A 51,086-nucleotide genomic window follows, 5' to 3' on the forward strand; every position below is an offset into this window, starting at 1 on the left:
TATTATCTTTTGCGGCTTTTCGCCTTGTTTGCTTTCTATAAACTTCTCTATGAAATAATCGTCGATCGCTTCTTCTTCGTAGAGGATTTTTCTTGTATCGTGTCGGTTCCCCAATATTCGCCTCCATGTACTCAACACGATTTATCGTACTCTTTCCGGCAAGTGCTTTCCCTTTATCCCGTTCAACTTGCCTGTCCTTTCCTTCAGGATCAAGTTTCCCGCAGACGGTGGCAAAAAGCGGATATTTCCTCAGTTCATCATGGTCGTTTATATCTTCGTATCCAAGGCATATGCCGAATATTCTTTGCGAAAGCAATGATGTAAGGCCATGCTCGATTTTCTTCTGATTCCTGTGATCGTAAAAACATTCGGCAAAATCCTCTATGAATCCGTTCTCCCTATCGATTTCTCGTAACATAAGCCCTCCGGCATCGGAGGTTATCGTTCCACCATCAAATGAACCTTGTACTTTTCTGCTTCCAAGCTCTTGAAATTCCAGGAACTTTTGTATACACTCTGTTTTATTCATTTTGTCCCCTTCTTTGGTTTTAATTTCTTTTCTCATAAGTGATTATAGCAAGGAAGGGGCTTTTTTGTAAAGATAAGGTGAGATTTCCGGGTTAAGCCTATTTTCAACATAATTGATACACATATAATGATTATAATATGGAAAACTTTAAAAATCCTGCAGCACTTGGACAAAATTAGCCGTGCGTCGACCATTATTGATATACCTGTCGTAATAAACAGAAATGGGAAGAAATCGGCGATTTTCCGATGTTTTCTGCGGGGTATATTATAACGTCTACGATCATTTACGGCTTCGTCGCAGTGTCCATGATCGGAGATGATAAAGAAATCCACGGGACTCGATCTCATTTTTTTTAATTTCGTCTATCGCCTCTTCATACAAATGAATAATCTTATAAATTCGAAATCATGGTAAAAAGTTGTTTTGTTTTGATCTTTTCGCAATTTTGCTAAAGAATTCGCGAAAAAGCGAATTTGTAATGTACTATTTTTTTATCGATTCTTCAACGATATATTCACACAGTTCTTAACCGGAACATCGCTTTATATATTTCAATATATTATAAGTAAATAGATCGTCTTGCCGGTCGGGCCGTGCATCGGCTCCCTATTGATAAAAATCGGTTTTTACCATTTTTATGGCATGCCGTTTGCTTTTCACATTGACAAGAATCTTTGAGAAAGCAGGAGAAGAAATGAAAAACCGTTTATTTATTTTGGCAGCATCTGTATTATTTGCTGCATGTTCTCTCCAGAACAATTCCGTACAGCAGGGAGTGCTTTCTGCATGTGAGGCGGAATATTTCGCTTCGAATGCAGTCGCCACGTTTTCTCAAATAAATCCCGGCGGAGAATTTTCCGAATGGATCGAAGCGAAACCCGGGAAAGCAGAGCTTATGAATGACATCGATGATAATCCGGTTCTTTACGATGTGCCGGTTGTCAAGAAAGGAAAAGCGATCGGGATTGTCCAGGTTTTAGCGGACAATACGCTCGAAAATCCGCTTTTCAGGGTTTACGTGTCCGCTCTTTTACTTGAATATCGACTCCAGATAGAACAGGCTGCATTAGCGTTGAACCTAAAGATGAGTGGTGTCCGGCTTTATCATCCGAGGATCATCTACTATGATTTTCCTGAACGGGCCGTTGCGTTCGATACGGGTGAAAAAGGCATGGAAACCGTCCTTGTCGATATAACGACAAGAGAAATTGTACCGGAAAACGGAATCGTGCCTTATACAAAAGCGGGAAAAGCCATAAACACGCAAGTAATGAAAGCATCAAGCGGGAACGTACGGAATATAGAAGCAGCTGGTGCGGTGTCTCGTGCGAATTCCCCGGAAGGAGTAATTACTCGTGACTTGCCTGTACCGAGGATTGCACAACTGGATCATCATTTATGCGTTCCGACATGCATTGAAATGATATGGCGATACGAGGATCCGGCCGGTGCGTTACCGCAGGGTCAGATAAGAATCGGAGGATGCGATTTTACTACCGGGTGCTGGAATGTCGAATACATAGTGGGTTATTTAAACAATATGGGTTTTACTTCGGCATATCATGACGGCAGACCAGGTATAGATGCGATAATGCAGGAAATAGGAAACAATCATCCTTATATATCATTGATTCCGACACCAAGTGGATCTCATGCAAGAGTCGCAAGGGGGTACAGCAAAGTCGAGCAATTAAACGGGGATCCGGCAAATGGTTTTATCGTGCATTTCAATGATCCGGCACCCGCCAATGTGGGCGATGAATACTGGGAGTACTGGATTAACTCCAGTGAATGGGGTTCTATAACCATGGCACATGAGGGTCCCCCGGATTTGTTAAAACCCGATCTTTTTGTTTCAAGTATCGCCTCTTCACAAAACGACTATTTTGCAGGAGACAACTGTACATTCACTGCAATGATAAAAAATATAGGGAAAAACCCCGCTTCGGGAATTATGGTACGATGGGATGTGGACGGCAATTCGATTACAACCTGTACGATCGACACACTCCTCCAGCCCGGCTGCATAGCCGAATCCGCGTGTACATGGCTCGCTTACCCGGTGACGCATACTATCGAATGTGTCGTCGATCCGGACAACGCAATTCAGGAACTCGATGATGAAAATAATGATGCGGAAATAAATGTGTATGTATCGTACGGAGAGAGACCTCGGGAGCCGACGCTTCCGGACCTCGTGTGCTGCGACATTTCGATTCCTGAGAACATGAGTGCGGGCGAAAATCGAACATTCACAGCGACAATAGACAACACCGGCCTTGAATACACGGGGGGTGTATCGGTGAAATGGTACATTGACGGCCAGTTTATCAAGAGTACATTGATAGGTCTGTCTTTTCCGCCCGGGGGTTCGCAACAGACATCTTTTAGCTGGACCGCGTATCGCGGAGAACACAGGGTCAGGATCGATATCGATCCCGATAACCAAATAGCTGAAAAGAATGAAGCAAACAATTCCTATGAATCGGATTCCTTTTATGTAAACGATATACCGGATCCTCCTGAAATGACGCCAACACCAAAGGCTGATTTTTCCTGTTCCGGCATTTCCGGTCCGGGCACCGTATACATGGGATACTCGTATACATATGCAACGACGGTACACAATTCAGGTGAAGCAGCCGGAAACGTTACGGTGACATGGTCTGTGGACGGTTCAACGAAAAGCTCGGGAGGCATATTCCTGGCAGCCGGCGGTTCTGCTTCAAGCTCCTTCACGTGGACCGTGAACGCAAGCCGTGGAGATCATGCGATAAGCGCGAGTACAGGCTCGGGAAGTTGTGCGTCAAAGGGCGTGTATGCGGAAATGGCCCCGGCATCCACGAATCCGCCTCCGGCAGATACGCCTTCGCCTACGAATCCGCAGGCGACAGACGCGCCGGCGCCTCAGCCCACTCCACCATACTGTCCGACGTGTCCGCGATAGCCGAAACAGGATTCCGTGTATAGTAATTATCGGGATTTCAACATGCCGCCGGATGAGAATATCCGGCGGCTTTTCAAAAACGGCAATAGTCCGGTTTAAAGAAAACAGAATACAAAGGGGGTCTCATGAAAAAAATACTTTTTCTGATTATCATTATCGTTTCAATTTCTCTTCTCACCTGTGACACCGATTCATTTATGTCACCGTACATTACATGGCATCCGCAATTAATTACACGAACCATAGGAAATGGTTCTGCAAACCTGCCCATGACGGTACGATTCTCAAGCAGAACCGATGTATCGCAGGTGAGCATAGGAGCGGATCCGGGACTGGCGCCCTACATACTTGTCGATTCGGGCCATATGGCAATGATACATCGGGATGCTACCTACGAGTTTTCCGTGACATTCCGGATTCCCGGGGGCTCTGCGGAAGGGAAGTACACCGGAACGATTTATGTTTGTGAAAACGGAAAAAAAATCGACGGCTGTTTGCCCATTGAAATCACCGTCGATTACGGTGATATCGTCATCTCAGGGCGTGTCAGGCAACTTTCTGATTCGACGGTCCTCGATCTCGAATCGATGTCGGAAGACAGGTCCCAAATAATTTTCTCGAAAAATTCTGCCGAGCTCGACGGGCTTGCCGCCGGCGACATTATCGTTTTCGGCATTACGCCGAAAACGCCGTTCGGATTGATGAGAAAAATCACTTCAATAACGAAGACCGGAAAGGTCTCGTTTGACACGGAGCAGGCGTTACTCGAAGAAGTGATATTGAGCGGGAGCATTAAAATCAACGAGCCGATCCTTTCGCTTGACAATACAATACCATTGAGAAAAGCTCGAAGCAGGGACATCGGGGGTGAAGAGACGATCTATTTCCCCGTTAAAGGCGTCGTCCTTTACGACCACGACGGGGATCACTCGACGACGTACGATCAGGTGCGCCTCAATATTTCGGTATGGCTGACGCTCGGATACAATCTTGAATTGGATATTCTCGAAGCCATCGATAAAGGAGAAATCGATTATGCAAAATTCCTTACGTACGGATCGATAAGGGGAGAATTCGAAATCGAAACAACGTTTGAAAAGGAATTCCTCGATGTCGAAATTCCGGTATCGGACTGTTTCGATCTCGCGGAATTGATAAATTTGCTCAAGGGTTGGCATTTGCCGACGCTTCCGAGTATTCCGATACCCGTACCGGTCGGAGGCGTGGTACTGGTATTTGCCATAAGCCCTTTCTTCGATGTCGGTGCAGACGGAACAGTATTCGCCGGGCTCAAAACGGGCGCATCCGTGGAATTGAAGGCGGAATTGGGATGTGAATATGAAAAATCCGTCGGGTGGCGCCCCATTCAGGACGTTACCATCACGCCTTCTTTTAATCCCCCCCGCCTTTCCGCCGGTGTGAATATCGAGGCATTTTTTGATTTTGGCGTTTCGACGCAATTCATGCCGCTGTACCCCGTCGAATTCGGAGTGGATGTGGGTCCGGCCCTGAAACTCAGGGCGTTTGTCGAACTGGATGCGGACATATTCGCCGATCCATGGTGGGAGCTGTTCCACGGATTATCCGTCGTACGCTGCTTCAAGGTGGGCGTTCCTTTTTTCAGCCTTATCGACTGGGAAGAACCCGATCCGTTTACCGTGAAGAGACTCCTTGCCCGGGCCGACGGTCCGTTTTTTACGCCCGGGCCGACACCCGGCTCTTCTCCCGTACCGACCGCGGCCCCGACCCAGGCGGGCACCGAAGAGCCCGCCATGACGCCGGCCCCGACGGCCGCGCCTGATCATCGACCCGATCTTGTCCCACTCGACATTACCTTTGACGCTTCATCGCTTGCAGCCGGAAACACGGTATCATTCGATTCCGGAGTCCGGAATTCCGGCGACGCCGATTCAGCCGTTTTCAATATCGCCTGGTATGTGGACGGAACAAGGGCCGGCTACGGCGGCCACGAGACCGTTCCGGCGCACAACATTGTGTTAAACGGAAACTCCGCCTTCAGCTGGACGGCGGCGGCCGGGACTCACACATTAACCTTTACCGTCGACGTCGACGGTAACGTCCCGGAATCGAACGAGAACAATAACAGCACATCCGTGACCGTTACCGTGTCCGGCACCACGACATCGGAACCGACCGGCACGCCGGAAGTTACCGCGGCCCCGACCGTGACACCGGTGCCTCCGGTAACGGGAAGCATCGTCGTTGATGACGGAGATGCGGAATTCACTCTTTCCGGACCTTCCGCATACTGGCACAGGGAAACAAGCGGCAGTTATTTCTATGACGGAGACATGTACTGGACCTATGCAAACGGAAACGAGGTTTCGAATTCCGCACGGTGGGTTCCCAATCTTCCGGCTGCGGGCAATTACAAGGTCGAGGTGTTTATCCCCTATGACAACGCGACCACAGGTTCCGCACGGTACCTGATCTCTTTTCAATACAGCAGCACTACAATGGTCGTCAATCAGAATATTTACTACGATCAATGGGTGAATCTTGGAACCTACCCTTTCAATGCAGGCACGTACGGGTATGTGGAGCTGACCGATGCCACGGGCGAAGACCCGTATGTGAGTTTGATCAAGATAGGGTTCGATGCAATGAGATGGACGAGACAATGAGCCGAGGGGATTTCAAAATTATTAAAGAGAGGGAATATTACTTGTTTTGAAATGAAAAACCTGGTAAACTGGGAAAGGGGGGGACGGAGCAAAACGTTCCCTCCTTTCAATGTAAGGTATGCCGCCTTACCGCTTTTACAAAGGGGTTTTTCATTATTGTCTGCCGTTTGAGAAATAATTCTACTTGTCAACACTCTGTTTTTTTCATTATAATGAGGATTCCATGACGCCGGAAGACGAGGCACGCCGAAAAATCGATGAATTACTCAATCTTGCAGGGTGGACGGTTCAGGATTATCATGAGCTGAATTTGGGAGTTTCGTTTGGTGTCGCCATAAGGGAGTTCCCCTGGCGTCCGGTTACGCAGATTACCTTTTGTTCGTCGACCGGAAGGCCGTCGGGGCAGTCGAAGCAAAGAAAACGAATAAGTAAATCATATTAAATAAATTTTTTTAATTTAAATCCATAATATTTCTCTTCAAAATCAGCTTTTTTTGCTATAATAACAGCATTATTGAAAGAAAACAGGTGGATATATGGCTAATTTTCAGGAAAAAGCAAATTTCATATGGCAGGTAGCCGATGATATACTCCGTGGAGCCTTCAAGCAGCACGAATACGGGTGACTATAGTGATGAAATAAACGAGACAAAGAAAAGGATTGAAAATGAGTGCAGAACTAATAACGGACTGGCATGGATAACACAAGGAAAAGAAATTGAAAATTATATAAAGCCGGAAATGATACGGGGAGTATTAGAAGATAAATATGGAAAAGAAATTGAGATTGATGTGAAAAATGAGTTTTCAATTTGTTACCATTATAAAGACAAAGAAAGGGTAAATGTAACGAAGATCGATAAAGTATGGCTTGCGAAAGAAATTGTGAAGAAAAATCCTGTAATGGATGTTCTGGACTTAAATGAAATGATTGATGAGGTCGTTGACTATATTAATGAAGCAAATGGGATAAAAGCTTTAGCTGTTGATGGGGATTAGATGATAAATTAAGGAGGAACCTTCCAATGAATGAAAAAACACTCTGGGGCATTCATGCCGGACGATATGGTGAAGCGGATCAATTATTCCTCAAGAAAAATTATATTGCTTTAGGATGGAAGGCAATGAACGACCTGTCTCGAATTGAAAATAATCGGGACGCTTTCAAGAAAACAGTGGCAAAGACGTATCCCGATGAAAAACGGGGAGCGATATCCGTTCATGCGGGACTATTATACCGTTTTGTCCATGAAATGAATATCGGGGATATTATCATCTATCCGTCCAAAATGGACAGGCTGGTACATCTATGTGAAGTAAAAAGCGATTACAAGTACAATCCCTCGATTCATGACAATTATCCGAATTTGAGAGAAGTCGTATGGTTAAAGAAAATCGAGAGGACAAAATTCAGTCAAGGGGCGTTATTCGAGATCGGAGCGGCTATAACGTTGTTCCAGGTTTAAAATTTCGCGGATGAATTTATAAACGCGTTACATGATAGAGTTGACATACCCGCCGTTGATGACGATGAAACAATCTCAATGGTTGCCGAAGAAGTTGAGGAGAATACAAACGATTTTATTTTAAAAACGATTGGCCGTGAATTAAAAGGACATAAATTAACATATTTTATCGCGCACTTGTTGAACCTGATGGGCTATAAAACAGGGGTAGCGAAAGAAGGCCCTGGCGGGGGAGTCGATATTATTGCACATAAAGATGAATTGGGATTCGAGCCTCCAATTATAAAAGTCCAGGTAAAAAGCGTCGAGGGCTCTATCGGCGATCCGGTCGTATCGGCTTTATACAAGCGTATATTGCCGCTAAAGAGGATATATATGCCGCAGGCGAATGCTGCGGCGGGAAGGATAGAAAAAAACAGGACAAATCATGACAAGGTTACATATAATTGAACAACAACTCAGTACGATCAATTCCAAAAGCAGGACCTGTGCATATGGACAATTTCAGCTTGAATTGTTCTCTTTTTGTTGATATAGTTTCAATATGGCACTGACGAAAGTGAAATTGACATACCGGGATTTCATTCTCTTCCCCGATAATGGGAAACGTCATGAACTTATTGATGGAGATCATTTTATGACCCCTGCACCGTCCATACGGCATCAAATAGTATCGAAAAATATTGAATATCTTTTTGAACGATATTTCAGAAACAGCGATACCGGCATTATTTTGTATGCACCGGTCGATGTGTATCTGTCCGATTCTGATATCGTCGAACCGGATCTTGTCATTATAAAAAAGGAGAATCAGAAAATTATTAAAGATAAATATATTAAGGGACATCCCGATATGGTGGTTGAAATACTCTCTCCCGCAACTCAGAAAAACGATCTTGAACTGAAGAAACATCTTTACGAAAAATTCGGAGTAAAAGAGTACTGGATAGTCGATCCTGATAATAATGAAGTGCAACAGTATGTATTACACGGGGGAAAATATATGAAGCGCGGTACTTTTACCGACGGCATTACCACACATATATTGCCGGATTTATCAATCGAGTTAAATGAGATATTTTAGGAAAATATCGTTCTTCCTCGAATAAAATATAAAATATACCGGAGTGTCATCAAGCCAAGCAGCCCCACGAATTTTTTTTACACGAACTGGTTCGCTGTTACGAACCTGAAAAAAGCCGGGGTGAAAACTCCAGGCAGAACAATCGTAAAAGCAGGCTCATCGGATTTTCTTTATTCTTTCTTGACAAGCGATATGATTTTACTTACAGTTTGATCTTAAAAGGAGTATTTCATATGAAAAAAAATATTTTGATATCTATTGGTAAGTACTTGTTTTTATTATCTTTTATATCATCGGTTTTACTCCTGCTTTGTTCGAAATGCGACGGTGACGAAGATAATCATTCGGATTCGGTCGGTATATCCATTACTCCGGCCGGAGGAACGTATGACCTTTTGAACGGATATAGACTGATCGTTCCCGAAGGGGCGGTACATCGGGATACGGTAATCCGTATAAAAGAAGCGGATAAAAACTTGACCGAATCCATCTATGAAAGGTATGGCATATCGGCGTCTAAAATGATTTGCTCTTTTGAGGCGGAGCCGGACGGATTGTCGTTCGACCTGCCATTGCGATTGATTGTCCCAGTCGATATCGGGCAGGGGGATATCCCTTTCATGCATGAACTCGATCCGGAAAATAATACTCTTGCACCGAGAAAGTCGAAAATGGTTTTCGATCCGGAACAAAAGACATTGGAAATATATGTGAATCATTTTTCCGCAAGTACGGTCTCGAAAATAGAGGATCTGTTAAAAAAAGGTGAAGAATACTGCCGTCAGTTTCCCTGTAAATGCGGAGAGCTTGTTATCGAACAATGGGAACCCGACTATATTTGCGATTCGGGTAATTGTAAAATATCCGAAAGCACGATATCGGTAACATTTTCCGATTGTACGGACGCTCCGGAAGAATTTTCGAGGGTTATGGAAATGACTCCCGGATGTGAACCTGAAATGGAATTTACGGCCGGAAGGACCGTGCTGCAGAAAGGGGAACAGACTGATGTAACGGCCCACGTCAAAATGGGATGCAAAGATCATGACGGACAGAGTGTCAATTTCAGCCATACCGGTGTCGGGAGCATCGATTCATCATTGGAACGGACAGACGTTTCGGGAAATGCCGTTATAACATTCACGGCCGAAGATGAAGGGGGGACGGCGACGATACATGCGGACGCGGATGTCGTCTATTCTCTTATAACGATCGTTGCAATGGGCGAAGGGATCATTGAAAGAAGTTACGATACGCCGAAACACAAAGTATTCGATAATGAGGTGACGATCGACGTGATCGATTGCAAAAAATGGAAAGGGACAATGGATGTCCTTTTTTCTTTTTCAGCACCATCTCACGTTCCTTGTCTTCCTATTACAGCCGATTATGCGGTTGATTTCAGTTTTACGGTAAACGACGGGAAAGTGATAGAGGATGAATTGGATGAATTATTGGAACGGGAAAGCGGCATTGACTATACATATATTTACGGCGAAGCGACGGCGGCTCAAAGCGTCATGATAGGATCATGTGCCCCCGGCTGGAGGCAAAATGAAGTTATTCCGCTGGAACTGAGTTTATTGATAACGGGAAGGGCGGGTGATTATTTGCACATTATGATGCTGAGAGATTTTGAGGTTACCGGATTTTTTAATTTTGATTTTTGTCTCGAAGGTGATTGTGTGAATGTCGATTATTTAGTACCGGGAATACTTGTCGGTATGTATGGCACCAGTATTACGAATGTCGTGCCGCTTAAAGAAGGGACATATACGGTTTCGCATACCATGTTTGACGATCCGAATTCCACGTGTTCTTATACAATAAATCTTGAGTGTGACAGATAGTAAATTAGTATATTTGTCTTTCTATAGCATCAAAAAAAAAGTGAACCGGGGTTTCCCCGGTTCACTTGGTATACATTACATTGCGTGTGTTTCACTATTGGAGTACCGATATGCCGTCAAGCCCGAAGTCGGCCAGGTCTTCAATGGGGTTGAACGGGGCGACAATATCGCGGTTGCGTAATATTATTCTTCCGTTTTCACTCAACAGGTCTCCGAATCCGACATAGCCGAGTTTTGCGTCCCTGAATCCCGAGGCGGTCGAAAACCATATTTCGCCATTGGAAAGAATATAGACGGCATCGATATCGATAGAGCCTTCAATGGATACGGATAACGGATTGAAATTCCGCAACAGGTCTTTGCCGGTTTTGTATATTCGTCCGTCCGTCGTAAGAATATCTCCGGGACCGATATAGACACCGAGTTTTTCTGAGAAAAATCCTTCTTTTATGGAAAAAACAATGATCCTTTTTTCCGGGGGGATCTCGGCGGCTTCGCTTAAGATGTCCGCTGACCCTTCGTCCGTCACCGGGGACCGGGAAACGGCCAATGCGTCCAGACCCGTGTCCTGAGCGACCGGCATCGGTCCGAATGGAGAAATAAGGTCGATATTCCGCCTTACCACCCTTCCGAAGTTGTTTAAAATATCCCCATGGCCGGGATTTTCTTTCGCCAGGATATCTGTTTTTGAAGAAAAAAGGACATACGGCGTTACCATCGAGCCGTCTTCCGAAGAAAAATGGTTGATCGGTCCGATGACGGCATCGAGTCCGACTTTCTGTTCGGCAAAGGTCGGATAAAGATTGAACGCCGATATGAGCTCGGAATTCGTCAACAGTATCGTTCCTTTGGAAGAAAGAAGGTCTCCGTCGGAGACGTGGTTCCCGAGACTTCCGGAGGTGAAGGGGTAATCCGTGGAAAAGGAAAAACCGGGCATTGGGACGGCGACAAGGTGAACGGCATACTGCGGCGAGACGGACCCGATACTGGTACCGTTGTTTTTTACCGTTATATCGATCCACGGGAAATCGATATCTTCCGGAACACCGACCGATCCCGAATCCAGCCTTACCGGAAGGTTCCCGCCGATATTGATCGACACGGACATCTGCTGCCGTGCCGGGTCGACGGTAGTATTGTCCAGAAGATATTTACCCTTCCCGTTTTTTCCGCTTGTGTGCTCGTCTCCGTTCTTCGGCATAAACGATAGATTGGTGACGGTGAATGTCCTGTACCCCGAAGCGGAGGAAAGTGTTTGTGTAAGGAGAAAAGAACCATCGATGGGAAGCCGGATCGTCGGCCGTTCCATATTGGGATAATCGACGGTTATTGTGCTTCCGTCCACCAGCCTGTACGAAACGCCATTATTGACGACATCGGGGGTTGTGGAAAGGACGAATGAAAGATTCAAATGCCGGGGCATAACGGCGGCATTATCCGTAAGTGAATCATTGCTCATATAAATGCCCGGGATAAAATCATTGACGGGGGAGATGACCCATGACCAGATGACATTCTCGTCCACGGGGCCCGAGCTTATACTTATCCAGTAGCGTTGTCCGGGTACGGGAATGAAAGGCCGGGGCAGGGAAATGTCGTAAGAAAAAACATGATGATACGACCACCCGGCATCCGCGGTATCGTCCGATTCGGTGGTTTCCTTTACGACGGAACCGAAGAATTTCTGGTTATACGTTTCCGTTCTGTATTCATAGACCAGTGAGTCGGGACGGGGCGTATTGTCCGATGTATCCGGTATTGAATCATAAATTCTTATACGGATGTATTTTGGACAGGGAGGTTTTATGTCGGCATTATTCATATGGGCGATATTCGTTCTCCATCCGGGATAGGTTCCCCAGAAACGTACGTTGCCCACGTTCTCTTTAACAAAAGAAGAGGCGGGCAGTATAAAGTCGTCCGCCGGTACCGGGGTATTGATTGTGTCCATTGACGGCAAAGCGAAACCCGTCGCCATATCCGGGGGCTGGGAGAACCATGCGGCGGGATCTCCCCATCGGTCCATTATGGTGAGGATGTAATCCCTTTCCAGGGCCCGGAAGGGTTTGCTTTGATAATCTCCGCCTACCACCCAGCCCGGGACGGGCGAGTACACATCCGGATCGAGGGAGAGCGTGAAAGGCGCAGGATCGTGATCCAGAAACACCCCTTTGGGCAGATATCTTCCCGGCAACCTCGTTTTTATATGTGCCGTCATGCTCGGCGAATAAATCGGCTGGCCATCCCAGCACCCCATGGGATAGAAAAAGACGATTTCATTTTCCCTGTATACGAGACCGTGCTTGTAATGTGCGGTAAGGTCGAATTTTTCCGGAACCGGGGCAATCGTCCATTCGAGCTGGGGGATACGGGGCCATTCCGGAAGAACCGTTCCGTAGAACATGTCACTCCATGTCCATTTGAGCGGGTTTCCGTCCAGCGTTATCCGTATATCATACGACCGGGGCGGTACAGGATCGAGAATCCGCACTTTTTCATATTTCAGGTTTCTCATCGGATATAAACCGTCAACCGATGCCTCGAGGGAATTGTCATTGCCTGGCAGTATGTCGTCTCTTTCATTAATGGACACGGAAATCCATTCTTCCGGCATGATGAGTGTCGGAAGGGGTATGGGATTCCCGAAGGTCCTCAATAAACAAAAACATAACAACGCCATAACGATAACTGAATAAAAAACTTTTTTTCTCATAGATTGTCTCCTTTTGGCAATAATAAAATTATTTTTTGACGTCTGCGCTTTAACGCAGACGTCTTTTAACCTTGAATAATACGGTAATTCCGTTCGAAATATATCTTCCATGGCGAATTTGCCTTCCGCCTTTGCCGTATTGTCTCTTGTGTAATTAAAAGCAATAAGTATACCAGCCGTTCGGAATAAATATATGTTCAATAAATATAGAGAATTGGATTCAATACGTGATGAATGAAACGGCAATGGCATGCATTGCGTTATCGCAATGCATGTATACGGAAAGTGAAAAATAGCGGTAAATATTTATTTTATAAGGAAATGGGATGCATTGCGAAATCGCAATGCATTGCGGAACCAAAGGAGATAATCGATCGCGTATTTTTTCTTGCTTTGAACCATAACGCCGTAGCGGAAGAGTTATTCGGGATTGCACATTAGTTTTTTATTGACCCGGATATACTACAATGGTATACTAAAAATCGCAAATATGTAAAAATAGTAACCGGTAAATATGTGATAGCGGGCGGTATGCAATGAAAAAAATCCTTCTATCGATCATGTATCTCATGCTTCTGGTTCCTTTTTTATGTTTTTCCATCAATACGAGAAGTATCGGTTTTATTGATGAAGAAAAGGAATCGCAAAATGTTTACGTAGGAAAACAATACCTTCTGGTTATCGGTATCAGTAAATATCTGAAGTGGTTTCCTCTGGCCAACCCGGTCGATGATACCCGTGAAATAAAGAACATTCTTACGACTCATTATTATATCGATGAGGTGAGGGAACTCTATGATGAAAATGCCACAAAGGCGATGATTTTAAAGGTGTTTTATGATTTGCAGACCGTGCTTACCGAGGATGATTCTCTTCTTGTTCTTTACGCGGGCCACGGCCATTATGATCAAACGACAAAAACCGGTTTCTGGATCCCGTATGATGCCGGTACCGATGAATACGAACAGGAACACTGGATTCCCAATCAGATCATTCACGGGCTTATTTCCAATATGAAGGCCGCCCATATCTGCCTTATTACCGATTCCTGTTTTTCCGGTGATATCCTTAATATTACGCGGGGTAAAATAAAGGAGATAGAGGATGGTTATTTCAAGAAAGCGTACGCCCTGATATCCAGGCAGGTCATTACATCGGGCGCCCTTGAAGCCGTACCGGACACCTCGTCATTCTGCCGTATGCTCAAAATCGTATTGAGAAAAAACATATCTCCTTATCTCGATCCGATGATGCTTTTTAACGAGATTCGTTTGGGGGTGACGGAAACGACACCGCTTTTCGGAAGTCTGAAAGGATCGGGACACCAGGAAGGTGCCAGTTTTCTCCTGTTCCTGAAAAAACAGGAAATAAACAGGGCAGACGGTCTATCACGGAAGAATGATGAAAAAACGGTGGGGGAAGCAAATACCGTCCTTACCGATACGTTTCCCGATGCTTCCTCAGAAAGAAATATGCGGAAAAGTAAGTATCCTTTTTTATCCGAAAAATTCTTTTTTTCAATAGGTCTCGGATTAGGATTGATGATTCCTCTTGGCGATGTCGAAGGTGTGATGGATCCGGGAACAAATCCCGATGTGTCGTTCCGGTTCAACCTGAGCATGCCATGGGGTATCTGCGGTTTCGGCATATATGCAGGCGCGGGGAGTATCAATACAAACGAACGTTTTGCACCATCATATACGATGCTCATTATTCCCGTGGAAATTCAGGTGAGCTACATGACATCTTTTTTCTTTCCTTTATATGGTATGTGCCGTGCGGGTTGCGGAATATCGCTCAATTCAATCACATATAATGAGGTGTATGCCGGCCTTGATGATTTTACCACGGGGAAATTTTATCTGTCGGCGGGACTTGGAGCGGGATATATTTTATTCCCGCGACTCTGGATCGAGGTTAATGCAGACTGTTCGATGATTTTTTTCGACAATACACTTTACACCGACGTGAAACCGGGGATAGAACTGGTCCTTACCTTTTGATACGAATGAATGCCGCATAACCGGTGTCCGCCGGGCACCGGTCGTCGGCTTTTTAAAACGAATGCAATTATTTTATATGGAGGAAAAGAATGGGAAATCGTCATTCCCTGTCGACCTATATTGTTTTTTTACTTTGTTTTATACCGGTACTGGTTTTTCTACCGCTATCCTGTCATTATTTTGATCCGCTGCATCCATACGGCCATATTGTTTATTGGTCGAAAAGTTACGGCGCTGTTGAGGACGAGCAGATGAACTCGATTATCTCTTTATCCGGCGATGATAACGTTATTGCCGGGTATACCGATTCATTCGGAATGGGCGGGGAGGACAGCTGGATAATAGGACTCGACCAAGAAGGAGACGTTTGCTGGGAAAAGGCATATGGAACGGAAGATAAAAATGAACGGATAAGCCGTATAATCACCACTTCAAGCGATGATCTCGTTGTTGCGGGAAACATGTACGACAGGGATATTGAAATCGGCAGTGATATATGGGTGATGAAGTGCGACGGTGAGGGGAATATTCTCTGGGAAAATTGTATCGGCGGCAGTCAGGGAGACGAGGCAATGTGGATTGACGAAACGGCGGACGGGGGATTTATCCTGGCGGGTAAATCCGAATCTTTTGCCACCGATACGAGCAAAGGCCATGATGCCCTGCTGGTAAAATTCGGCCCGAATGGCGAAATATTATGGAGGCAGATTTTCGGGGGGGCCGGATATGATGAAGCCTGCGTCGTGCAGGCTGTCGATGATGACTGTATCATCTTCGGCGGAAACACCTCCTCCTTCGGGTCCGGCGATTCCGATTTCTGGGTAGTAAAAACCGATAGTCTCGGAAAAGTGATCTGGGAAAAGCGATACGGGAAAAGCGGTGACGACAGGCTTTGTTCACTGATACATACCAGTGATAACGGATGTATCGTGACGGGTCATATTGATTCCGCCGATTTCTCTGAAAATGAGAACGAATGGATTTTGCAGATAATCAAAATAAGTTCACAGGGCGGCATTATGTGGCAGAAAGCCTTTGTTTATGAATCTTCCGTTAAGCAATGGACGGAATTGACGCATAGTATCGATGAAACGGAAGACGGAAATTTTATTATCGCCGTCACAACTGAATTGGTTTACGGAAAAGGCTTGGATTGCCATATCTTGAAGATCGACCGGAGGGGTAACATACTCTGGCAAAAAGCCTATGGCGGGAGTGAAAATGATTTTATATTGAGTGTCAAGGAGATGCCGGATAACGGATATCTCCTCGCGGGGAAGACGTATTCTTTTGACGTTCAAAGGGCGGATTCCTGGATTCTGAAAATTCTTCCCAACGGAGAATGCCATCCGCTGGATTATATTCCTTCATTTAAAACGGGATCCATTGTCTGCGATGTATCGGACACCGAATCATCAACGGAAAGAATCAATACCCCGTCAATATCGATAATGAGAAAAATAACAGTGACGGAAACCAGTTGTACGGTAAAGCAACAGGCCCCTGTCGAATGAAATGTGAGGTGAAAATGTCCGTTTTAAGAAAAAAGGTTTTCATGGTTATTATGTTCCTGATTCCGCTTTTTTATCATTATGCGGAAGAACAAGCCGCAAACAGCGTATGCTTTCGCTGGGCTTTTGTGTACAAAGATGAAACAGGGGAAATACAATCTATCGATCACAATAAATACATTAACAACCTGACATCGGGGAATCGCCTGAAGATCTATCTGGAACCTGTTCGCAATGCCTATATCTACCTTATTCTATATGATTCGCGGAATGACCTGTTTATCCTTTTCCCGGATATGAAACGTGAATTTTTTGCCGATTATCAGACGGGAAAAGAATACTATGTTCCGGAAAAAAATATCTGGTTGTATCTTAAAAATGACGGCGGTATGGAAGTATTTCACCTTATTGTTTCCCGCACGCGGTGTGAAGGGCTGGAACAGGCAATCACGGATTACCTTGATCTTTTGGAAAAGGAATCCGTTACGGAGAAGATGATGAATATGGCAAAACAGTCCGTTCTTGAAGCGATAAGGGATTTAAAAAAGAGAAACAGTGTTTTTCAGGGTCCGGATGAACGGCCCCTCAGTATCGCCGGCGATTATCGGGGAGACAAGACGATTCGTCAGTTTATTGACAGGATTGAAGTTGAGAGTTTTTATGCAAAAACATTCCGGGTGGCACATTAACAGGAAAGTGCTGTTCCTCGGGGCGGTTATTACATTTATTTCGTTTTTACTCGCTTATCTGTTTGGTTTTATTATAGCGCCTTCATTCTTTGAATCCTGGCAGAACAAAATATCGGATGGTTTTTTCAAACTCAGGTATACACTTAACGGAAAGGGAGATATTTCTCCGTATATTATTCATGCCGTCCTCGATGACACGAGTTATCACTCCTTTGAAACGGCCGGTGATGATAATAATCTGTATTACAGAATTCTCTCGACGATCGCCAATGCCGGTGTAAAGGCAATCGCATGCGATATTTTTTTCAGTAAACGGGGCAGGTACCTTGAAGATAACCGTCAATTCAAGCGGGCCGCCGGGCAGGCAAAAATTTATGTTCCCGTCATCCTTTATCCCGAAAATTATGTGATCGGATTTGACCGGGCCGGTATCAATAACGATAATGAAGCACTTGTCGAGAAAAATCTCTGGTATCCCAAAGTACTGGGGAAAGGGAATCCGCCTGCCGCCCGGATGATCATAACGCCCATTCCCGATGTTGCGGAAAACGCTTGCGGTCTGGGACATATTACATGCGATCCGGATGTCGATGGGATCAACCGCCGGTTTCCCCTGTTGTATAAATATAAAGACGGATATTTTCCCGCCCTGGTGCTGCGTATGCTCGCCGATGTTCTGGGTGTCGCTTCCCCGGATATCGAAGTCTTCTTCGGCAGATATATCCGGCTCCCCGATGCACGGTGTGGTGAGTTCGTAAGAAAAGACATAACGATTCCCATTGATGCAAAGGGCCGTATAATCGTCAACTTTGCCGGATCCTGGGATGATTCCTTTATTCACTTTCCCGTTCATAATCTTCTAAAAACCGAAATGGATACCGGTCTCAAATTGAGACTTTACGATGATTTTGAAGGTTCGATTGTTTTGTTTTCCGATACTTCCACGAGAAATAAAGATTATGGCCCCGGGATTTTCGATCGCGTTTATCCGCTGAGCGGTCTGCATCTCAATATTGCAAATACGATACTCACGGGGGAATTCATTCATAAACCCGGAATCGGCATTCATGTCATCATCTCTCTTGTTGTTGCACTGATCTTCTGGGTGCTTTCATTTACGCTTCGTCCGGCAGGGTATCTTGTTTCTTCCGTTTGCCTGATTTTTCTTTATATGATTTTTGCGGCCTGGGTTTTTATCAGTGTTCGGGTGCTTTTGACGATGACCCACGATCTTGCGGGACTCTGCGTCGCGTTACTTCTCATATGTTTTTATCGTTTTGTTATCGAGGACCGGGAAAAAAGAATACTCATCGACAAAGCACTCACCGCGAAAAAGCTCAAAAATATAAATACGGAGCTCGAGGCCGCGAATAAAACACTCAAGCAGGTTGAGCGATACAGGGAGCACTTTGTACAGAATATTACGCATGAGTTCAGAACACCGCTGACGCTTATTCTCAGTCCCCTTGATACGCTTCTTGAAAATAATGAGATCAAGAACAAACCGGAAATACTTAAAACGCTCAGTATCATAAAACGGAACTCGCAAAAGCTGTTGTATTTAATAGAACAGCTTCTCGATTTGTCAAAAATAAAATCGGGGAAAATGGATCTTGTCATTAATCGATGTAATATTGTCGATCTTCTCTTTTCTCTTGTCGAGTATTTTCTACCGCTTGCGAAGAACAGGGGAATACGTCTGGAATTCAAAAAGAACGTCGACACTTTTTTTGTTCCCGTCGACAAGGAAAAATTGGAAAAAGTAATTTCCAATCTTTTATCCAATGCACTCAAATTCTCAAAAAAGGGCGACAAAATAATCGTGGAATGCATTCCTCCGGTATTCCTCGAAAGTCTAAAAATTGAATGGCCTTTTGAAAAACCGCAGGAGGTGTACGGCATAAGGGTAAGGGACACGGGAATCGGCATACCGGAAAAAGATCTGTCCGTTATTTTTGAACGGTATAAACAGGGGGAACAACGCGACCAAAACGCGAATTCCGGAAGCTGGAGTTTCGGAAGCGGGATCGGTCTTGCACTGGTGAGAGAATATATTGCCATGCATCACGGTATCGTTACGGTGGAAAGCAGACCCGGGAAGGGCACGGTCTTTGATATCTATCTTCCCGCAACGGATACGGCTTTTGAAAATGATCCCCGGTGTTCGGTAGAGACAGGATCGGAATCGGCCGGTTTTACCGGCCGATTCAAATCACATGCTGACCTTCTTTTTTCGGATCTAATGCAGCGGTCCGAAACATCTTCCGCTGAAATAAACGGCACATCGGGGAAACGGCACGGTACCATTCTTGTTATCGATAATGACGGCCAGATGCGTGATTACCTCCGGCTGGTTCTATCTCGACGATACAGCGTGTATGAGGCGACGGATGGGGAAGAGGGGTTCAGAATTGCCTGTGACAGTAAACCGGACCTTGTCATTGTCGATCTTCTCATGCCCCGGACGGACGGCATCGCTTTATTAAAGAAATTCCGTTCGAACCCTAAAACGGAGGGTATTCCCGTTCTTCTCGTCACGGCCAGAACAACCGAGGATATGACAAATACCGATGAAACCGTACTGCCGCAAGACTACCTCGTCAAACCGTTCGGTCCGCTCGAGCTGGAGACACGGGTGTCGAACCTTCTTGAAGCGGGCCTGTTCAATAAACTGCACATACAACCGCATGATGACAAAATGCGGGAAAGCCTGCCGGTCACGGACACCGGTATCGTATTTCCCGGCGATCCCGTTCTGTTTGTCGACGATGAAAAAGAGATGCTCGATGCGGAAAAGACCGCGTGCGCACAATACGGTATAACAAACAGTATCCTGTGCGACGACGGCCGCCGGGTCATGTCCCTGCTTGCAAAGAATTCCGTTTCCTGTGTCGTTATCGATCTCGCCATGCCCCATGTTTCAGGGAGGGACCTGCTCGAGAAAATAAAGCTGCATTATCCGGAGATTCCCGTTATTGTCGTAACGGGAATCTCCGCGATCGACTCCGCGGTTGACTGTATGCGGAACGGCGCTTTCGATTACCTGGTAAAGCCCGTCGAAAGAGAACGGCTTGCAACGGTCATCCGTCACTGTATCGAACGGCGAATCCTGACCGAAGAAAACAACAGGCTTCGAAACAGTCTTTCGGGATACGGTCTCATGTATCCCGATGCTTTTTCCAAGATAATCACCCGGAATGATTCAATGTTGACTATTTTTAAAGTGATTGAATCGTTTGCAGACAGTAATCAACCTGTTTTGATTTGCGGGGAGAGTGGTGTGGGGAAAGAGCTTATTGCCGAGGCAATTCACCTTTCGAGTAAACGGACGGGGAAATTCATTGCCGAGAACATCGCGGGACTGGATTCGACGATTTTTTCAGATACGCTTTTTGGACATGTAAAGGGAGCATATACCGGAGCCGTTACACAACGCAGGGGCCTCGTCGAAGAAGCTGCCGGCGGCACGCTATTTCTCGATGAAATCGGAGAACTCGATACGGAATCTCAGGTTAAATTGCTTCGTTTCCTTGAGTACAGGGAGTACCGGCATATCGGAAGCGATCAAACAAAACATTCCGATGCCCGTATTATTGCCGCGACCAATGTCAGTCTTGATGAAAAAATTGAAGAATGCCGGTTCCGGAAAGATCTCTATTACCGTTTTTCGCAAAAAATAACTATACCGCCGTTAAGAGAGAGGCTCGATGATGTACCTGTGCTGCTTGATTTTTTTCTGGAAAAATCGGCAAACGCGTACCATAAAGCAAAGCCGAAAATCGATCCGGAATTAATAAGTATCGTATCAAGTTATCATTATCCGGGCAATGTCAGGGAATTCGCCGCTATGATCGACCGGGCCGTGAATCTTCATTCGGGAGGAGGTGCGCTGGGAACCGCCTTCTTTCGCGATTATATCCGGCAGCACGGCAATAAACCGCTCATAAATATAGAAAAAACAACGCGCCCTTCGAGTTTAATTACGTATTCAGGGAATTTCCCGACCATTGACGAGGTCGAATACTTTTTTATCCAGCAGGCAATGAAAAAAGCAAATGGAAACCAGCGTATCGCCTCAAAATTACTGGGTCTTTCAACGTCCGCATTGAATAGAAGACTTAAAAAAGGAAAGATCATGTAATGATCGTATCAAGATCGTCTGTTGTCCGATGTTTTCCGAATCCGACTCTTTTTTGATGCTGCGGGTGTTGTTGGGGAGGATCATCGCGTCCGTCGTTTCCGCTTACCGGGGCAGTGCATTCTATACACATGAAAGAACAGGTAAAGTAAAACTCATTTGTAGCTACTGAACATTTATATTATTATTGAAATACTAATAATTGCGCGCCAAATCAACAAATATTACTATTATGGAATTAATTTATGGATTAAATTTATGTATAAACAGTCCGGGAATAAGGTTGTGTAAAATGCCGGAAGCTGATTAAGCATTATCCGGTAGGTAATGCAATAAGGGATGAAGAATAATTGACGGTTTTACATCTTTGCCGGATGAGTGTCCGGATTGACAGGTAATCAACTTCGTTGAAGTCCAATTGTAAATGAAATAAGGTGGTATTCAATAAAGTTGAATTCCGATCGTCGTTACAATGAGGTGGGCCAATGCAAAAAAAAGGAACAGACATAGATGCTGTTCCTTTTTAATTTGCTTTCACCGTTAAACTTATTCTTTCAGAGCCCCCAGGGTGACTCCCGCTATTATATACTTCGATAATAAGAAATAAACAACAAAAAGCGGGAGGACTGTTAATGTCAGCGCCAGATAAACCGCTCCGTACTCGGTCCTGTAGATATCACCGCGCAAAAGACTCGCCATAATAGGCATTGTATATTTATCACTGTCGGTCAGTAATACCAGAGGCAGAAACAACTGGTTCCAGTTGAATACGAATATGAATATGCCCTGGACGGCGAGAGCCGGCTTCATGATTGGCATGATTATCCTGTTAAAAATATAAAACTCTCTTGCTCCGTCGATTCTTGCGGAATTGACAATATCAAGCGACAGTGTCGCCAGTAAATACTGTCTCATAAAGAATACGGTGGCCGGTGCTGCTATTGCCGGAAGTATCAGGGGCCAGAAACTGTTGGTCCAGTGGATCCGGTATATAAACTGGTAAAAGCCTATGGTAAACACCTGAACCGGGAGCATGAGGACCAGCATAATGAACGTAAAGAAAGGTCTGCGCAGTCTCCAGTCATATGCCACAATACCATATGCGGTAAGTGAAGAAAAGTATAACGCGCATATAGTGGCTCCCACGGATATTATCATCGAGTTTATAAAGCCGGTAAACGGATCAAAACTTTTTCCGCTAAATATAATTTTAATGTTATCGAGTAAATGAGTTGAGGGTATCAGTGAAACCGCAGTTTGCTGGATTTCATATGTTCCTCTTGTTGCATTCACAACCATGGTAAGAAAGGGGAAAATACTCAGTATGGATAAAAAGATACATACCGTGTATATAATGGTCTTGTTGATTGTCTGTGCGGTTTTCAGGCTGCTTTTATCTATTGTTATCATTATGCACCTCCCTCTGCTGCGGCTTTCCGTTGTACTCTGGCAGCATCCTTTGCCGCTTTAAGCAATGCTTTCTTTTCCTTGCGAAACCTTACTTCGTCCTTGTCCCGCAGGATATAGAAAAGGCCTGCCGAAAGAAATCCGATTATGACAAACATAACCATACTTGCCGCAGCCGCGCGGTTAAACAAGTAGCTTCCTGCAAAAGCCTGGTTGTAAATAAACATACTTGTGGTAAGGGTCGCATTATCGGGTCTTCCCAGATTGAACAGCCACGGAATGTCGAACATCGTCAAACCGCCGATTAAACTGGTGACAAGAATATAGAGGATTATCGTTCTCACACTCGGTAGTGTTATATGTAAGAACATCTGTGGTGCCGATGCTCCATCCATTTCGGCGGCCTCAAACAGCGCCGGGCTGATGCTCATGATCCCGCCGATAAGTATCAGCATTGTATTGCCGTACCACATCCAGAACTGGATAAACGCGACGATCAACCGCGACGCCCATGCCGACTGTAAAAAGAAAAAAGGTTCCTTTCGCATACCCAGGCCCATCAGTATATCGTTGATGGGTCCCTTCGGATATCCAAACAGAACGTTGAAGAGGATGGCTATCGTTGCCGCCGTAATTATATTCGGCATATAGAAAAGGACTTTGAAAGCCCCCTGACCGCGGGTTTTCAACCGGGCGTTTGTAAACCAGGCAGCAAGGAGAAGCGCAAGTCCCAGCTGCGGAATAAAGTTGAAAACCCAGATTATCAACGTATTTAACAATGATATCGTGAATGAAGGGTTGGCAAGTATGCTTTTGAAATTTCCGAATATATCCGGTAATATCTTGAAATCGGTTTTTCCTATACCCTTTAAATCCGTGAAACCAACGGTAATAGTGTATATAACCGGATATAAGGCAAAGATCAGGAATGCCACGACAAAAGGAATAGAGAATATATAGCCGTATTTTGCATAGCTGACACTCTTCTGACGTATGCGATGGATTCTGGTTTGCGCCATGGGTTTTAACCTCCGGTAAAATTTATTGTGTCTTTTATTTTCATATATCAGATATTAAAACTGTAAGGTCCGGCAATTTTACTCCCGCCGCCAGATACTGAATGTTACGTGGAAGAGTAAATATGAATTGCCAAAATAATACCTGCAATTCATGAAATGCCAATTACAGGCTCAAAATGAAGCCCCACAATAATTAAGAAATATCGGATACAAAAAAATATGGAGCGAACGGATGAATCCGTCCGCTCCAGTCTTTTAGAAAACTACTTTACGACGATATCGAGGTTGTCGGCTACCATCTGTTTGAAATCAGCAATAGCCTGCGCGCGAGTTTTGTTGCCGGAAGTATATTCCCGGACCTGATCGCGCCAGAATCTGTTAATCGTTTCGTCGTACTGGGTTTTGTTTTTACCGGTTGCAAATGCGCCTGCAGGGACAAATACGTCAAACATATTCTGTCCGCCGAGGAACTTGAGTTTACCGTCTGATTTAGCCATGACCGTACCGGAAGCGACAGCATCTTTTGTCGGATTGTCGGGATTGAACGTTCCGTTTGCCCAGTAGTACTGGAGGCCTGTGTTGGAACAATCAAGTGTGATCCATTCAATGATCTGGCCCAGAACTTTTTTGTCAACTTTGGTGTTTTTATTCGCGATAACCCATGTTCCGCCCCAGAAGAAACCTACCGGCGGTTCACAAATAGCCCAGTCGCCGTATGTATCGCCGCAATTATTTGCCATGACATAGTTGATGAGCCATGCGGGACCAAAGTAACCTAAAATCTTTTTTGGGCCGGCGTCTTTCATGTCTGCAAACCAGGCATCCGTCCAGTCCTGTGTATCATTGTGGTAACCATTGTCCTTGAGTTTCTTTGCAATGTCAAGGAAAGCTTCCCGATCAGGATCGATATTGAGTGCGCCGTTAACAATCCAGCCCTTTTTTGAGCCGTTTTCTACAGCATGCCATACATCGCCGTCACCGGAAACGATTCCGTAACCTTTTGCTTTCAGGGCAGCGGCGGCTTCAAAAAATTTGTCCCAGCCCGGGCCGATTTTGGTTTTGATAACTTTGGGATCATCCGTTCCCCAGACGGCCTTGGCAATTGAACGGCGATAAATATAAGCACCGCCTGTTGCCTGATAACCGAGACCAACAAGATCGCCACCAGCTCTTGTACCGATATCGACAGTATACTGTGCGATATCACACTCTTTTAATTTTTTTGCTACATCGATGCCGAGGCTTTTATAAGGGGCAGCTTGAGTAGCCATGTCACCCTGTGTGTACTTGAGGACGAAAGCGGATTCAGCTGTGTAGATATCGGGAGCATCTGCACCGCCGCCGACAAGGGCCTGGTCAAGAGCCGGCTGATAAGCACCGTCTGTGGTTGCTATAATAGTAACTTTGACTTCATAATCGAAATCCGGATGCAGTTCCTTGTACTTGTCAAGCATTTTGGGAACTTCATCTGTAAAGCTCCACAGATTGATGACTTTCGAACCACCGGTACTTTCTTGAGTTCCGGTTGCAAACACCATGCCGACTGTCAGCATGAGCAATACAAGTATTGCCATAATTTTTTTCATGTAATTCCTCCTTGTAAACTTTCTATATTTGCCCTTTAAAACTAAAGGAAAAATTTCATTGCATAATAACACAGCTTTTTTTAGGCGTAAAGTACTTTTTGTTGATTTTTTCTAGAAAGTTGATAGAATAAACCGGTTTTTTTATCATTTTGAATGATCAGTATACTATCTCCCGGGATCGATTATCATATACCGGTTGTCGCCCGCATACCCGTACCAGTCAACGCCGTCTCTGCCCGGGTCAGTCTCGCCTTTGATTGCTGCGGCGAAAACCCGCCGGGCGGTTTTCGGAAAAAAGTTGCCTAAATGTCTGTCGGGTATGGCGGTATGGATAGTAATAGGCTTACGGACATGATTCTCCTGTTTTCCCGGTTTAAAAATTGATGTTTGAAGGGGGGGGATGGTATATGTGTTTTTCAGCGACGAAGTATCCAAAAAGGTGAATAATGACTCGTATACAAAGAAATAAAGTTATTTCGACCCGGTAAATGCTGAAGAATCTTGAACAATTGTCGTAATTTCCTCCAAGGGGTTTGTCTCATATTCTTCTCAATATCCATCTGTTTGAATGTTTTCTCAAATTCTTCGATGACTTTGTTACCATATTTCTCTACAAACGCAAAAAACAACTCCAACAGTCACCGCACGGGCCGGGTGATACGAGAGCAATTCAAATCCGCATGCAGCAGCGTGAACTTTCGATACATAATTTCCGTGATATACATGTGTGCGTGTTCCCGGCTTTTCAATATGACGGCGTGATACCGGTTCATTCGTTGTTTTCCCCATTGACGTTCCTGAAAATATTTGTTCTCCTGTATTGTATAACGATGAAAAAATATACACTGTATTGATTTTTTTAGGGAAACAGTAATCATCCCGGAAAATTTCTGCCGTCATCGGCATTTCATCCGCTTTTTCAATTTATAAAAATCCTGTTTTTCCTCACCTGAAGCATTCCTGTTCTCCTTGACGAATGCCGTATTCCGTGTTATAGTCATGCTGCTTTGAACAGCAAAAAACAAGAAGAGGCCCGGCGATGGGCAATGCAATATCTTCCTTTTCCTCATCGCCTTGAAGCCATTAATGCAAAAAAGGAAAAAAACATGAGACACCTGATTGTTCTGTTATTATCACTCATCATCTTCACGGGATGCATGCCGTATACAGGAGACAGAGAAAAACCGGGCGTGTATATCTATTCGGTTACCGCGCCCCCGATTAGCCGGGAACAGATCACCCTCAAGAACAACGCGGATAATGAGGCGGATATATCCAACTGGAAACCGGGAGATATTAATGATCCGTGGGCATACAATATCCCCGAAGGAACGATTCTCACCGCGTACGCGAAAAAGAAATTTCCCCAGTCAACCATAGGGTTCCAGATCAACGACAGCGATGAGATTATCTATTTAAGGGATGACTCGGACAACATCATCGATACCTGGTCGAATTGATATCAACCGCTTTATTCAAAATGCAGGAGAGACGAGATGAATCGATGTTAGCCATTCGCAATGCGAGACACCTGCATCGGATATAATCCCCGTATCCTAATGGTTTGCCGTAATTATACGGTAGACATTCAAGAAAAACTGCACATCCATTCCGTTTCTTTCCGCGAATTCCGGTGCGCCGATTCTCTCTTAAATACCCCTTCCGAAATCACTCTCGGACCGGACACGGTGCCTGCATGATTTCCGGAACAAAAAGCTTCCTGCTGTCTTCCAGCAGTTTCCTGAGTTTTTTTCTGTTATTCCTGCTCCACAGATATAGCGTGAACCACCCGTAGGCATAGAGACACGCAAGCCAGATTCTGCCCCTGAACAGGTTTTTAAGCATTCTCCTGATCGAATAGAAGCGTTTCATGTATTGTATCGTCCATATCTGGAGGTGGTAGGGTGACATCTTTTTCGGGAGAAATACCGTATTGAAGGCGTCGTAGCGCTCCCATTCGTAACAGAGTATCCTTCCTTCATTGTCCAGCTTCCTGTAATGATCGGTACCGGGAAGGGGGGTGATAATCAGAAACTGGACCGTCTCGATTTTATTCTGTTTGACAAAAGCGAGTGTTTCCCTGAAGGTCTCCTTGCCGTCCGCATCGGAGCCGAAGACGAACATACCGTGAATCTGGATTCCCCGTTGGTGTATTTCCCTGATTGATTCGATGCTTTCGTTCAAGGTCTGGCCCTTTTTGTACAACTCGAGAGTCTTCTGATTCACGGATTCAAAACCGATGTAAAATGTCTTGAATCCCGCCTCCTTCATCAGATCGAGAAGTTCGGGGTCCTTTGACACATCCACCCGCACCTGTGCGGAAAAATCCCGGATATGATGGGTAATACCCCGTTCCATGATAATCCGCCTTAACAGACGCTTTGTCCTTTTCCTGTCCGCGGTGAAATTGTCGTCATAGAAAAAGACGTGTTTGCTTGATGTGGCGGAAAGGTCCTGTATAATGAGATCGTCGGAGCGGGTTCTGTAGCGGCGGCCGAGCATTGCGGTAACTGAGCAGAAACTACAGTCATAGGGGCACCCCCGGGAGGTCATCGCGATGCCGATAATGGGTTTGTAGTTGACGAAGAGGGACCAGTCCGGTGTCGGCACATCGTTCATATCGACCCTTTCCGTGACAACGGGGTTGTGTATAAACCTGCCGTTCTCCTTCCGGCTAAGCCCCGGTATCCCCGTTATATCGTCACCCCGATTGAATGCATCCAGGAACGGAACAAAGGTGTTCTCCGCCTCCCCCCTGAAAACAAAATCTCCGTACTGCAAGGCCTCTTCCGGTTTGAATGTCGCATGAACCCCGCCAAAGAGGATCGGAATATTCTTGTTCCGCTGTTTGTTCAGGATTCTTGTCGAATGGGCAAGCCGGTAGCCTTCCGGTGCCGTGGATGTGATGATGGAAAAACCGATCATATCGGCCCACATGATAAGATCATAGGTAAGCGGCGTGGTCTCCTGGTAAATTATTTTTACATTATATCCGGCGTTCCGGGCAAGGGTTCCCAGAATGGCGAGTCCCATACGCGGTATTTTAAACATCGTATAGATATTGAAATCCGGAGATTTCGGCTCTACAAGTAAAACATTTCCGACCGTCCTCTCCGAAGTCAACTGTTCCATATCATCATCATATATGTCCGTTTTTTTCATTATTACCTCCTTTTCATTGCATGACAGGCGGAGAAGCGGGAATGTTGCATAAAAAAACATATTTTTTCCTTGCTGCAACATATCGGTCTTCCTTCCTGTCTTCATTGGAAAGAATGGATAAATATTTTTGACAAGGTTGAACAGAGGGGATTAAAAGGGTATTGTAGAAACAAAATTACCGGGAGTAACCGGTTTTCCCCTGTTGGAGGTACAGATGAAATTACTTTGTAGCAGTGGTATTGAAGTCCTTGTGCCGGATACCGCGCCGGCCGGTTTGTGTGACGCCGCACAGGTGATTATCGCGATCGTTCCGCTTGTCAGTGTCATCGTCCTTGGGATACTCGCCTATTTTTTCATGTTTTGGGATCATCAGAAACGATTGATAATCATTCAGAAGGGCGGAACGCCGCCGCCGCGCAGGATCGATGATAAACTGCTGCTTCTGGGTATTGTCGCCCTGTTTATCGGCGTCGGTCTTACCGTTTTTTTTGCTCTTTACAACGGATTGAATCCCTCCCTTCTCGGCGGTATCATACCGATAACGGCCGGTCTGGGAATCATTACCTATTATGGTATCATGTATAGGAAACATCATTAAAATAAGGTATGGAGAGAGAGGATGATGATGTCCTGGTGCAAAAGGTCAAAAACGGTGATATCGATGCGTTTAGGGGAATCGTACGGCGGCATACGGGAAGGATCTATTATCTTGGTCTGAAGTTTTTTCATGACCACGATAACGCCGAAGACTTTACCCAGGAGGTGTTTTTAAAGATTTTTAAAAAACTCGATTCGTACAAGGGGAAAGGACTCTTTAAGGCATGGCTTTACAGGATCGCATTCAATTGTGCGGTAAATCAGTACCATGCGGAAAAGGCGAAAAGGGAAGTGATAAGAGAAGTAAATATCGACCATGTTGAAGAAGATTATCTTGTTGACCGGCGTGAATCCGTGGAAAGCGGGTTCCTGAAAAAAGAACGGAGCAGGAGGGTGCGGGAAGTTCTTGGAGAATTGCCGGATACATTCGCAATCGTCATCAAAATGTTCTATTATGACGGTTTGTGCTATAAAGATATCGCACGGATCATGAGGGTGCCGTTGAATACGGTCAAATCGTTCATTTTCCGTGCTAAAAAGTTGATAAAAAAAAAGCTGGAGTTATGAACAGCGATATATTATACATTATCGTAGAGAGTGAATGTTTTGTTTTTTTAACGGCAGACAGCACGAGGGAGGATTATCATGGATGATCATCTTGAATCAGAATTGGAGAACATACTCAAACAAATTGAGTTTCCCGGCGAAAGCTGGAATGAAATCATGAAACAGATACGCGGGAGAAATCTGGAAAATAAAATCATGAAAAAGATCCATGGAAGGAACGAAAGGGCGTGGAGGGTATATTTCTGGATTGTTTTCACTATACTGAATTTTTTGATTCTCTCCGTCATGGGAACGAACAAGTATATCATCACGGACTATTTTTCCCTTAATAACGACCTTGCGGCGCTTTTTTTCCTTTTTCTGGGAATTTCATTACTGGGCGGATTGATCGGTCTTATTGCCAACGCCAATACGCCATGGTTCGACAAATTCAGGCACGGAGTTCTTGGCGAAAGGGACAAAGAGACGGGCCGCTACGGGAAAGGATTACGGGAAAAGCGGGAAACCGGGTGGTTTGAAGACGATCAGACCATCAGAAAGCATTTCTCTTGACATGCCCGCCGTTAACCGTCGTTACCGGCTTCCGCGGTAAAGGAGATACAGGGTATAAATGCCGATAACAAACGATATCGTGAATACCATACGCGAACCTCTCATTATTCTTGATCAAAAATTAAAAATAGTGTCGGCAAACCGCTCATTTTATGATTTTTTTCAGGTTTCGGCTGAGGAGACCGAAGGACAGTTCATTTATGATCTGGGGAACAGGCAATGGAATATACCCAGATTGAAAGATCTTCTCGAGACGGTTTTATCCGAAAAGAAATGTTTTGACAATTACATTGTAGAGCATACGTTCGATACAATAGGTCATAAGGTGATGTTTCTCAACGCACGGCAGGTGCGTACGAAGTATGGAATTTCAAAATATATCCTTCTTGTGTTTGAAGATATTACCGAACGAAAAAGAATTGAAGAGAAAAACACGAACCTTTTCATTGAACTTCAAAAGGCACTTGAACAGATTAAAATATTGCATGGTATAATTCCGATTTGCGCCTGCTGCAAGAAAATAAGAGACGATAGCGGGTATTGGGATCAGTTGGAGGCGTATATAAGCAAATATTCGGAAGCGCAATTCTCGCACGGTTTATGTCCCGATTGTGCGGTGAAACTATATCCCGATTTATGCAAAAATGATCAGTGAATAATTCCTACATCAAAATAACGTTCACGCCGATTGAGCAGGCACTGAGTGACAGCGAACAGATTAAAAATATCCAGTCTCCCTTTTTTGCCCGCGTCGCTGTTTTTGCGTGTTCCTCCGTATAACAACGCGATGCCATCGCTTCCGCGATCTCGTCCGCGCGGCGGAATATGCCGGTTAGAAGGGGGCGTGCCAGGGTGACGAGACGGGCGGCCGGGTTCTTTCTCGTGCCGATACAACGCGAGTGCGACGCCTCCGTAATCTCTTCGTATTGCCTCATCAGGACGGGAATAAAACCGATCGCGAGACCCATCATGACGGCAATCCTGGAAGCGGGGATGAAGGGTATGCGGTATAAAAGCCGGTACACGGCTTCGCGCAGGTCGCTTGTCCTGGTTGTCGAAGTGAGAACAAGCGAAACGAGAATGATCATGGTGAGACGGGCCGTGAGAAGCAGTGCTTCTGTTAATCCTGAAAGCGGCGGGAGGGAGAGCCACCCCCACCGGCAAATCGGTTCGGCTTCCTCGGACCAAGCGCGTACGAGAAAGATGACTGCCATGAAGACAAAAAAGTACTGTAATTCGGTAATGATCCGGTTTGCCTTGATTCCCGAAGACGCGGCGGCCGCGACGAGGAAGGGGGCAAGGACGGCAAGACTCGCGAACCGGACGGTCATGACCGTGACGCAGACTGAGAGAACGGAGATGAGTTTTATCCGGGCGTCCCGGCGGTGCATGAACGAATCGCCGGGAATATAATGGAAGAGCGTTATCCCAGCCATGTATATTCCTCGATCGAAAGGCACCGGCATGAAGGGCGGTGGACGCCGCGGGAGACCGCAACCCCGATTCCCTCTTCCGGCAATCCGTCGAATACCAGGCGGCCCCTTTCAAGGATGAGAAGCCGCGTCGCGTGGGCGAGTACTTTTTCGAGGTCGTGCGTGATCACGATAATGGTTTTTCCCTTTTGATGAAGCCCGATGATCCGTTCGAGGATCGACCTGACCCCTGGAAAATCGAGCTGGGTAAAGGGCTCGTCGAAAACGATGATATCGGATTTCATGGCGAGTACCCCGGCGATAGCGCAGCGCTGTTTTTCTCCGCCCGAGAGGGTATAAGGAAGCCTGTCTTTATGACTATCAAGCGATGTTTCCGCGAGTGCCTCGTCGACGCGCCGTGTTACCTCGTCGTTTTCCAGGTTCAGATTCCTCGGTCCGAATGCGACATCGTCTTCGACCGTCTGACCCAGTATCTGGCTGTCCGGATTCTGAAACACCAGCCCGATTTTTCTGCGCGTGCGGGCGAGGTCTTTCAATACCGGCTTTCCTTCCAAGAGCACCCGTCCGGATGTGGGGGCGAGAAGTCCGTTGAGGTGTTTCATCAGCACCGTCTTTCCCGAACCGTTTTTCCCTGCGATCACGAGAAACTCACCGCGCCTTATCGTGAACGACACATCGAACAATCCCCCGCCGCTTCCGGGGAAGGTTCTGGTGAGATGTTCGGCACTCAGCATCGTGAGTCTTCCTGCCGCATGAAATGCATCCGCGCCGGGCTGATCATCCGGTAAAGGATAACGGCGGCGGCGATTTTGATTGAATCGGGGATCAAAAAGGGAAACATTCCCACAAGCATCGCCCTTTCCCATGAGATGCCCGTCTGTATTTTCAGCCAGGGAACCCCGGCAGCGTAGATGACAAGCGAAGCGGCTCCGAGGGCCGCGATATTCCTCGGTACCGACGTTTTCCCCGAACAGGAAATAAAACCCGCCGTCCACGCGGCGGGAAGATAGGCGAGGAGGTACCCCCCGCGGGGTCCGGCCAGGTGGGCGATACCAGCACCCCCGCCCGCGAATACGGGAAGACCGACTGCCCCGCAGAGGAGGAAAACGAATACGCTCATCACACCCCATCTGCTTCCCAGAAAAAGGCCCGAAAGGATGACAAAAAAGTTGGTGAGAACGACCGGGACCGGCCCGATCGGGATGACGGCATATGAGCCCAGTGCCATAAGGGCCGTAAAAAGCGCCGAAAAGACTATCATTCGTAAAGGAATCGGTTTGTCGTGCTTCATCTATGTTTCCTTTGTGAGGGTATGCACTCCCCGAAGAACGCATGGCTGATCGTTCCGTCGTCCTCCTTTATAAGGAGGTCGCCGTGCGGGGTGATGTCGATTGCGTGACCCCGTTTGAGCTCTCCGTTGAACGGAATGACCATGACATAGCGGGAAAGCGTCGAACAGTATCGCTTGTAGAGGGAAAGCGTGGTCCCGTTAATAGTATCCTGCTTCAATCTGTTGAATCGCAAGAGAAAATGCGTGAGAAAAATCCGGCGTGAAATACGGCGGCCCGTCAGCATCGAAAGGGACCGGGCGGCATCGAGATTGTCCGGCAGCCGGTTATTGAGGTTGACACCGATACCGAGGATAAGTGAGGATATGCGGTGACCGCATCCGCTGATCTCATAAAGGATTCCTGCGATCTTTTTATCCTCGATCAGTATATCGTTTGGCCATTTGATACGGGCGGCTATGTTGAAAAGGGACGCGGTCGTCTCGATGAGGGCGATGGATGCGGCGCAGACATAAAGAAATCCGTACGACGGCGGAACCGTCGGCCGCAGTAAGAGAGAAAAATAGAGTCCGCCCTCCCCGGAATCCCAGATCCTGTTCAACCTGCCCCTGCCTTCGGTCTGCGCGCCGGCAATGATGAGTGTCCCTTCGGGACAGCCTTTCACTGAGTGTTCACCGGCACGTTTCATCGTCGAATCCGTCGATGTATGGTAATGGACGAGGTGTTCGGCGCCGGGAAACTCCCAGGGAAGCAGAAGGTCGTCGTTATCGAGCAGATTGTACCCCCGCGTGGAGGTCCTTATTTCATAACCGAGTTTGATCAGTGTCTGTATCTGTTTCCATATGCTCACGCGTGAGATCCGGAGTTCTCTGCTCAATCGTTCGCCGGAGACGGGGGAAGAAGCTTCCCTCAGCATGGTAATGATTTTCCGTTTTGCCGTATACACCTTGCGTTAACCTTTGCTAATCCCGAGGTTAACAGGAACATTGTGATGTGTCAAGCTTTTTACGGAAACAGGAGGGTTCCCGCCGTGCGCGATTGCCCTTTCCTCTGCTTGTCAAGACGATGATACAGCGCTACAATCACGATATGAAAAGAACTTCCGGTATCGCCGGCGGCCGCAAAAGTATGGTTTCAAGTTTCCTTTTTATTCTTCCCGTTCTCATTATTACCGGGCTTCTTCTTGCTTTGATCGTCAATTTCCTTCATGGTAAGTTTTCCGGCAGGCTTATCAAGATTTCGGTCGTCAATTCCCTGGCCCTCTCGGGCGGCGTACTGTTGAACCTCTTTATCACCAGGATGCTGGTTGTCAGGATAAAACCGGTGTATGTCGTTTTGATATCCTTCGGTTTTATTGCAGCGGTAAGCGTCTCCGGGTTTCTCTTTATTCTGATACTCGAACCATTTTTTTTCCTGTATGGCGCGCGACTTATACAATCATATCTTTTGATCAACTTTGTGTTCGCCCTGTCGCTGACGGTTATCTCGAGCGGGTTTTTAGTGTATCAGCACAGACTCATGGAAAAGGAAAGCGTTATCGGTACCGAACGCCTTTTGAGAAAGGAAATCGAACAGAAACTCTACAACGCTAAAATACATCCCCATTTTCTGTTTAATTCGTTGAATCTGATTGTGTCGATGCTCGGGGAACCGGAGAAGGCGGAGGAGGCCCTCACGATATTGTCGGAATTGCTGCGGTACCACCTCGATGAGTCGGCAGCGGAAACCGTCCCCCTTTCGAAAGAAATGGAAAACGTGAAAAAATACCTCGCCCTGCAGAAGATGCGCTTCGGGGAAAGGCTTTCCTTTCTGATAACGGGAAAAGCGGAAGGGGTGGTTCCGCCACTCGTAATACAACCCATTGTGGAAAACGCCGTGAAACACAATATCAAAACCGTCAAACACCTGCATGTCGATATTTCTATTAATGCCCCGGGCGATACCATCGCCGTCTCCGTTGCCGATTCGGCCGGACTTGTTTCCGAAAGCATGATCGGAAAAGGCTCCGGCCTGAGTATCACAAAAAGAAGAACGGAACTGGCGGGCGGCCGGTTTTCGATCGATGGGGGCGCCGTTATCATGACGTTTCCGCAGTCAATGCCGCCTGTAAGGAGCGGGCGGTGATAACCGTTATCGTGGCTGATGATGAAGCGCACGCGCGAAAAAGATTATGCGCGCTTTTGGGCCGTTATCCGGAGATAACGATCGCGGGTGAGGTTTCGGACGGCGATTCACTCCTCGATTGCCTGACCGCCGGGAATGTCGACGTCGCTTTTCTTGATATTAATATGCCGGGGGCTTCCGTTTTTTCCACGTTATCCTCGCTTCCGGACCCCCCGCTGATTGTCTTTCAAACGGCATACGCCGATTACGCCCAGGATGCTTTTGAAGTCGAGGCGGTCGATTACCTGATGAAGCCGGTCGGCAGGGAAAGACTCGACAAGTGCGTTTCAAAGATAAAAAAGGCATTATCGCACAGGAACCCGGAGCGTATTTCATACCCCGAGCGGATCTCCGTAAAATACGGGAGTATCATGAAGGTGATCGAGGTCAATGGAATATTTGCCGTCAGATCGGAAGAAGGTTTCAGTTTTATTTATACGCAGGAAGGCCGGTTCATATCCGACCGGTCGCTTCATTTCTTCGAGGGGATGCTCCCCGGAACAAGATTTTACAGGATCAGCCGGACGGCAATCGTCAATACCGATTACGTGAAAGTGCTTCACCCGATGTTCAAAGGATCGTACAGCCTGGAGTTGAAAAACGGTTTGACAATGAATGTCTCCAGACGACGGATGAAGCGGTTGAAAGAACTGCTGCAATTTCTCTGACCACTCGGGCTGAGAATTCGACCGTTTATACGGAATTCCCGACCGTTCATCCGATTTTTATTGCGTAATACCACAAACGGCGTCATATTTTACCTTGAAATCAATTTCGAAAGAAATCAATGGTAAAAGGAGACAACTTATGAAAGGAAAGCTTTTTGTAATTTTTATCATGTTTGGGGTGTGCTGTCCGCAGATATTTCCCTTGGAGATAAAGGTGAATTCCGAAGCCTTACTGCGGGAGGAAGGAGTCTATGAAGATGATTATATTTTTGCCGGAAACGAACTCGAGTTTTCTGGGAGCGCCACGGATCTGTTTTTTCTCGGAAAGACACTGAGGTTCAAAGGCGGCACCGAATCCGGACTCTATGCGGTCGGTGAAACGGTTATCATCGACGGAACGGTTGCAAACGACTTTTTCGGCGGGGGGAGAAGGATCGAAGTCAACGGGAAGATAACGGGGACCGTTTTCATGGGTTCGGGAGAAGCATCCTTTTCAGAGGATTCGGTTCTGGACGGGAGCCTTTTTATCGCGGCCGGAAACGTCAAACTGAACGGTACCGTTAACGGCGACGTTTATGCCGGTTCCGGATTGCTGTATATCGACGGGACGGTGAACGGCAATGTAACAACCGGAGCCGGTGAGATCGTTATCGCTGAAAACGGAAGGGTGAACGGGGATTTCGAATATTCGACCGAAAACAAACTCAATGCTGACGAAGAAAAACGGATAAGCGGGACGATCACCTTTGAAGACGCCGACCTGCTGAAGGATTTCAGGCATTCCGAAGCGGCGCGGTTTATTATGATGATTTCCATCGTTCTCTCGATCATGGGATTTCTTTCCGTGCTGGTTTTCGGACTCCTGTTACTGCTTCTTCCGGCGTTGAGGAATTTCAAGCATGCGGAAAACCACAGGCAGTTCTGGTATTATCTCGTATGGGGTTTGATCCCCTTCTTCATCTATCCGATGGCGGTCACTGTTTTGATGATTCTGGTCGTCACCATTCCCCTTGGGTTCATTGTTCTTCTGGCCGGCTTTCCCCTGCTTCTTGTGACGCAGGTTTTGGGCATCACCGCTTTCGGTCAATATCTGTTTAACCTTTTCGGGTGGAATAAGCCGAACCGTTTCCTCCACTTTCTCTTCGGGTTCGTATTTTTTGTGCTTATCGGGATCATTCCGTATGTCAAGATAATCGGAACGATCTTCTTTTCGTGTATCGGTTGGGGGATAATTCTGGAAAAGACGTTCAGAACCAAATTCGTAAAAGTCGAGAAAACCGCTGAGAAGGCGTAACACGATAAGGCGGGTTTCGAAAAAAACGGGTCCGAAGGGGCCCGTTTTTTTTACCTATTTTTTTCGTACCCGGCGAACGGGAACGTACCCCCGCCGCTTGCGGCCGGTCATCCCGGTGCGGCAATACCGGCTTTCAGGTTATGATTGATTCTCGTCCGCTTTATGATATGCTCCGTCCATACCATCACGATTAAAAAAAAGAGAATGTCATGACGCTGATGAAAAAAAAACGGATTCCATGGTTATTGCTGCTGTTGTTTCCTTGCGGTTTTCAAGTGCTTCATGCCCAATCATTGTCACCGGGGGACATCAACGGCAACGGAACCATCGACATCGTCGATGCGCTTCTCGTCGCACAACGATATGCCGGTCTTATCGACGAGTTTCCGGTATCAGGCACCGCTACTCCGGTCCCGGAAGCTTCGCCGGCGCCGGGTGGGGGCTTCTCCGGGATTCGGACACATTCAACGGAAGCACGACGAATATGCGGCTTCCGAACTGGTGTGTCGCTTTTCAGTTGAACGTTCCATGATTGTTTTACCGGCCGGTCGAATAGTCGGCCGGCAACGGCGGCAGACGGCTTGCCGTCTGCCGCCCGCACGGCGGACGAACTAGAAGGAAACCGCGGTTTGAAGCATTTCCTTGTTGGGATTCTCATTCATGGTTCGCGAATCCTTTCCATTGAATTGTGGTTTGAACTCGACATGCTCCGCGATAATGTGAACTTTTGATTTCACTTTTCCGTCATTACCCGTCCATCTGTCCTGTTTTAACCTGCCGACAATCCTTACGCCGCGTCCCTTTTTGAGGTACTCTCCGCAAACTTCAGCAAGACGAGACCATGTGGTGATATCAAAGAATGATACCTCTTTTTGAAGTTCGTCTTCCATTTTAAAGAAGCGGTTCGATGCAATCGCGAATTTACAGACGGATGTGCCTTTCGGTGTTCGATTAAGCTCCGGATCCTTGACAAGGTTTCCTTCAAGCAGGATCGAATTCAGGTTGTTCATACAATTCCTCCTTATATTAATTATTCGTGTATATATGTATTAACTACTAAAATGTGACCGTTGCTTTTAATTTCAAGAAAAAAAGCGAGGAATTTTGAAAAAAATAACCTTCTCCGGGAAAACGAGTGAGTGAGTATTTCTCTTTTAATCCAGGATACATATGAGGCGGGTGAATTATCAGGTATGGTGGGAAGCGATAGCGGAAAGCGGCCTCTGGTGCGGCGCCCACAGCCCCGGCGTGCGTGATATATGAGCCGGTGAGACGGCTCTCGCGGCGTCCCGGCCGGGACAAACCGGACCGCTGGGGTTGTGCGGCAGCGTGCTGCATCCGGCCGCCTTAGGAAATCGACCGGTAAAGTAGCCCGGCAAATATGCAATTGAAGACAATAGGTTATTCATCGAACACCTCCCATAATAAAAAAGACCTGCCGATCTCCTTCTTTATTTAAGGTAACTGGCAGGCCTTGTCGCACCCTCACTCAATCTGGTTAAAATATACTAACAGGTATTTGGGAAGTCGAGTAAAATAAATAAATTGTGAAGTATATTCTGCGGGGGAGGATGCGGCCGGGACGAAATTTGCCGATTCGGGAAAAATTTAGTATATTTATCTCGGTTTCAAGTTTCCATTAAAAATTCGTGGTAAAAGACCTCCCATATGACCATGCCGGTATTGGTTACCGGCCTCAAGGAGCAGTTGGACACGCTGCTCCTTTTTTTACGATTGGTGTAAGGGGAGCAAATACGCTGCTCTTTTTTTGAGGATAGAGAGGAAACAGTTGTGAGTATTGATGAAATAAAGAAACAATACCCGGAAAAATTCCCGGATGAAGAACAGCTTTTCAGCCATATTCACCGGGGGGACCGGATATTCATTCATTCCGCCTGTGCCGAACCGCAGTATTTGATAACGTCGCTTGTTTTGTACGGGAAAAAGAACCCAACGGCTTTTTCCGATACCGAACTCCTTTCCCGGTGGAATCTGGGCGCTTCTCTGTTTTCGGAGGACCATGATCATGACTTTTTAAGACATAATTCCTTTTTTATTTCGGAACCGGTCAGAAGCCCGGTTAATAATGGGCTTGCCGATTACACGCCGGTGTTTCTTTCCAAAGCGCCGCAGCTTTTTTCAAGCGGACATCTGCCCGTCGATGTCGCCCTGATTCAGGTCTCCTTTCCGGATGAGTTCGGTTTTGTGAATCTCGGTGTTTCGGTCGATATTGTTCCGGCGGCCATCGAAGCCGCATCGATCGTGATAGCGCAATGCAATTCGAATGTTCCGCGCGTTCCCGGCGACGGATTTCTGCACATCCGGGATATCGATTTCCTTGTATTTCGAAATGAAAGGTTACATGAGTTCTCCGGAGTCGAAGAGGATGCAACCGAGGCTTCCGGGGCGACCGCGCGGATCGGTGAGTATGTTTCACAGCTTGTCTCCGATGGAGACACGATTCAGGCCGGATATGGTGTTATTCCGAATGCGATCATGCCGTATCTTTCCAATAAAAAGAATCTGGGTGTTCATACCGAACTACTCGGCCCCGGAATTATCGGACTTATCAAACAGGGCATCGTCGACAACAGCATGAAAACGATCGACCGAGGCAAGACGGTCGCTTCTTTTTGCATGGGGACGCAAGAAACCTACGGTTTTCTGCACGACAATCCCGGTATCGAGTTCAGGACCATCGATTATACAAATGATCCGCTTCTCATTGCCCGGCACAGGCGTATGACCGCGATCAACAGCGCGCTTCAGATCGATCTGACCGGACAGGCGTCCGCGGAATCCATCGGAAAGGCATTCCATGCGGGGATCGGCGGGTATGCGGATTTCATGCGCGGCGCCGTACTCGCTCCCGAAGGGAAAAGCATCCTTGCACTGCATTCCACCGCCCGCGACGGTTCGGTTTCCCGTATTGTTCCGTTTTTAGGGACGGGAGCGGGTGTTACATTGAACAGGGGAGATATCCATTATGTGGTTACCGAGTACGGCATCGCGTACCTTCACGGCAGGAATATACGCGAGCGCGCCATGCAGCTTGTTTCGGTCGCGCACCCGAAGTTCAGGGCATGGCTGTTCGAGGAAGCCCGATCGGCACATCTCATCCACAAGGATCAGGTATTCATTCCCGGCGAAAGGGGAGTGTATCCGGCCCATTACGAGATATGGAGGACCACGAAAAAAAACTGCGAGATATTCATCCGGCCGGTGAAAATAAGTGACGAGTCGTTACTCAAGGATTTCTTTCACAATCTGTCTGACTCCTCACGCTACAGGCGTTTTATGACGGTGAGGAAGGAGATGTCCCGCAAGCGACTGCAGGAGTTTTCGGTCGTCGACTATAGCCGAGATATGATCATTGCCGCCGTTCTGAAGAAAGGCGCCGTGGAAAAGATTGTCGGGATCGGGCAATACGTGACCGACACGGACAGCCATATGGCGGAAACGGCATTTGTCGTTAGGGATGACTATCAGCGGATAGGTATCGGTACCGAACTGCTCAAGCATCTTGTCTATATCGCAAAATCTTCAGGTCTTCTGGGATTTACCGCGGATGTCCTTATCGAAAACCGGGCCATGATTATTCTCTTCGAGAAACACTTTCCGGACATTAGAAAGCACTTCAGGGAGGATATCTGCGAACTCGTCATGCATTTTTAGCATGCACCCCATCCGCTTACAGGTCGAGATATCCTTTTTCTATCAGCTTCTGCTGTGCCCGTTTCCCGAGTTCTTCACCCCACGTCTGGCCCGCGTGCATCGATTCCTCCGTAATTTGGGGCTGTACCTTTACCATTTTCTTTCCAACCGGCGATTCGTAGAATCGTATGAGTGCCTTGATTTCATCGTGCGAGAAATATTTATCGTAGATGGGAACAATGAGTTCGATTATGTCGTTGGGATTGACTTCTTTCATGAACTCAAGCCAGAACTCTTCGGGAACGTCCGGCAGTATATTTTTGAATTGTTCGATCAACGCATCCATAACCTGGATTCCCATTTCGGCGGAACCGGACATCTTCATCAATTTTCTGATATCGTCCTGTTTCGCATCGGCATAAACTCCCGAGAGTATTAATCCCAATAAAACGAACGAAAGCGCTATTTTTTTCATCGATTACTCCTTTTTCAGCACCGGGCTGATATACATGATTCGTCATTGCCGGGACAGGGAGAGGAAACATCCGGCGGCACCCCCGGGCTTGATGAAAGTATATATGGTTTACGCCATTCGTGCAAGACGGCGGTTTCAAAATGCGGTGATAAGCGGACGAACGCCTCAGGAAAGAAGCACCTCGTCATTGGCGAACTCGCGCCGCCGGATTTTATGGAATTTGTCCACGAGTTTTTCGATGGTCAATCCTTCCTTTTCCCTGCCTGCGACATCCAGGATGATTTCTCCGTTGTCCATCATCAGGAGACGGTTGCCGTATTTGATCGCCTGTGCCATGTTGTGCGTTATCATTATAGTGGTGAGCCGGTATAGCTCTATAAAACGGGTCGTGAGTTCGAGTACCAGTTGGGCGTTTTTGGGATCGAGTGCCGCGGTGTGTTCGTCCAGGAGGACGAGCTGGGGGGCCGAGAGAACCATCATCAGCAGGGTGAGGGCCTGGCGCTGGCCGCCGGAAAAAAGCGAGACATTGTCTTTCAAACGGTTTTCCAAATTCATATCCAGTTTTGCGACTTCCTCCCTGAAGCGTTTCCGCATTGCGCCGTTCAGACTCACCACCGGCCACTTGAAGCCCTTTTTACATGCCAGCATCATGTTGTCCTCGAGACTCATATTACCCGCCGTTCCCATCATCGGGTCCTGGAATATCCGGCCGATAAAGCGCGCCCGCCTGTATTCGGGGACACGGGTGATATCCCTGTCGTTCAGATATATTTTCCCCATTGTCGGTTTGTAGGTCCCCGCGATAAGATTGAAAAGGGTGGTTTTACCCGCGCCGTTGCTGCCGATTATCGTAATGAACTCTCCTTCTTCGATCGTCAGATTGATGTTTTTCACCGCGTGATTTTCATCCGGTGTTCCCTGGTTGAAAATGACGGAAAGATGTTCTATCCTGATCATTCGGATCTCCTTCGTTTTTTCCTGTAATACTCCCTGAAGAGGATTGCCGCCAGACAGCCCACGACAAGAGACACCTGAACGAATTTGAGGTCGGAAGCTTCGAGGAAGGGGATATCGAAAATCAGAATCCTGGCTCCGTACATCACCGCGGTGAAAATTATCGAACCCATGATCACATTCAGGGTCAGCCAGAAGATATTGTTGGATCTGATGAGGAACTCCCCGATCATGACCGAGGCGAGCCCCGCGATGATGATACCCTGACCGAGGCCGATATCGGCGAAATTCTGGTACTGGGCGGCGAACGCGCCCGAGACGGCCACAAGGCTGTTCGACAATCCCACTCCGATGATTTTGATGATTTTCGGATTTACCCCTTGTGAAACGATCATCTGCTGGTTGTTTCCAAGGGCGCCGATAGTCAGACCGAGGTCCGTCCTGAAAAAGAGGTCGAGGAGAAGTTTGATGATCAGGATTATGAGGATAAAAAGCAGCATATAGGAAATCTCCCTGGTAAAGCCGAAACGGAGATTCAGGAACCGGTAGACATCGGAGAGAATGGTTTTGACATTCAACAGGGAGACATTCGATGTGCCCAGAATACGGAGATTGATCGAATAGAGAAGGATCATGGTGAGGATTCCCGCAAGAAGATTCGGTATTTTGAGTTCATTATGCAGGACCGCAGTCAGCATCCCGGCTGTAAATCCGCCGGCAAAAGCGATACTCAGGGCGAACCATAGGTTGCAGTTTCTGGTGAGAAAGGCCGCCATGATCGCCGCGCCCAGGGGAAAGGTGCCGTCGACGGTCAGGTCCGGAAAATCGAGAATACGAAAGGTGATAAATACACCCAGGGCCATGATCCCGTAAATACACCCTTCAATAATAATTCCTTCAACCATGTTTTTACCGCCTCTTTTAAGGCACGAGCCCCGGAAGAACCCCTCCGGGGCATGTGCCGTTATGCGAACATTCTCCGGTTATTTCGTTGCCGGCGAGCCGTTTTCGATTACTTTACTCGCGGTCTTGACGACGGACTCGGGTATGGTGATGCCCAGTTTTTTCGCTACATCGAGGTTGATGAGGAGATCGGTGTCAGCGGGATCCGTCATAAAACGGGTGGGAATCGAATCGGGATTCTTCCCCTTGAGGATTTCATCGATCAGTTTACCGGTCGCCCGGCCCATTTTGTAGTAGTCGAATCCCCATGCGGCCAGGACGCCATTGGTTTCCGCGGAACTCGGATCCGCTGACATGATGGGGATATTGTTGTCGGTCGCAACCTCGACGAGTGCGGCCAGTGCGGAGACGACCGTATTGTCGGTGCTGACATAGAAAGCGTCGACTTTCGGCGCCATAAGCTGGGCCGCCTGCTTCACTTCCGCGGATTTTGTCACGGTCGTCGCAATGAATTCGATATCGAGCTCCCCGCACGCTTCCTCCGCCATCTGCGCCAGCACCTGGGCGTTTTGTTCCGAACTTGTGTAGATATGACCGAGGGTTTTGATGTCCGTCAATTTTTTCAAAAACTCTATTTGCGCCTTTACGGGGGTGAGGTCGGAAATACCCGTGACATTCCCCGAACCTTTATCCAGCGATTCGACAAGGCCGGCGTCGACGGGATCCGTCACCGCGCTGAACACGACGGGGATGTCGGAAATGGTGCCGACCAGAGCCTGCGCGGTCGGTGTCGCGATACCGACCGCGACCCTGACCCTGTTTGCCATAAACTTCGTGGCGATGGTCTTCGCGGCATTGGCATCGCCGTTCGCGTTCTGGAGATCATACTGGAACTCGTAACCGAGGTCCGCGAGTTCGTCCTGGATTCCCTGCTCGACGGCATCCAGGGCGGGGTGGGCGACGATTTTTGATATGCCGATAACGCCGGTTTTTGATACCTCCCTGCATCCCGTGACCATGAACGGGAGCGATACCAAAAGGGCAATAGAAGAAACGATAAATAAGACCGGTTTTTTCATACACACTCCTTTGTTTGAAAAGATATCCATTTATATCATTAATCCGCGGATAACCTCAAGCGACCGATCCCCGGTAACCGTTACTCCGGCCTGAGACGAATTCACATAGTTATTTATGGAACACGGCAATAACGATTCAATCGGTGTTTATCTCCGCGCATGCGGTGATGATACACCCGCGGGCTCTATCAGTTTTTCATCGCTCCCGTATCATAATAGCTATCGTCGACGAACAATTCCTTTTTCAACAACCCGGCCGTATTGAACCTGAAAATCTCCTGCATGTATATTTTACTCATATTTCCGCCCCGGTCACTTGACTTTTTGATTCACAATGGGTATAGTATGCCCGTAAAACAGCAGGAGGCATATATTCCTTGTTTTCGCCATGGGTAGTAGCTCAATTGGTAGAGCACCTGACTCTGGATCAGGGGGTTGGTGGTTCAAGCCCATCCTACCCAGTCGGGCATTTGAATCCATAAAAAGCAAACCTATCTCGAACGAGCGGCTATACATAAAAACGTATTGTCGTAGATACGGTTCCCCGTTATGTTCCTTTTCTACAGTTGTTGTCGGATGACATCATCAATAATAAATCCACAGGAAATATGGATGTAAAAGCCGGCCGTTTGCCGGAAGTACGGCTTTACACTGTATCGTTTTTCATCTATGCTGTTTCACGGTAAAATATCTCTTTCCCGGAAAGGAGTCATCGAATGCCCGTTCTCGATATGCCCATCGATGCATTAAAGACCTATAAAGGAATCAATCCGAAGCCCGATGATTTTGAAGAGTTCTGGAAACGGGCACTCGATGAAGTGCGCGGGCTTGGAACGGCATATGAGCTCGAGCCTTCGGATTTTCAGGCACCGTTTGCCTCGTGTTTTCATCTGTATTTCAGGGGAGTCGGGGGCGCCCGGATACACGCGAAGCTTCTGAAGCCGAAGACCGTAACGGATCCCCATCCGGCAGTGGTCCAGTTTCACGGCTACCGGTGTTCGTCCGGCGACTGGTATGAAAAACTCTGTTTTGTCGGGGCGGGGTATTCCTTTGCCGCCATGGACTGCCGCGGGCAGGGCGGGCTTTCCGAAGACTGCGGGGGAGTGAAAGGCAACACGGATAACGGCCACATCATCCGGGGGCTTTCGGATAGCCCCGACAGGCTTCTCTACAGGCAGATTTTTCTCGATACGGTACAGCTCGTACGGATTATCATGAGTATGGAAGATACCGATGAAAAACGGGTCGGGGTGTGTGGATATTCACAGGGAGGGGGTCTTTCCCTTGCCTGCGCGGCGCTCGAGCCGGGAATAAAAAAGGCAGCTGCCGCCTATCCTTTTCTTTGCGATTACAGGCGCGTATGGGAAATGGATTTAGTCGAAAAGGCGTACGCCGAACTCCGAACCTATTTCCGCCTTTATGATCCCCTTCACGGGCGGGAGGAAAAAGTTTTCGAACGGCTCGGCTATATCGATGTCCAGCATCTCGCCCCCCGCATAAAAGCGGATGTCCTTATGGCAACGGGCCTTATGGATGACTGCTGTCCTCCCTCCACACAATTCGCAGCCTATAATAAAATTCAGGCAAAAAAAGAAGTGGCGGTGTACCCCGATTTAGGCCACGAAAACCTGCCGGGCTTTCCGGACAGAATTTTCCAGTTTATGATGGGGCTATAGATATAAGCGTGATGCAGGACGTTCCTCGTTGCGCTACGGGAATATCGATATGGTGTAATATGAGGATTTTTATATGGGAAAAATCAGTATAGGTGAGATGATGGAATCAAACGCAGACAAATCGGGCTCTAAAAACGGTGAAGAAACCGGGAAAAAAGAAGGAAAAACGAGACTGCGCGCCTTTGATCTATCCGCCGTTATCGAGAAAATGAAAGAAATCGACCTGAAAAAAGTCGGTGATTTCTTCAGGAGGATCAATGTCTATCGAAAGACCCGGGAGGCGCTGGTCGGATGTTATCTTTCCCGGACGGCTTCCGTGGAAAAAAAGAATCTGATTGTCTTTTGGCAGCCGCTATTCCTCATTATCGCCAAGATAGCGGTCGTCGCGTTTGTATCGTTTAAAATATGGGAGTTGTATCCGATTGTCGGAAAGTGGATGAAGATCGGTCTCGATTTTTTCAAACTCCATGAAATCTATAATTTCAGGTTTCCCGGTATCGGCTTTTTCGAATCGGTCGCCAATTATCTGTTTCTGTTTATCCTCGGTTATCACGGTCTTTTTTTTCTCTATCACCAGTTGCTGGATCTTTTTTCCGTCATCGCTATAAGCGCGGCGGACGGAAAGGTTTTTTACGTGCGGAATCTCTTTTTAAAAAAGGAACTATATGTTTTTTCGATCCCGGATATCGCCCTGATCGTACTCAGACAGAATATCCTCGCCCGGCTTATCGGTGTGGGGACCATCAGCCTGCAGAAAAGGTCGGGAGAACAGGTGGCGATCCGTTCGGTAGGCAACGCGCGAACCCTTCTCATGCTTATATCGGACGGCAAAAAGACGGAAGAAGGCAGTCCCGCCGGCGAGCCGGCCTGACAAAGACCGCGAATAGCGGCTCTCCGCTTTACAAACCGGAATTAATCCGGTACCCTCTTTTATGGTAAATCACTGGCAGAGGAATATTCTTATAACATCGATTGTCCGCATCTGTCGCTCGCTTATGTTTGCGGTCTCCGTCATCACCCTTTTCTGGAAAAGCTATGGAATGAATCTTTTCGATATATTCCTTCTCCAGGCAATCTTCGCAGTAGCGATTGCCGTTTTCGAGATCCCGACCGGTTTTATAGGTGATCAGCTTGGAAGAAAAAAGACCTTTATCTTAAGCTCCTTTATCATTGCAGCGGGATGGATTATCTATTCGTGTTCGGATACCTTCTGGCAGTTTATCATTGTGGAAGTCACCCTCGGACTCGGCTTCAGTTTTATCTCGGGCACGGACTCCTCCCTGATATACGAAAGCCTTTATGAGGAAAAAAAGGCGGATTCGTTCGTACGGGTTGAGGGCAGGCAGTTGGGGTTCGCCCACACCGCAGAAGCCGTTTCGGCCCTGGTGGGGGGATTTCTCGCTCCGTTTTTGTCCGTTAATATCCTGATGCTTCTCTCCGCATGCGCGGCGGGAATAGGGCTGGCCCTCTGTTTCGGTATTACCGAACCCTCACGCAGGCCGTACCGCCATCCGCGAGGGACGTTATACGGCCTGTATAAAATAGGGCGGTATGTGTTTCTCAGAAGCCGTATCGTCCGTTTCGCCCTCCCCCTCATGGCCGCATGCGGACTCTCGACCATGCTCGGTGTCTGGTTATATCAGCCCCTCTGGCAGGAACGGAATATTCCCCTCTGGTTGTTCGGCGTTCTCTGGGCCGGTATGTCGCTTCCCTCGAGCCTGACCGGTTATTTTGCCCATACTATAGAAAAGAAAGTGGGGAAAAAACTCCTCATCAGGCTTCTTCCCTTTCCCGCCGTAATCGGCTATATTTGTATTGCACTTGTTCCGGGATGGGGGGCGATCGCATTTATTTACATGGTGCCGTTATTGCGGGGCTTGACGTTTCCGATACTCTCGAAATACGTGCATGAAGAGACGTTCAGCGATAAACGTGCCACGGTTCTTTCAATACAAAGCTGGCTTTTCAGAATCGCCTATTGTCTCACCGGGCCCCTTGTAGGGGCGGTCGGGGAACGATGGGGATTGTCATGGGCCTTTATCGCATGCGCCGCAATTTCACTTCTGGCGACCGGTCTTTTTATTCCGGGCCTTGCGGGGCGTATCGACGATGTTTCTTGATCGTCGGTGCGACTTTTGTTATTATATAATGTCGTCCGTCGAATCCCGGAATCGCTTCCATCCCGGGGTAAGCCGGACGATATACGGGCGATGTTTCGAATGGCCCCTCCGGCGCTATTTTGACAAAACGGAAAACGAGGGTATATATCATGAGACGGCAGCCATGGGTATTGGTTGCAATTATATTGTTGTTGACGCTTCATCCTGCCATCCCGGCCGAAGAAGATGAAACCGCACTGACCGTCTACTATACTTCCTCGCTCAACGGTAACCTTGAAGGATGCACCTGTCAATCATGGCCGCGTGCGGGTCTGGTAAAACGGGCGGCATACCTGAGAGAAAGGGAACGGTCGGCAGGGAGTATACTGATCGAGGCGGGGGATTTCCTCGATCTCAATGCCGATACCAGGCTGACCGGGCATATTCTCGACGTGTACGCCGAACTGGGGTATGATGTGGTCTGTGCAGGAGATGTGGAGCTGTCGTTCGGCGGTGAGACCCTCATCGATTTCAAATCAAGGCTTCCATTATATTGCCATAATCTGATGATAGTCGATACATTGACGGGAAAGGATATACCGTTTACAGAGGGTCCCGTCATACTGGCCGCCGGCAGGTATACGGTCGGTATTATCTGTGTCCTCGAGGAAGCCGTGATTCGTTTCGGCCCCAAAAAAACGGCCGCTTACGGCTATCGTCTTCTTGACTCCGAAAAAACAACAGAAGCGCTGCTTTCGATACTGGAAGAAAAAGGGGTCGACGTGAAACTCCTTCTCTTTCACGGCCGCTATGAAACCCTGCTCGGATTTCTCCCCCGTTTCAGCGGGCTCGATGCCGTTATCTTCGCGCACGAGCAGCGGCTTATCGAGGGGCACCGGGTGGGGGAGACGCATATTTACTCACCCGGCGACGAAGGAAACAGGGTGGGTATCCTCCGTTTGATATTCGAAAAAGACGGAACGATGAAGCAGTATAACGAGTTTCGCCTGTTCCGGTTCTCTATCGATCCGGACGACCCCCTGGTACGGAAAAGAATAAATGAATACAAAAAATATCTGAAAGAACATTATACACAGGAGAATCACTGATGAAACGAAGCGTGACAATGGCCCTTATATTGATTGCGGGCTGCATTGCTTATGGAGAGATTATTTTTTCACCGTCTGTGTGGGACCTTGGCGCGATCGGAAAAGACCGCATTATCCGGCAGGAACTCACGATTGAAAACAGCGGTGATGAGGCGCTGGAGGTGGAGATTATTCCCACCTGCGATTGCGCCTGGTCGGAACCCGGGGAAATAACCGTCGGACCGGGTTCAGCCGTGACGGTCCTGCTGTTTTTCGATCCCCACGAGGAAACGGGTGAAATCGAAAAGAATTTCATGATCAAGACCAATCTCGAGGACAAGGAACGCCTCTTCTATTTTATCAAGGGAAGACTCAAAGGAAGCGAATCAGCCGGCGCCGATATCGCCGACGGTGCAGAAGCGTCCGGCGGTGAACGCCAAGCGAAGCTTTTTTATTACTATTCTCCCGGCTGCGCCAACTGCCGCAAGTTCATCGAACGAACGATACCCGCGATAGAGAACGAGATGCATGTCGATATCGATCTGGTCGCGAAGGATATCATGGACCCGGATGTCTATCAGGAGTACAAGGGGAAACTCGATGAGCTCGGGGAGAAAGAACGGGCTTTTCCCATCCTCCTGATCGGGAAGACCGTTCTCCAGGGAGAGGCGGAAATCGAAGGGAGGATGCGGGACGAACTCGCCGCTTTTCTCACCGGAAAGACTCAGGACGGCGGCGATGGTTCGTCTTCCGATTCGGGAGAGGGGGAAACCGGGGATTCCGGGACGACGATCGCCCTGATTCCCGCGATCACCGCCGGACTTCTCGACGGCATCAATCCCTGCGCGTTCGCCACCCTCATTTCGCTTCTGACCGCCCTCGCTCTAGCGGGAAAGCGTAAAAAGGAAATACTCATTATCGGTATATTTTTTACCCTTTCGGTCTTTGCCACCTACTATCTTGTCGGCCTCGGATTCTTCAAGGTGATCCAGACGGCAAACTCCTTCCCGATCGTCTCACTCGTCATCCACTGGCTGCTCGTCGGGGTACTGGTCGTTTTCGCCGGTTTGAGTCTCTACGATTACTACCTTATCCGTGTCGGCCGGACGGGGGATATGATCCTCCAGCTTTCGGACACCTTCAAAAAAAGGATCCAGAATACCATCAAGATGAAGGCCCGGTCAGCCGCGATCGTGGCAAGTTCGATCGTCCTGGGTTTTCTGGTATCCATTTTCGAACTCGGATGCACGGGCCAGGTTTATTTCCCCTTTATCACGGTCAACGTCCTCAAGATCAGAAAAGAGGCGATCGGGTATATCCTTCTCCTTATTTACAATTTCTGCTTCATTCTGCCCCTTGTTCTGGTCTTCGCGTTTACCTATTTCGGGATCAGTTCGAAAAAGGTGACGAATGTCTTTCAGAAACATATGGGAACGGTCAAACTGCTGCTTGCCGCGCTTTTTTTGGGCCTGGCTGCGTATATGATCCTCACCAAATAAAGGAAAAAGGAGAGAAAACGAATGGCGATACCCGAGGATATGCGTTATACGGAAGATCATCTCTGGATAAAGGGGGTGGGCGGCTCTTTCCGGTGCGGCATCACCGGTCACGCGCAGGAACTGCTGGGCGACATCGAAGTCGTCGACCTGCCCGAAGCGGGAACCGCGGTCGGGAAAGGGGAAAAACTCCTCACGCTCGAAAGCCTCAAATCCGCCTTCGATATCATGAGTCCGGCCGCGCTCGAGGTAACGGAATCAAACGGGGCGGTGAAAGAAAATCCGTCACTCATCAATGCCTCGCCGTTCGGGGAAGGGTGGCTTCTCCGCTTCGCCTGTGACGATGA

General features: G+C 47.4%; 44 protein-coding genes and 1 tRNA gene. 29 read left to right on the forward strand and 16 right to left on the reverse strand.

What is annotated here, in order from left to right:
• The coding region (locus JW881_07445; GenBank protein ID MBN1697332.1) for a transposase at positions 1-529 on the reverse strand (529 nt) is incomplete at its 3' end.
• Between the two features lie 697 nt (positions 530-1,226).
• On the opposite strand from JW881_07445, the gene JW881_07450 reads away from it, so the two are divergent.
• The 8 genes from JW881_07450 to JW881_07485 all read left to right on the forward strand — a co-directional run bounded on the left by JW881_07450 (position 1,227) and on the right by JW881_07485 (position 10,524).
• On the forward strand, positions 1,227-3,479 hold the full coding sequence (locus tag JW881_07450; protein MBN1697333.1) for a hypothetical protein: 2,253 nt from the start codon (positions 1,227-1,229) through the stop codon (positions 3,477-3,479).
• A gap of 125 nt (positions 3,480-3,604) precedes the next feature.
• Positions 3,605-6,124, forward strand: coding sequence for a hypothetical protein (locus JW881_07455; GenBank protein MBN1697334.1), 2,520 nt, complete (start codon positions 3,605-3,607; stop codon positions 6,122-6,124).
• 223 nt (positions 6,125-6,347) lie between these two features.
• Entirely contained in the window at positions 6,348-6,566 is a 219-nt protein-coding gene (locus JW881_07460) for a hypothetical protein (GenBank protein MBN1697335.1), read from the forward strand.
• Positions 6,567-6,718: 152 nt separating this feature from the next.
• Positions 6,719-7,123 (forward strand): hypothetical protein, encoded by a 405-nt coding sequence (locus tag JW881_07465; GenBank protein MBN1697336.1) that lies wholly within the window; start codon positions 6,719-6,721, stop codon positions 7,121-7,123.
• A 26-nt stretch (positions 7,124-7,149) separates the two neighbouring features.
• Complete coding sequence (locus JW881_07470) at positions 7,150-7,590, forward strand: hypothetical protein (GenBank protein MBN1697337.1); 441 nt, start codon at positions 7,150-7,152, stop codon at positions 7,588-7,590.
• 78 nt (positions 7,591-7,668) lie between these two features.
• Entirely contained in the window at positions 7,669-8,040 is a 372-nt protein-coding gene (locus JW881_07475; protein ID MBN1697338.1) for a restriction endonuclease, read from the forward strand.
• Positions 8,041-8,134: 94 nt separating this feature from the next.
• On the forward strand, positions 8,135-8,674 hold the full coding sequence (locus tag JW881_07480; GenBank protein MBN1697339.1) for a Uma2 family endonuclease: 540 nt from the start codon (positions 8,135-8,137) through the stop codon (positions 8,672-8,674).
• A 233-nt stretch (positions 8,675-8,907) separates the two neighbouring features.
• Positions 8,908-10,524, forward strand: a complete 1,617-nt coding sequence (locus JW881_07485) for a hypothetical protein (GenBank protein ID MBN1697340.1) — start codon at positions 8,908-8,910, stop codon at positions 10,522-10,524.
• Positions 10,525-10,618: 94 nt separating this feature from the next.
• Here JW881_07485 and JW881_07490 read toward each other — a convergent pair whose 3' ends face one another.
• Entirely contained in the window at positions 10,619-13,237 is a 2,619-nt protein-coding gene (locus tag JW881_07490; protein MBN1697341.1) for a hypothetical protein, read from the reverse strand.
• 536 nt (positions 13,238-13,773) lie between these two features.
• Between JW881_07490 and JW881_07495 the strand changes: the two genes are divergently transcribed.
• The 4 genes from JW881_07495 to JW881_07510 all read left to right on the forward strand — a co-directional run bounded on the left by JW881_07495 (position 13,774) and on the right by JW881_07510 (position 21,581).
• Positions 13,774-15,240, forward strand: coding sequence for a caspase family protein (locus JW881_07495; GenBank protein ID MBN1697342.1), 1,467 nt, complete (start codon positions 13,774-13,776; stop codon positions 15,238-15,240).
• An 89-nt stretch (positions 15,241-15,329) separates the two neighbouring features.
• A complete protein-coding gene (locus JW881_07500; GenBank protein MBN1697343.1) occupies positions 15,330-16,754 on the forward strand; it encodes a hypothetical protein in 1,425 nt (474 codons plus the stop codon).
• A gap of 41 nt (positions 16,755-16,795) precedes the next feature.
• Positions 16,796-17,440: a DUF4384 domain-containing protein gene (locus JW881_07505; protein ID MBN1697344.1), complete on the forward strand. Its 645-nt coding sequence runs from the start codon at positions 16,796-16,798 to the stop codon at positions 17,438-17,440.
• Positions 17,412-21,581 carry a sigma 54-interacting transcriptional regulator gene (locus JW881_07510; GenBank protein MBN1697345.1) on the forward strand — a complete coding sequence of 1,390 codons (4,170 nt, stop codon included), beginning with the start codon at positions 17,412-17,414 and terminating at the stop codon, positions 21,579-21,581. The genes JW881_07505 and JW881_07510 overlap by 29 nt, the downstream gene beginning before the upstream one ends.
• A gap of 543 nt (positions 21,582-22,124) precedes the next feature.
• On the opposite strand, the gene JW881_07515 is transcribed toward JW881_07510, so the two are convergent.
• The 4 genes from JW881_07515 to JW881_07530 all read right to left on the reverse strand — a co-directional run bounded on the left by JW881_07515 (position 22,125) and on the right by JW881_07530 (position 26,490).
• Entirely contained in the window at positions 22,125-22,988 is an 864-nt protein-coding gene (locus tag JW881_07515) for a carbohydrate ABC transporter permease (GenBank protein ID MBN1697346.1), read from the reverse strand.
• Positions 22,988-23,980 carry a sugar ABC transporter permease gene (locus JW881_07520; GenBank protein ID MBN1697347.1) on the reverse strand — a complete coding sequence of 331 codons (993 nt, stop codon included), beginning with the start codon at positions 23,978-23,980 and terminating at the stop codon, positions 22,988-22,990. Before JW881_07520 ends, JW881_07515 begins: the two co-directional genes overlap by 1 nt.
• A 287-nt stretch (positions 23,981-24,267) precedes the next feature.
• Positions 24,268-25,590 carry a carbohydrate ABC transporter substrate-binding protein gene (locus JW881_07525; GenBank protein MBN1697348.1) on the reverse strand — a complete coding sequence of 441 codons (1,323 nt, stop codon included), beginning with the start codon at positions 25,588-25,590 and terminating at the stop codon, positions 24,268-24,270.
• A 597-nt stretch (positions 25,591-26,187) separates the two neighbouring features.
• Positions 26,188-26,490, reverse strand: a complete 303-nt coding sequence (locus JW881_07530) for a hypothetical protein (protein MBN1697349.1) — start codon at positions 26,488-26,490, stop codon at positions 26,188-26,190.
• 206 nt (positions 26,491-26,696) lie between these two features.
• On the opposite strand from JW881_07530, the gene JW881_07535 reads away from it, so the two are divergent.
• A complete protein-coding gene (locus JW881_07535) occupies positions 26,697-27,050 on the forward strand; it encodes a hypothetical protein (GenBank protein ID MBN1697350.1) in 354 nt (117 codons plus the stop codon).
• Between the two features lie 208 nt (positions 27,051-27,258).
• On the opposite strand, the gene JW881_07540 is transcribed toward JW881_07535, so the two are convergent.
• Positions 27,259-28,752: a B12-binding domain-containing radical SAM protein gene (locus JW881_07540; GenBank protein ID MBN1697351.1), complete on the reverse strand. Its 1,494-nt coding sequence runs from the start codon at positions 28,750-28,752 to the stop codon at positions 27,259-27,261.
• A gap of 214 nt (positions 28,753-28,966) precedes the next feature.
• On the opposite strand from JW881_07540, the gene JW881_07545 reads away from it, so the two are divergent.
• The 4 genes from JW881_07545 to JW881_07560 all read left to right on the forward strand — a co-directional run bounded on the left by JW881_07545 (position 28,967) and on the right by JW881_07560 (position 31,123).
• Complete coding sequence (locus JW881_07545; protein ID MBN1697352.1) at positions 28,967-29,350, forward strand: hypothetical protein; 384 nt, start codon at positions 28,967-28,969, stop codon at positions 29,348-29,350.
• 8 nt (positions 29,351-29,358) lie between these two features.
• Positions 29,359-29,916: a sigma-70 family RNA polymerase sigma factor gene (locus tag JW881_07550; protein MBN1697353.1), complete on the forward strand. Its 558-nt coding sequence runs from the start codon at positions 29,359-29,361 to the stop codon at positions 29,914-29,916.
• A gap of 78 nt (positions 29,917-29,994) precedes the next feature.
• The gene (locus tag JW881_07555; GenBank protein ID MBN1697354.1) at positions 29,995-30,468 is read left to right on the forward strand and encodes a hypothetical protein; all 474 of its coding nucleotides are present in this window, start codon (positions 29,995-29,997) and stop codon (positions 30,466-30,468) included.
• Positions 30,469-30,526: 58 nt separating this feature from the next.
• Complete coding sequence (locus tag JW881_07560; GenBank protein ID MBN1697355.1) at positions 30,527-31,123, forward strand: PAS domain-containing protein; 597 nt, start codon at positions 30,527-30,529, stop codon at positions 31,121-31,123.
• A gap of 7 nt (positions 31,124-31,130) precedes the next feature.
• Here the strand turns inward: JW881_07560 and JW881_07565 are convergent, their stop codons facing one another.
• From JW881_07565 to JW881_07580, 4 genes are read right to left on the reverse strand one after another with little or no spacing between them, the layout of a single operon-like run.
• On the reverse strand, positions 31,131-31,904 hold the full coding sequence (locus JW881_07565) for an energy-coupling factor transporter transmembrane protein EcfT (GenBank protein MBN1697356.1): 774 nt from the start codon (positions 31,902-31,904) through the stop codon (positions 31,131-31,133).
• Positions 31,892-32,635 (reverse strand): ABC transporter ATP-binding protein, encoded by a 744-nt coding sequence (locus JW881_07570; protein MBN1697357.1) that lies wholly within the window; start codon positions 32,633-32,635, stop codon positions 31,892-31,894. The genes JW881_07565 and JW881_07570 overlap by 13 nt, the downstream gene beginning before the upstream one ends.
• Positions 32,629-33,192: a biotin transporter BioY gene (locus tag JW881_07575; protein MBN1697358.1), complete on the reverse strand. Its 564-nt coding sequence runs from the start codon at positions 33,190-33,192 to the stop codon at positions 32,629-32,631. The genes JW881_07570 and JW881_07575 overlap by 7 nt, the downstream gene beginning before the upstream one ends.
• Complete coding sequence (locus tag JW881_07580; protein ID MBN1697359.1) at positions 33,189-34,136, reverse strand: biotin--[acetyl-CoA-carboxylase] ligase; 948 nt, start codon at positions 34,134-34,136, stop codon at positions 33,189-33,191. Before JW881_07580 ends, JW881_07575 begins: the two co-directional genes overlap by 4 nt.
• 47 nt (positions 34,137-34,183) lie before the next feature.
• Here JW881_07580 and JW881_07585 point away from each other — a divergent pair, with 47 nt between their 5' ends.
• The 4 genes from JW881_07585 (at position 34,184) to JW881_07600 (ending at position 37,836) form a co-directional block, all read left to right on the forward strand.
• Complete coding sequence (locus JW881_07585; protein ID MBN1697360.1) at positions 34,184-35,314, forward strand: histidine kinase; 1,131 nt, start codon at positions 34,184-34,186, stop codon at positions 35,312-35,314.
• Entirely contained in the window at positions 35,311-36,021 is a 711-nt protein-coding gene (locus JW881_07590; protein ID MBN1697361.1) for a response regulator transcription factor, read from the forward strand. Before JW881_07585 ends, JW881_07590 begins: the two co-directional genes overlap by 4 nt.
• A 139-nt stretch (positions 36,022-36,160) precedes the next feature.
• Positions 36,161-37,315 (forward strand): polymer-forming cytoskeletal protein, encoded by a 1,155-nt coding sequence (locus JW881_07595; GenBank protein ID MBN1697362.1) that lies wholly within the window; start codon positions 36,161-36,163, stop codon positions 37,313-37,315.
• Between the two features lie 209 nt (positions 37,316-37,524).
• Complete coding sequence (locus JW881_07600; GenBank protein MBN1697363.1) at positions 37,525-37,836, forward strand: hypothetical protein; 312 nt, start codon at positions 37,525-37,527, stop codon at positions 37,834-37,836.
• 90 nt (positions 37,837-37,926) lie between these two features.
• Here the strand turns inward: JW881_07600 and JW881_07605 are convergent, their stop codons facing one another.
• Positions 37,927-38,325 carry a single-stranded DNA-binding protein gene (locus JW881_07605; protein ID MBN1697364.1) on the reverse strand — a complete coding sequence of 133 codons (399 nt, stop codon included), beginning with the start codon at positions 38,323-38,325 and terminating at the stop codon, positions 37,927-37,929.
• 781 nt (positions 38,326-39,106) lie between these two features.
• Between JW881_07605 and JW881_07610 the strand changes: the two genes are divergently transcribed.
• Complete coding sequence (locus tag JW881_07610) at positions 39,107-40,990, forward strand: GNAT family N-acetyltransferase (GenBank protein MBN1697365.1); 1,884 nt, start codon at positions 39,107-39,109, stop codon at positions 40,988-40,990.
• A 16-nt stretch (positions 40,991-41,006) separates the two neighbouring features.
• Here JW881_07610 and JW881_07615 read toward each other — a convergent pair whose 3' ends face one another.
• From JW881_07615 to JW881_07630, 4 genes are all read right to left on the reverse strand, one after another.
• Positions 41,007-41,444, reverse strand: a complete 438-nt coding sequence (locus JW881_07615) for a DUF2059 domain-containing protein (GenBank protein ID MBN1697366.1) — start codon at positions 41,442-41,444, stop codon at positions 41,007-41,009.
• 165 nt (positions 41,445-41,609) lie between these two features.
• On the reverse strand, positions 41,610-42,401 hold the full coding sequence (locus tag JW881_07620; GenBank protein ID MBN1697367.1) for an ATP-binding cassette domain-containing protein: 792 nt from the start codon (positions 42,399-42,401) through the stop codon (positions 41,610-41,612).
• Complete coding sequence (locus JW881_07625) at positions 42,398-43,303, reverse strand: ABC transporter permease (protein MBN1697368.1); 906 nt, start codon at positions 43,301-43,303, stop codon at positions 42,398-42,400. The genes JW881_07620 and JW881_07625 overlap by 4 nt, the downstream gene beginning before the upstream one ends.
• 78 nt (positions 43,304-43,381) lie before the next feature.
• Complete coding sequence (locus JW881_07630; protein ID MBN1697369.1) at positions 43,382-44,380, reverse strand: ABC transporter substrate-binding protein; 999 nt, start codon at positions 44,378-44,380, stop codon at positions 43,382-43,384.
• Between the two features lie 389 nt (positions 44,381-44,769).
• On the opposite strand from JW881_07630, the gene JW881_07635 reads away from it, so the two are divergent.
• From JW881_07635 to JW881_07665, 7 genes are all read left to right on the forward strand, one after another.
• A tRNA-Gln gene (locus JW881_07635) sits at positions 44,770-44,842 on the forward strand.
• A 254-nt stretch (positions 44,843-45,096) separates the two neighbouring features.
• Positions 45,097-46,056: an acetylxylan esterase gene (locus JW881_07640; protein ID MBN1697370.1), complete on the forward strand. Its 960-nt coding sequence runs from the start codon at positions 45,097-45,099 to the stop codon at positions 46,054-46,056.
• Positions 46,057-46,129: 73 nt separating this feature from the next.
• Positions 46,130-46,927 (forward strand): PH domain-containing protein, encoded by a 798-nt coding sequence (locus JW881_07645; GenBank protein MBN1697371.1) that lies wholly within the window; start codon positions 46,130-46,132, stop codon positions 46,925-46,927.
• Between the two features lie 61 nt (positions 46,928-46,988).
• Positions 46,989-48,176, forward strand: coding sequence for an MFS transporter (locus JW881_07650; GenBank protein MBN1697372.1), 1,188 nt, complete (start codon positions 46,989-46,991; stop codon positions 48,174-48,176).
• Positions 48,177-48,325: 149 nt separating this feature from the next.
• Positions 48,326-49,264, forward strand: coding sequence for a hypothetical protein (locus JW881_07655; GenBank protein MBN1697373.1), 939 nt, complete (start codon positions 48,326-48,328; stop codon positions 49,262-49,264).
• On the forward strand, positions 49,264-50,742 hold the full coding sequence (locus JW881_07660) for a DUF1573 domain-containing protein (protein ID MBN1697374.1): 1,479 nt from the start codon (positions 49,264-49,266) through the stop codon (positions 50,740-50,742). Before JW881_07655 ends, JW881_07660 begins: the two co-directional genes overlap by 1 nt.
• Positions 50,743-50,763: 21 nt before the next feature.
• A partial coding sequence (locus tag JW881_07665; GenBank protein ID MBN1697375.1) for a glycine cleavage system protein H occupies positions 50,764-51,086 on the forward strand: 323 nt, incomplete at its 3' end.

This window comes from Spirochaetales bacterium (assembly GCA_016930085.1).
Taxonomy (GTDB): domain Bacteria; phylum Spirochaetota; class Spirochaetia; order SZUA-6; family JAFGRV01; genus JAFGHO01.

Excerpts from the sequence above, each read along its gene's own strand:
- JW881_07650 (MBN1697372.1), top strand. The coding sequence starts at position 46,989 with ATGGTAAATCACTGGCAGAGGAATATTCTTATAACATCGATTGTCCGC.
- JW881_07490 (MBN1697341.1), bottom strand. The coding sequence starts at position 13,237 with ATGAGAAAAAAAGTTTTTTATTCAGTTATCGTTATGGCGTTGTTATGT.
- JW881_07485 (MBN1697340.1), top strand. The coding sequence starts at position 8,908 with ATGAAAAAAAATATTTTGATATCTATTGGTAAGTACTTGTTTTTATTA.
- JW881_07660 (MBN1697374.1), top strand. The coding sequence starts at position 49,264 with ATGAAACGAAGCGTGACAATGGCCCTTATATTGATTGCGGGCTGCATT.
- JW881_07575 (MBN1697358.1), bottom strand. The coding sequence starts at position 33,192 with ATGAAGCACGACAAACCGATTCCTTTACGAATGATAGTCTTTTCGGCG.
- JW881_07525 (MBN1697348.1), bottom strand. The coding sequence starts at position 25,590 with ATGAAAAAAATTATGGCAATACTTGTATTGCTCATGCTGACAGTCGGC.
- JW881_07495 (MBN1697342.1), top strand. The coding sequence starts at position 13,774 with ATGAAAAAAATCCTTCTATCGATCATGTATCTCATGCTTCTGGTTCCT.
- JW881_07515 (MBN1697346.1), bottom strand. The coding sequence starts at position 22,988 with ATGATAACAATAGATAAAAGCAGCCTGAAAACCGCACAGACAATCAAC.
- JW881_07540 (MBN1697351.1), bottom strand. The coding sequence starts at position 28,752 with ATGAAAAAAACGGACATATATGATGATGATATGGAACAGTTGACTTCG.
- JW881_07655 (MBN1697373.1), top strand. The coding sequence starts at position 48,326 with ATGAGACGGCAGCCATGGGTATTGGTTGCAATTATATTGTTGTTGACG.
- JW881_07620 (MBN1697367.1), bottom strand. The coding sequence starts at position 42,401 with ATGATCAGGATAGAACATCTTTCCGTCATTTTCAACCAGGGAACACCG.
- JW881_07600 (MBN1697363.1), top strand. The coding sequence starts at position 37,525 with ATGACGCTGATGAAAAAAAAACGGATTCCATGGTTATTGCTGCTGTTG.
- JW881_07500 (MBN1697343.1), top strand. The coding sequence starts at position 15,330 with ATGGGAAATCGTCATTCCCTGTCGACCTATATTGTTTTTTTACTTTGT.
- JW881_07510 (MBN1697345.1), top strand. The coding sequence starts at position 17,412 with ATGCAAAAACATTCCGGGTGGCACATTAACAGGAAAGTGCTGTTCCTC.
- JW881_07470 (MBN1697337.1), top strand. The coding sequence starts at position 7,150 with ATGAATGAAAAAACACTCTGGGGCATTCATGCCGGACGATATGGTGAA.
- JW881_07455 (MBN1697334.1), top strand. The coding sequence starts at position 3,605 with ATGAAAAAAATACTTTTTCTGATTATCATTATCGTTTCAATTTCTCTT.
- JW881_07640 (MBN1697370.1), top strand. The coding sequence starts at position 45,097 with ATGCCCGTTCTCGATATGCCCATCGATGCATTAAAGACCTATAAAGGA.
- JW881_07565 (MBN1697356.1), bottom strand. The coding sequence starts at position 31,904 with ATGGCTGGGATAACGCTCTTCCATTATATTCCCGGCGATTCGTTCATG.
- JW881_07545 (MBN1697352.1), top strand. The coding sequence starts at position 28,967 with ATGAAATTACTTTGTAGCAGTGGTATTGAAGTCCTTGTGCCGGATACC.
- JW881_07605 (MBN1697364.1), bottom strand. The coding sequence starts at position 38,325 with ATGAACAACCTGAATTCGATCCTGCTTGAAGGAAACCTTGTCAAGGAT.
- JW881_07625 (MBN1697368.1), bottom strand. The coding sequence starts at position 43,303 with ATGGTTGAAGGAATTATTATTGAAGGGTGTATTTACGGGATCATGGCC.
- JW881_07645 (MBN1697371.1), top strand. The coding sequence starts at position 46,130 with ATGGGAAAAATCAGTATAGGTGAGATGATGGAATCAAACGCAGACAAA.
- JW881_07555 (MBN1697354.1), top strand. The coding sequence starts at position 29,995 with ATGGATGATCATCTTGAATCAGAATTGGAGAACATACTCAAACAAATT.
- JW881_07460 (MBN1697335.1), top strand. The coding sequence starts at position 6,348 with ATGACGCCGGAAGACGAGGCACGCCGAAAAATCGATGAATTACTCAAT.
- JW881_07570 (MBN1697357.1), bottom strand. The coding sequence starts at position 32,635 with ATGCTGAGTGCCGAACATCTCACCAGAACCTTCCCCGGAAGCGGCGGG.
- JW881_07550 (MBN1697353.1), top strand. The coding sequence starts at position 29,359 with ATGGAGAGAGAGGATGATGATGTCCTGGTGCAAAAGGTCAAAAACGGT.
- JW881_07560 (MBN1697355.1), top strand. The coding sequence starts at position 30,527 with ATGCCGATAACAAACGATATCGTGAATACCATACGCGAACCTCTCATT.
- JW881_07630 (MBN1697369.1), bottom strand. The coding sequence starts at position 44,380 with ATGAAAAAACCGGTCTTATTTATCGTTTCTTCTATTGCCCTTTTGGTA.
- JW881_07615 (MBN1697366.1), bottom strand. The coding sequence starts at position 41,444 with ATGAAAAAAATAGCGCTTTCGTTCGTTTTATTGGGATTAATACTCTCG.
- JW881_07505 (MBN1697344.1), top strand. The coding sequence starts at position 16,796 with ATGGTTATTATGTTCCTGATTCCGCTTTTTTATCATTATGCGGAAGAA.
- JW881_07530 (MBN1697349.1), bottom strand. The coding sequence starts at position 26,490 with ATGACGGCAGAAATTTTCCGGGATGATTACTGTTTCCCTAAAAAAATC.
- JW881_07450 (MBN1697333.1), top strand. The coding sequence starts at position 1,227 with ATGAAAAACCGTTTATTTATTTTGGCAGCATCTGTATTATTTGCTGCA.
- JW881_07480 (MBN1697339.1), top strand. The coding sequence starts at position 8,135 with ATGGCACTGACGAAAGTGAAATTGACATACCGGGATTTCATTCTCTTC.
- JW881_07595 (MBN1697362.1), top strand. The coding sequence starts at position 36,161 with ATGAAAGGAAAGCTTTTTGTAATTTTTATCATGTTTGGGGTGTGCTGT.
- JW881_07475 (MBN1697338.1), top strand. The coding sequence starts at position 7,669 with ATGGTTGCCGAAGAAGTTGAGGAGAATACAAACGATTTTATTTTAAAA.
- JW881_07535 (MBN1697350.1), top strand. The coding sequence starts at position 26,697 with ATGAGACACCTGATTGTTCTGTTATTATCACTCATCATCTTCACGGGA.